The following is a 57,671-nucleotide window of genomic DNA, read 5'->3' on the forward strand; positions in this document are numbered from 1 at the left end:
ACCGGAACAATACACACTCTTACAGGTGGCAAAATTTCGAGACTTATAAAATCTGGTGAAATAACGGGGAAAAAGAACGAAATTACCATCATTCATACTTTTGGAGAATTTAAATTCGAGAGAATAATTGTTTGCGGATTAGGAAAACAAGAAAAATTTAACTATGACTCTATTCGTCAAGTTATGGCAATTGCTATGCGGCAATTACGAAAGATCAAGATAAGTAAAGTAGCTACAATTTGTCACGGAGCTGGTATTGCAGGATTAGATCCTAAATTATGTGCCGGAGCTATTACTGAAGGAACACTGTTAGGAACTTATCAATTTTCTAAATATAAATCCTCATCAATTACTGAAACAATTGAAGATTTACAAATAATTGAAAATGACGATCAAAAAGTTCAACTTATTGAAGATGGTATTAATGATGGCTTAATATTAGCAGAATCTGCCATCATTGCTAGAGATTTAGGAAATGAGCCCGGCAATATTCTTCCTCCAAGAGAGCTTGCTGATAGAGCTAAGGGTTTTTCAAGTGAGATTAGTTTAGATTGTACGATTCTTGATAAATCAGAAATTCAAAAATTAGGTATGGGGGGTATCTTAGGGGTATCTGCAGGAAGCCATGAAGAGCCAAGATTGATAGTAATGGAACATGTTGGTGATCCTAGCTCAGCCGAAAAAATCGCACTATGTGGTAAGGGTATAACTTTTGATACGGGAGGTATTTCTCTAAAGCCCCCACTAAATATGGGAGCTATGAAAGGAGATATGGCGGGTGCAGCAGCAGTAATTGGTGCAATGATTGCTATTAAAAAATTGAATCTTCCTATAAATGTTTTAGGAGTTGTCGCTTCTGCAGAAAATATGCCTGGAGGTGGTGCTATGCGTCCTGGAGATATTATTACCATGATGAATGGAAAACATGTTGAAGTTGATAATACCGATGCTGAAGGACGGTTAGTTTTAGGAGACGCTATTGAATACTCCATACAGCAAGGATGCACATCAATAATTGACGTTGCAACATTAACTGGTGCAGCTGTGGTTGCTTTAGGAAATGATTCTGCTGCAGTAATGGGTAATAACCAGGAGCTTATTGATCAACTAATAGCTACTTCTATAATTACTGGTGAACAATATTGGCAACTCCCGATATTTGATAATTATAGAACTCAATTAGATAGTATATATGCAGATATGAAAAATACAGGTGGTCAACCAGCAGGTAGTATTACTGCTGGGAAATTTATTCAAGAATTTGTGGGAGATACACCGTGGATTCATTTGGACATAGCAGGTATGGCAAGATTAGCATCAACAAAAGATTATAAAGTTGCTGGACACACAGGTTTCGGGGTTAGGTCTTTAGTAAGTTTAATTGCCACACTATCTAGATAACATAGGTATTTAATTGAATATATATATTGAAACACATGGATGTAAATTAAACCAAGCAGATACACAAAATATTTCAAACGAATTTTTGCGTAAGGGATTCTATCTGACTGATAATATTATAGATGCAGATGCATGTATTATTAATACTTGCACCGTAACACATATTGCAGATAGAAAGGCTCGTAATGCTTTGAGAAAAGCTAAAAGTAATAATCCTAATTGTTTAATTATAGCAACTGGATGTTATGCGGAATGGGCCCATGAAAAATTAAATAATATGCCTGAAATAGATTTGGTTTTGGGTAATTCCTCAAAAAGTGATTTAGTAGAAAATGTTATTAATTTACTAGATCAAAATAACAACGAAGTAAATACTTTTTCTCTGTCTACTATCGGTCAAATCCATAGGACAAGGGCGATGCTGAAAATTCAAGAGGGGTGTGATCAAATTTGTGCTTATTGTATTGTTCCGACAGTTCGTGGGAGAGAGAGAAGTGTGAGTTTAATCGATCTTATAAATAAAATAAATCAGCTTTCATTAGAAGGTTACAAGGAAGTGGTACTAACTGGAACTCAATTAGGCACTTATGGTTTTGAGTTTACTAATATTAACCTTCCTATATTGATTAAGTCCATTTTGAGAGAAACTTCAATGGAGAGAATTCGACTTTCATCAGTTCAACCACAGGAATTTTCTGTAGACTTATTAAGTTTGTGGGAAAATGAACGATTGTGTCCGCATTTTCATATTCCTTTACAAAGCGGTGATGATTATATACTTAAAAAAATGAGAAGACGTTATACTTCGGAAGAATTTTTAAAGTCATTGGAATTTGTAAGAGAAACAATACCAAGTGCATCAATAACTACTGATATTATTGTTGGTTTTCCTGAAGAAAACGAAGATATGTTTCGAAATACAATTCTAACTTGCAATGATGCTATGTTTTCAAAAATTCATATTTTCCCTTATTCCAGAAGACCTAGAACATCTGCGTATTACTCAGATAGTTTCGTGGATAATAAAGTAATAAAAGAGAGGTCAAAACGCCTTGAAACACTTTCTAGGCAGTATCAACAACAATATCTTAATGAGTTAGTAGGGACCTCTCTTAAAGTTTTATGGGAAAATGCTAAAGTTATGAATTCTGAATTGTATTGGACGGGTCTTTCAGACACCTATTCCAGAGTTTATACTAAATCTGAACAACTACTTCAAAACTCTATCTCTTACATTAATATAGATCGTGTAGAATCTGATTATCTTATTGGAACTGTTTAGTTATTAGTTCCAAATTGGATAGGCCTAAATAAAGTAGACCCTTTTCTTGTTTCAATATACCCGGATTTTGGATCAACACCGTGAGAAAAAACAATTAACCAACCTTCTTCTTCGGCTTTAGTTATTAATGACTCTTTGCCATATAATGTTTCTTCAGGGAATCGGTCTATTGATGAAATTAATCCTTGGTCAAGATGCATATGAGTTGGAATTAAATCGCCAAGATATGCAATTTTTTCACCACCATAATTAATTAGAACTACCTGGTGTCCACTGCTGTGGCCTCCTGTAACCTTGACTGATATGCCTGGAACTACATTTTGATCCCCATCTAGAAATTCTATTTGATTTCTTTCTTCTAAAGGCAAGAAATCATCTTGATGGTAGTAATGTTTTGTTCGTTCATTAGGAGAAATAGCTTCTTCCCAAGCATTCCTTTGAACATAATATTTAGCATAAGGGAAAGTAGGTACAGCTTCACCTGATCTATCAATTCGAGTGCTGCCGCCAGAGTGGTCAAAGTGTAAACTTGTTAATATAACTGTTGATACATCTTTAGGGTTTATTCCGCGTGATTTCAGTTCTCTATTTAAACGACTAGCGCCAAGGCCATAACTACTTTTAACTGGCTCAGGTTCTTTTGTGCCTATGCCAGTATCGATAAGAATACATTCTTTTCCATTTTGTATAAGTAGACAGTTTAATCCTAAACTTACCCGGTTTTTTCGATCGACTGCGGTCATTTGATCCCATCTAGATTTAGGTAGTTGTCCGAATATAACTCCACCATCTTCCTTATAAGTTCCGTCACTAATAATTGAAACCTGAGTTACACAAGACCTCATTGCAATCTCCTTTCCAAACCTAAGGTAATTGTTAAAATTTTTAACAAAAGACCTTGATATTTAGCAAGTTACAAACCATTAAAACTTGCTAGAAAAACATTTAATTTACATGATAAAATCTACAAACAAAATGTAATTCCTGAGAGGTTATCATGCTGTAAAATAATGATCAAGTTATTAGATACAGTTTTGGTAAAGTTTCTTTTTTGGTTCGATTAAACAGAAATAATTTATTAGTTTTGTTATTTTTTCTTTACCTTGAATAGGATAAAATTATACCTTCATTTTAGAATATATATAGAAAACAAAGGAATAAAAATGGGAATCAATTTACCTCGAGAGAGATATATAAATTCAGATAATATAAACATACATATTGTAGAATGGGGAGATCCTAAAAACCAACCTTTAATTTTGTTACACCATGTTAGTAGTCAGGCTAGAACTTGGGATAGTTTTGCATCGTCTATGAGTGATAATTTTTATGTTATAGCAATAGATATGCGAGGCCATGGCGATAGTGATTGGGCTAATGAAGGAGAATACACTACAGAACATTATGCTTATGATGTTGAACAGATAGCAAATAATATGGGTTTAAAAAACATAATAGTTCTTGGAGGTTCATTAGGTGGCAGAGTAGGGTTGGTTTTTGCTGCAAAAAATCCTTCTTTGGTTCATTCAGTAATTATGGAAGATGTAGGTGCAGTAAGGCCTGCTACAATAGCACAAGGTTTTGCTGATCGTATAGCCTCAGGAGATCCTGAATTTGCAAATTTAGATGAGTGTGCGAATTCTTTAAAAGGTAACAATACTTTAGCTCCATACTCTGTTTTTCAACATCAAGCAAAATACTTAACGAAACTTAATGAGCAAGGCAAATACATATACAAACGAGATCCAAATATACAAAAAGACTTTGTTCCTTTAGATCTTTGGGAGTATGTAAAAATTTTACAAGCACCTTTATTATTATTGATCGGTGATCAAAGTTCTATTGTTGGAGAAGATCAACAAAATATTTTCAAAGAGTTGTTACCTAATATTGTTATAAAAGTTGTGAAAAATGCAGGCCATATTATTGTACATGATAACTTTGACGCTTTTACGAGTGAGGTAGTAGAATTTATAAAAAGTATTTAAAAAATGGTATTGGTTATGGAGATAGTTTTAAGCATGTTTAGATTTATTATTATTTACTGGGTTCTTGGAAAAATATTTCAGTACCTATTTGGAAGAATGGGCAAATCTGGTTATAGTAGCAATTATAATAGGTCAAGAACAGGATTTGGATTTGCGCCAAAAGACCCTTATAAAGTATTAAATATTTCTCCATTTTCGAATGATTCAGAAGTTGAAACTGCTTATAAAAAACTTGTAGTACAATTTCATCCTGACAAAACCTTAAATATGGGGCCAGATTTAAGGAAACTATCTGAAGATAAAATGAAAGAAATTAATGCAGCCTATGACGATATAAAAAAACAAAGGAAGAAGTACAATGCCAAATTCTAATTATGATGAGTTAACCGTCGCAGATCTTAAGGTTTTTTCAAAAATAACGGGTATAGATATTACTGAGGACCGAATAGAAAATACAATTAAAGATGTTAATAGAATAAATCAGAATTTTTCCGAAGTAGATATTTCTAGCTTGGGGAATATTGATCCTGCATTTACTTTAAAGTTGTAATTTATTAGGGTTAAAATTAATCATAGAGATTGAAAATTGTTACCAGTATCAGATCCAGATTTAATTGTTCGAAAAACAGCTTATGTTAATATAGCATTCGTAGCGATTTGTTCAATAGTTTTCTTATATGAATTGTTAATTGGTACTATGGGTAAATTTGTATTGTTTTATCAATATGGATTGTTACCTTCTGAAATCGTTACAGGAAATAGCTTGCAAATATTAGATACAGGTATAGCCTCATATAAAATAGAAACACCTTTTTCTGATTTAATTACATTTATAACTTCTATGTTTCTTCATGGCGACTTTGTCCATTTTGCTTCTAACATGGTTTATCTTTGGGTATTTGGAGATAACATAGAAGATAGATTTGGTCATGTTGGCTATGTAGTTTTTTATATTACTGCAGGGATATTTGCTTCAGTTTGCCACTTATTAACTGATTTGGCCTCACAAAACCCAACAGTTGGAGCTAGTGGTGCAATAGCTGGTGTATTAGGTGCATATTTTGTATTCTATCCCAATAGCAGGATTAATACACTTGTTTTTACTTTTTTTATCACTGTAATACAAATAAAAGCTCTATGGTTATTAGGATTTTGGATGCTTTTACAATTTTTTCAGACTGCTATTGGTAGTTCAGGTGTTGCATATTGGGCCCATATAGGTGGATTCATCTTTGGTGTATTAATAGCTTATTTATTAAAGAATTTTAAAATTAAATTCAGATCAAAATCTTGAAATGATGAAGGAGAATTGAATGAACGACACAGAAAAAAGACTAAAATTTCGAGAGATAATGAAAAGGGAGCAAATTACACGACCAGCTTCAATTCATGACTCCATTTCAGCGAATATAGCAGATCATTATCAATTCGAATTAGGAATGTTTGCAGGCTCTATTGCGTCTGCGACAGTTTTGGGAGCTCCTGATTATATTTTGTTAACTATGGATGAATTTGCTGACCAAATACGAAAAATCACAAGATATTCTAAATTAGCTGTTCTCGCTGATGCTGATCATGGTTATGGAAATGCAATGAATATTTCTAGAACTACTGAAGAGCTTGAAAATGCCGGTATTTCTGCATTTACTATAGAAGATACCCAATTACCTCTACCTTATGATGCTTCAAATAGTAATAAATTAATTGATTCTAATGAAATGGTAGGCAAGATAAAAGCTGCATTAAGTACAAGGCAGGATAGTACTATGTCCATTATTGCAAGGACTAGTGCAATAAATTTTGTAGGCATAGATGAAGCAATCAAAAGGGTAAAGAAATATTCCCAATTAGGTATAGATGGGATATTTCTTACTGGTGTTGATTCTGTGGATACTTTAGCTGCAATTTCTTCTGTCACTAACCAACCATTAATATTGGGTAGCGCTCCTTCTTTTGAAAAAGTTTCAGAAGAGGATTTGGCTAAAAAATATAATGTAAGAATAATTTTAGCTGGCCATGCGCATTTTTATGCAGCTATGAAATCACTTTATGATAGCTATGGTAAACAGGCCAATGGCCAATACACTGAGATTGAAGTTTTAGACCAAGATAAGATTGATTTATTTACTAGAAAACAGTATTACGACACGATTACTAAAGAACTAATGTAATATATATGTGGAATAGAATTCAAACTCCATAATTTTATTGACATATTAAGTATAAAAAATTAGTCTTAAGATTAGCTTTTAAATTGAAATTTTATTTGTTAAGGTTTTAAAATGCGTGGATATATTATAAAAAGATTATTACTTGGTATACCTACAATATTGGGAGCAATGCTACTAATATTTACAATTATGCGGGTAATTCCAGGTGATGTTGCAGTTCTTATTGCTGTGGGTGGTAGTGAAGGTGAAGAAGTTGTTGCCGAGGAAAAAGTAGAAAAAATACGAGTTCAGTTAGGTTTAGATAGACCTGTTTATGAACAATTTGGTGAATGGGTATGGCAGGTCGCAACATGGGATTTGGGAGACAGTTTTATTTTACGGCAGCCTGTTACAGAGATGTTGGCGCGCAAATTACCCATGACATTGCAGCTAGGTCTTATGGCCTTATTGCTCTCATGGATTATCGCTATTCCTATTGGTATTTTAAGTGCAGTTAAGCAAGATACTCCATTGGATTATATCCCGAGATTCATAAGTATTATAGGTTTAGCTATCCCAAATTTTTGGTTGGGTATTTTAATTTTAACATTTGCCGCAGCTTGGTTTAATTGGTTTCCTCCAATAATTTATCAAACCCCCTGGGACGATCCAGTAGTAAATATGACGCAATTATTTTTTCCTTGTTTGGTATTAGGAGCTTCACAGGCTGCTATTCAAGTTAGAATGATGCGAACAACAATGCTAGAGGTACTTCGTGAAGATTATATCCGAACAGCTAATGCTAAAGGTTTAAAGAAAATTAGTGTTCTTTGGCGTCATGCTATGAAAAATGCCTTAATACCAGTAGTTACAATTTCAGGCAGTCAATTAGCTAATTTGATTGGTGGAGCATTGGTAACAGAAACGGTATTTAATTTGCCAGGAATTGGTGCTGCAACAGTAGACGCAGTAAGACTAAGAGATTATCCAGTAATACAAAATTTTGTGTTAATTATTACTACGGGACATGTCGTGGTAAATTTATTCATAGATCTCCTATACGGCTGGCTTAATCCAAGGATACGTTATTCATAAAGTATAAGAATATTAGGTTTATATATGTCGATAAATGCAAAAACATCAGAACAAGAAATCGGAATCGAGTTTAAGGTTTCAAAATTTAAATTGTGGAGACAAGGCTTTATAAGGTTTTGTAAAAATAAGCCTTTTGGGGCAGTTGGTGGATTTATAGTGTTTGCAGTGGTTGTAATTGCAGGCATTTCATATATAGAAGAATTGATAAACGATTGGTTTATTGATCCAAGTAAGGGAGAAGAATATTTCAAAATAATTTCACTCCATGATCCTCTCTATATGAATATTTTTCAAAAATTTGATGCTCCATCTTGGAAATATTGGTTAGGTACAGATGAGTTTGGAAGAGATTTGCTAAGCATGACAATAGCAGGCTCTCAGATTTCAGTTTATGTAGGTTTTGTTTCTGTTGTTATCGGTACAGGTATAGGTGCCTTTTGGGGTTTAATTAGTGCATATTTAGGTGGTTGGTTTGATTTAATCAGCCAACGTTTTGTTGATATAATGCAAAGTATCCCAACTCTAGCTTTTGCTTTGGTTATAATTGCATCTTTTGGTTCTAGTTTAAACAATGTGGTTTTAGCTATCAGTATTGGTTTAATTGGTGGCTCAGTTAGAGTGGTAAGAGCTCAAGCTTTATCAATTAGAAATACAACATATATTGAATCTGCGTATTCAATAGGCGCCAGTTGGGCTAGAATAGTATTTAGGCATATAATGCCCAACTGTATAGCCCCTTATTTAATTATTGCTACAGGTTCATTGGCAGCTGCAATATTGTCGGAAGCATCTTTGAGCTTTTTAGGAGTTGGTGTTCCACCTCCAGATCCTTCTTGGGGGCGAATGTTGGCGGGACAGGGTAGGCATTATTTAACTGTTTATCCTTGGTTATCATTTGTTCCAGGATTAGTAATGACAGTAGTTGTTCTGGCATTTAATATGTTTGGTGATGCTTTAAGAGATATTTTAGATCCACGACTCAGAGGATCTGAGAGACGATAATAGATAATCACTTTTATAGCTAATGTTTGAAAAATGGAGTTGATATGGAAGTCAAAGTTTTTTTTAGACAGGGTTGATTTACTTGCGGTAGGACGAAAGAGTATCTTTCGCAAAACAATATTGATTACATTCCTATGGATGTGGCAAAAGATCCACAAGCTTTAAAAGAATTAGACGATTTGGGGTTAAAGGTTATACCTGTTACAACTATTACTTTAGCTCCTGGTACTAAATCTTTTGGAGATAAAGTAATAATAGGATTTGATCGCGCTTCTTTATCTGAAGCTTTAAATTTAGGAGAAGTAAGTATAACTGATTCTGATGCTGAGTGGATGTTAGGCAAATTCATGAAAGTACTATCTGCGGCTAGAAGAGCAACATTGCAAATTCCAGACGATTCTATTGATTGGGTTTCTCCTGAACGTGATAGAACACTTAGACAATTCACCTTTCACCTTTTTGATAGACCTTATATGATGATTTCTGCATATGAACAAGGTGAATATAAAGCAGAGGACCGTCAAAGGTATATAACTGATGCTTTAAAGACTCAAGATGTACGATCTATAGTTGAATTTGGGGAGTCGGTAATTAATAGAATTGAGAAATTTTTCGAAAATATTCAATTAGAAGTCCTTAAAACTCCAGTAAAAACTTACATGGGAACTATGCCTTTAAATCAGTTAATGGATTTGGGGTTAGGGCACTCTGTACATCACTTGAAACAATTATATTTTTACATGAGCAAACTCGATATCGTACCTGACAACCCACTTACCGAAGAAGACTTTGATGGAATTTCAGTTCCTTCCGAGTTATTCTAAGTTCAAATTTTTCTTTATCGATTGTGCTAACAATGGATATTTACAGATAAATCCTGTTTGAAATAGTTTAGAAGGGTTTATTTTTCGGCTATATAGAACCTCTGCAGACACTCCTCCTAAAATTATTTTTATGGCTAATTTGTATAAGTTACCTAAAAAAGGAATCCAGGTAGTATTCGGTCTATGTAAATGTTTAGAAAGAGTACTCACAAATTCTTTTTGTCTTACAGGATTTTGAGTGGTTACATTAAATGTACCAGTGTGTTTATTTTCTATGAAGAAAGCAATGCAATTGTATATATCTTCAATATCCATCCAAGACCACCACTGGTTACCGGTTCCAAATTTTCCTAAAACACCAAATCGAGAAGGCAAGAGCAATCTTTTTAACCCGCCACCATCCTTTCCTAAAACAATACCAGCTCTAAGGATTACGTTTCGAATATTATTAGGCAAATTTTCAGTAATTGAATTTTCTGACTCTAATACAAGATCAGCTAACCATTCATTACTAATTTCAGAATTTTCATCTAGCTCCTTTTCTCCTGAATCAGGATAGCAACCAATGCCACTGATCATACCTATAAATGTATTGATTTTATGATCAGACAGAGATAGAGAGTTAATTAAATTGCGAGTTCCTAAAACTCTACTCTCGTATATTTTATTTTTTTTGGACTTAGTCCATCGTCCAATTATCGGGGGCCCGACCAAAGGTTCTCCAGCTAAGTGAATAAGAATTTCTGAGCTTTCTAAACCTTTCAATTCAAATTCGGGATCTTTTGGGTTCCAGGGAATGTAATCAACCTTAGGTATTGGGTTTTTAATATGATTTGGATTTCTTGTAAGAATTACAACTTGATGATTATTTTCGACGAATTTAGTAGTTAAAAAATTTCCTATGAATCCTGTTCCGCCTGTTAATGCAATATGCATATTCATCCCCTAATCTTTACAGAAAAAGTGATTTAATGTAGATTATAAATCACTAATGTTTAATTATATGTTATAATAATTCTACATTGTATTGGATAATTTAATCAAGCTGAATGTCTGAGGTGCATGTGACATCCCTATCAAATAGTGTCAAAAATAATGAATATAATTTGTCTCGCTATATTACCCTAGCTGTTGAAGGTGAGATTGATCAGGTAAGCGAACTTGTTGATTCTTATATTAATGATGGCAAAAGTGTTAAAGACGTTTTGTTGAAGATGTTTATGCCTTCATTAGTTAATATTGGTGATTTATGGAAGAAAGGGTTGTTAAATATAGCAGAGGAGCATTTAGCTGTAACTGTTACCCTCTCTCAAATTGAGAGATTAACACAATCGCTAGTTCCAAATGGAGAAATTATTGGAACTGCTGCTATATGCACGCCAGTTGGGGAGAAACATTTTATAGGTCCTAAGGTTGTTTCTGAATTAATGAGACTTTCAGGTTGGAATGTGCACTTTCTGGGTACAGAAATGCCCCCAGAGGATCTCATACAATTTCTTGGAGAAAAAGAAATTGATTTATTAGTATTATCAATAACTTTGGAAGAAAACCTACCTGCTGTTTTAGAAATAGTCAAAGCGGTAAAATCAATGGATAAATCTGTAGTAACTATGCTTGGTGGCTCCGGAGTTGATAATATAGATGAAAACTTAATAAGCGATGTGGATATAATATCATCTGATGTTTCAAGCGCTATAATCGAAGCTTCACGCTTGGTTTCATCAACTACTTTAAACGGTAATTTAGAAGACTATCTTTCTTTTATTGGTGAGAAAGTCAAAAGAACGAGAATATTAAAGGGCTGGAATCAGCAAAAACTTGCTGACGAATCTGGTCTCGACAGAACTTATATAAGTTCTGTCGAAAATGGGAAACAAAATCTAACATTAGGTGTGCTTTTGCGAATTGGCAATGCATTTGGTATAGATATACAAACGTTAATAAATCGTGAATAAGATTGTTATAATTTAAAGTTAATTTTTAGTGAAATTAGAAATGAGGATTTGTAGTGTCTAATAATGAAATAATTGTTGCTAACAATGTCTACAAAACTTATCAATCCAAAGATGTAAAAGTCGAGGCGCTTAAAGGTGTTTCGTTATCCGTTAATCAAGGTGAAATCGTTACCATTATGGGGCCTAGTGGTTGTGGCAAAACTACATTGTTAAATTGTCTTTCTGGACTTGATGAAATAGATTCAGGAGAAATTATCATAAGAGACTCAGATATAACTCAGATGTCGGATAACCAGCTGACAAATTTCAGGGGCAAAAATATGGGGTTTGTATTTCAAGCATATAATTTATTACCAGTGTTAACTGCGCGTGAAAATGTCGAATTACCTTTAGTATTAGCTGGCACTTCACAGAGTAAGTCCAAAAATATAGCCGAAGATCGCCTTGATTTAGTTGGACTTGCCGATCGATATACTCATTTACCTACTGAATTATCTGGAGGAGAACAACAAAGAGTTGCAATAGCTAGGGCATTTGCAAACGATCCTGCCATCATATGGGCTGATGAATTGACAGGTAATTTAGATTCTAAGACACAAGATGAAGTAATAGATTTAATAAGAAAAATGAACAAAGAAAACAATCAGACTTTTATTATTGTTACTCACTCTGATGAGGTTGGTTCTATTGGCCATAGAACTATACGTATGAGAGATGGATTAATTGAAGATGATGGAAAATAGAGACTTATAAATGGAAGAGTTATTTGGCGTAGATATAGACATATTAGCTGGTGTATCAACTAGTATAATGATAGTAGCTGTATTAATAGTTGCTGTGCTGGGATTCAGGAATAAGTTACTAGTAAAAATGGCAATTAGGAATATTCCACGTAGACCAGCTCAATCAGTAGTTATCATGTTTGGTCTAACTTTAAGTACAGCAATAATTTGTGCGGCTTTAAGTATAGGTGATACCGTTACAACTTCAATTCGGTACGCTGTTCTTCAAGGGTTGGGTAATTCAGATATATACATAACTTCAACGCAATCATCTGTTTTTGGGGACAATTACCTTGATAAAGAAGATTTCAATACAATCAAGTCTAAGACAATTCAATACGATGAAATTGATGGTTTTGCCCCATTTATTCGCGAAGATTTTTCTGTATATCTTCCTGCAACAGAAAAAACAAATTCACAAACATTAATTCTTGGACTGGATAAAGAATACTTAAGTGGATTTGGGGATATTAATCTACCTGATGGAAACACTTATTCTCTAGCTCAATTAGGTGAAGGAGAAGTTGTCATATCTGGTGCTCTTTCCTCAAAAATAGATGCTGAAGTTGGTGACATATTAAATATAGTAACACCTACAGGTAAATATCCTTTTGTGATAACTGTAGTTGCTGCAAGAGGAAATCTTGCTGCATCTGATCCAAGAGTCCTTATGAACATATCAGAGCTCCAAACAATACTCAATAGACCCGATCAATTTAATAATATCGCAATTTCTACGACTGGTACTCAAGACGAGGGTATTCAAAGATCAAAGGAATTGAGTGAAAAATTGTATTTAGCTTTTTCAAATAAAGAGATGGCTGCTGATATATTTAATATTCTTTCAACAACTGAAGTAACTGACTCTCTGAGCAAATATATTTTGGATAATGAAAATTTACCTCAGAATATAAAAGATGATATTGATAGTTTAACTACGGAACTAGATTCAGGCACAATGAGTGATGAATTTATAAAATTAATGGGGGATCAAACAAATCGTGGGGTAGTTTTAGGTGCGTTAGAAGATGCAAAACTAACTAATGAAATACAGTCTGTTGGGCCATTATTATACACATTTCAAGATTATAATGTAGATCCTATTAAATATAGATTAAATGAATTAGCTAATACAGTCGGAACATCTATAACTACATTTTTTAGTATTTTTGGAACGTATTCTATAACAGTAGGTTTATTATTAATATTTTTAGTGTTTATTTTACTTGCAGCTTCGAGAAGCACAGAGATGGGAATATCCCGGGCTATAGGTATGAAGAGAACTCATCTCACTCAGATGTTTACTTTTGAAGGAACAGCATATGCTTTAGCTGCAGCATCTCTTGGTACACTTATCGGGGTTCTAGCTAGTTATTCTTTAGTATCGATTGGATTATCCGCCCTTAGTAGTGAGGATGACGGATTTGTGATCAAATATTCCTTAAATATAAGAGCATTAGCCTTAGCATTTTCATCTGGAATGTTATTAACATTTATAACTGTTGTGATTTCCTCTTATCGTGTCAGTAAGCTCAACATTGTAGTAGCTATTAGGAACTTACCTGAACAGTTTGCAAAAGATAAGCAAATATCAACCAAAACCTTATTCTTGAGTTCAATTAAATGGTTACTAGGACCAATATATCTTGCACTTATTATGCTTCGTGACAGAAGAGTACTTACAATGACTAATGTCATCTTAGGTTTGATTTGGATTGGATTAATCTCTTCGGTTGTAGCTCCTGTTTTACAAGATACAACTGTGGCAGCTCAAGCAGTACAAAGTGGAATTTTTTTATGGTTATTGGTTACATTATGGAAATTACTCACTATTATATTGAGATTCTTTAAAACCGGTTGGCCACTGTTAATTTTAGGTCCAATTGTACTGTTCACAGTTTTTGGATTAGAAAATGCACCCGTGTACAAGGATGCTGCATTATTCGGTTCAGGAATTAGCTTAACATTATTAGGTATAGGACTAACCATAAGATGGATGTTAAATTACACATCTTTACTTCCTAGAGTTATAGACAGGTTATCAGCAAGTATCACAGGTTTAACCTTGGCAATCTTCTGGGGTATGCCTTTCGATACACTGGAGAGTATAACTGGGAAACTGGAAGATTCTCCACTTACATTTGTATTGCCTGGTCTTTGGTTGGTGGTTTCAGTTATGACAGTTATCATGTACAACGCTGAAATTATAGTCTGGGTAGGCAACAAAACATTTGGAGTTATCAGTAGTTTTAAAGCAGTATTTAAGATTTCTGTTGCTTATCCTATGGCATCTCGTTTTCGTACTGGTCTAACAGTTACTATGTTTGCATTAGTAATTTTTACCTTAGTAATATTCGCTACCTTAAATAACCTTGGAAATGAGATACAAGATAATCCAGAAAGAGTTAGTGGCGGATATGAGATCAGGGCAAATATTAATAGAGAAACTCCTATTGAAAATGTTTATACCACGATAAACAATTCTGATATAGTTGTGTCTTCAGATTTCGAAGTTATAGCAAGTCAAACAAACTTTAGAGCGCAAGCTCGCCAAGAAGGTACAGATAATTCTAGATTTAAAAATGCTTCTATAAAAGCTCTTGATAATCCCTATTTGGAAACAAATCTATTGCAAATTACTCACTATGATCCAGCCTATGGTACTGATTCTAGAGCAATTTGGAATGCTTTAGCTAATGATTCAACTCTAGCTTTGATACGTGGCGATGCTTTATCAACAGCGAATCAAGGTGGCCCAGGTGCTCAATCTTCAGACGCTTTTAGATTAGATGGTGTAGAAGCTGCTGAACAAGGAGAAATGACTAGTCAATTTATTGAATTACAATTACCTTTGGGCCAAGGTGTTTATGGAGATGTCGTCAAACGAAGAGTTATAGGAGTAGTAGATCCAATAGCTGGTGGATTAGATGGATTTGAGGGACAAGGTAGTTCAACTATTTATACCAATACCAAAATAGTGCAAGACATTTCACCAATTGATATCACGCCAAATGTTTATCGATTTAAATTAACTGATCCTTCTCAAGATGAGGAAATAGCAAGAAAACTCGAAACTGTTTTCTTAGAAAATTCTATGCAAGCGACAGCAATTGTTACCCAACTTGCCGAGCAACGAGAACAGGATGATGCGTTTAATCTTCTATTTCAAGGCTTTCAAGGCTTAGGTCTAATAGTAGGAGTAGCAGCTTTAGGTGTTATATCTTTTAGGGCAGTGGTTGAACGACGAAGAGTTATTGGAATGATGAAAGCAATGGGCTATTCACGCAAAATGATACAATATCAATTTCTACTCGAATCAGCGGTTATAGCGATACTAGGTTCAATCGTAGGAATAGGTTTGGGCACTCTAGTTTCTTGGAATATAGTTCAAGAAATTAGAAAAACCGTAGAAGATTTAACATTTGAAATGCCATGGATTAACCTTATTGGAATTACAACAATTACTGTTTTATTTGCCCTTATTGCAACGTGGGTCCCTGCTAGACAAGCTTCAAAAATCTATCCTGCCGAAGCTCTAACTTATGAATAGTTTATTTTGGTTGGTTTTGTAAGAGGAATTTCTGCAATTTAGGATTTATTATATAGATGCAATAGGGATTCATAGGATTATTTGCAAAGTAATCTTGATGATAATCCTCTCCGGGATAAAATATATCAAGCTCTGATATTTGGGTTACAATGGGATTTTCAAAAATATTATTTTCTGTCAGCATTTTAATTTTATTACTCGCAATATTTTTTTGATTATCATTGTGGTAAAAAATTTCTGATCTATATTGAGTGCCTGTATCAGGGCCTTGTTTGTTCAAAGTAGTAGGGTCATGAATATCAAAAAATATATCTAATATATTTGAATAACTGATCACATTAGGATCATATTCTATTTGTACAACTTCAGCATGTCCTGTATTTCCACTACAAACTTCTTCATAAGTGGGATTTACAGTTTCCCCTCCAGCATAACCAGATATTATCTTATTGATACCTTGGACTCTAAGGTAAATCGTTTCTAAACACCAAAAACATCCTCCACCGAGTGTTGCTATTTCAGTTTGTGCGTTATTTTTTTGTCCCACCATGATTGAATCCTTTGAATCGTGTAAGTATTTTTTGTAGTATAATGAAGTAGTTAGGTGCTTGCAATAAATTAATAAGGCTGATTTATGACGCTCAATAAAAACCAGTATGAAGTTGTCATTATTGGAGGCGGAATTGTTGGATGTGCTACATCCTATTTTTTAGCTAAACAAGGTGTACGTTCGTTAATTTTAGAAAAAGATACAGTAGCAGGTCATGCATCGGGATTTGCTTTAGGAGGACTAAATCCTTTAGGAGGGTTTGGGATACCAGGACTGCTTAGTGAATTCAGTTTAAAATCCTTTGATCTTCACACTGATATATATCAAGAATTGTTTGAAAATACCGGAATAGATACCGAGTATGATACTCATTTACATATTACCTTAGCTATGTCTGACCAAGAGTCAGATGCAATTAAAAATAAATTAAAATGGCAACAAACAGTTAATAAATTTAACGTTGAATGGAAATCAAAAGACGATATATTAGCTATTGAGCCTAGAATTTCTCCAAATATAATTGGTGGTTCCATAATACAAAATGTTGCAACTGTTGATCCATATAAAAATACATTAGCTTTTTTAATGGGTGCAGAAAAACTAGGTTCGCAAATAAAATATACAGAAGTTATATCAGTAAATTTAGAAAAAGAAGGTTACTATAGAATAAAAACCAAGTCAGATAATCTCATTGCCGAAAAAGTTGTTTTTGCTATGGGGCCTTGGACTCAATTCACAAAAGAATGGACTGGGATAGATCTACCTGTAGAACCATTACGTGGACAAATATTAAAAATGAAAATTGATGGTCCACCACTTACATACGTTTCTTGGGGATCAAATTATATCGTAACAAAATCTGATGATTTAATTTGGTTAGGTACTACTGAAGAACGTGTGGGATTTAATGAAAAAACCACTAATGATGCTAGAAAATCTATGCTTGACTCTGTTTTATCTCTTTTCCCGTATTTACTAGATGCACAAGTCGTTGGCCATACAGCTTGTTTAAGACCTTTAAGTCTTGATGGATTACCAATATTAGGACCTATAAAAGAGTTTGAAAATTTGATTGTTTCTACCGGTGGTGGGAGAAAAGGCATACTATATGGACCACTTATGGGGAAGCTTACCTCGGAATTGATTACTGGTACAAATATTGATATAGATATATCTATGCTTACTCCGAATAGAGTTTTTGAATATTCACAAGAATCAGATAATGATCCTTTTAGGTTTTAATCAAATCATGAAAAAGCTCTTCTATTAGAAAAGTCTTGTTCTTCACTTGTGATAAATTCCAATAAAGCAGCTTGGCCATTTTCTGTGGCAGATTTAGCTCTCATAAATGCATTTTGTATATCTTCTGGGTCAGTTACTTTTTCAGCCCATCCATCCATTGCTTTCGCAAGAGCAGTGTAGTCTCCTTTGAGGTCTCGAGTGTTATATATATCATGAGATCCTTGCATATTATTTATTTCTATAGCCATTGTATTGTTATTGAATACAACTGTAAGTGTTGGGATATTAGATCGAACAGCGGTTTCAAAATCTAAACCTATCATTCCAAATGCAGCGTCACCCATAAAGTTTACACAAAACTTCTCAGGCTCTGCTAATTTGGCACCAATAATTAATCCAAGCCCAGTACCTAATCCATGAGATTTCCCCCAACCAATATAAGTTCTTGGGCCGTTAGATTTATAAAAAGGCATTATTTGATCACGAGGGCTACCTGAGTCATGAGTAACAATTGTGTTGCTAGGATCAGTAACTTTCATAAACTCATTGATAACACGATATGGTGTCATGGGTACTTCTTTTGAATTTAGTTTATGTTCCCATTTTTTTAACCAATCGGTTTTAAGTTGGCTTATATTTTGCACTGTTTGATTATATTTATCTGAATTTGTATTTTTTTGTAAATCTTTAATTGCATCAATTAATTGTCGTAAAACCAATTTGCAATCTCCGATTACTGCATTTTTTATATCGTAACTTTTTGAAATATCTCTAGGGTCGTTTGTTATTTGTAGCAAAGTTTTACCTTGAGGAATAGTTGTTGTCATACCATGCTTTGTAAAACTTGTTCCAATTCCTAATACTACGTCTGATGTATCAATATAATGATATACTGCATCATTCATAACACCTGATGAACTACCGAGCGATAAAGGATGAATTTCAGAAAATGCACTTTTGCCAGCCATAGTTGTAGTTACTGCTATACCGGAAATCTCTGCTAATTCTTCTAATTCAAGAGTTGCTTCCGAATACAATACTCCTTGACCAGCGTATATAACAGGATTTTTGGCTCCTAAAAGAATCTTAGCTATTTTATCAATATCGGATGGATTTCCTTGAGAGATTATTGAAGGAGTAGTTGAATAACCTTTTAATAATTCAGCAGAAACTTCAGCTTCTCCTACATCTGTTGGTATTTCTACAAGTACAGGGCCAGGCCTTCCCATCCGTATATTAGCGAATGCTCTTCGCATCGTATCAACGACTTTCCCAGGATAATTAATTTGTTCTGCATATTTTGTGATAGACGCAAAACTTTCTATAGAACTAAAGTTGGGAAATATTCTATCTCGATCTGTCGGGTGCCCTAAAGGTAGTAATAACATTGGTACAGAATCTGAGTATGCAGTTGCTATGCCTGAATACGCATTTTCAGCACCAGGGCCATATTGCATTGCAAACACTCCCAATGGAGATCCATTATTTATCCTTGAAAATCCATCGGCTATACCTACTCCTGCACGTTCTTGCCGACAAATAATAGGTTTTATACCTATTTTTGCAGCTGATTCAATCATATTTGTTGTTGGGAATGCTGAAAGATAATTTATTCCTTCTATTTTTAATATTTCTGCAATTATATCTAAGGTTTTCACTGTTTAACTCCTTAATATAAGTCATATTTTTAAAATAATACTAGTAGTATTTCTTTGATAAATCTAGTAACTTTTTGTTACAGTTGTGGTCAATACTTAAAATAATTATAAGGTGAAAAATGAAACAACCAGTAATAATAGATTGTGATCCTGGAACAGATGATGCAATAGCACTGTTTCTGGCATTAAATAACCCGAATTGGAATATACTTGGTATAACAATTACTGGTGGAAATGCTTCTTTGTCAGATTGTGTAAAAAATGCGTTATATTTACTTGATGTAACAAATAATTCACATATACCTGTCATACCAGGCGCTTCTAAAGCAATCGTAAGGGAATTTAGATATGGATACGATTATCATGGTTTAAATGGCATGGGGTTGAATACTGATGGATATGAACCAGATTTCAAAGTAGATGCTATTAGTTTCATATCTTCTCAAATAGAAAAGAGTATTGATCCAGTTAAAATTATTGCACTAGGCCCTTTGACTAATATAGCTAATACATTCAAACAAAATCAAGATTTATTGACAAATATTGATGAAATAATTGTTATGGGGGGTGGGTTTGGAAAAGGTAATATCACGCCTTATTCAGAGTTTAATTTTTACAATGATCCTGAAGCAGCTAGTTTTGTACTAAATTTGAATATAGATATTACCTTAATTACTTTAAATTCGTTAGAAAATGTTTTCTTAAATAGAGAACAATGCAAACTTTTAATGACTGAAAGTTTATATGGGAAAGCGACTGACATAATATTAACTAAATGGTTTGAATTTAGGGGCGAATTAAGTAATAAAGGATATGAACCATGCGATGTAATAGCAGTTGCTGTAGCCACGATTCCAGATATTTGTGAATATCAATATGGTTCTGTGATTATTAGCTGTACCTCAGATGAACATGCAGGAGAATCTGATTTAATAATTGGACAAGGAAAAATTAGACATGCAATTAATGTGAATTTGAATAGATTTATAAAATTAATTCGTGATTCTTTTTCAAATTAGCTCACAAGGTGGCTTTTAATAACATTTTCATCCAATTCAACACCTAACCCAGGACCTTCAGGTATTTGAATAAATCCATCTTTAAATACGATCGGTTCTTTGAATATTTTTTTATGTAATGGGCCTTGATTTGCTTCAGTTATCATGAAATTTGGAGAACATGCAGCGACTTGTAAAGCAGCAGCAGCAGCTATAGGACCGCAGTACATATGTGGTGCAATTACGGCATAACTGGCTTCTGCAATCCCTGCGACTTTTTTCCCAACCATAATTCCACCGCACTGTCCAATATCAATTTGTATTATTTGCGCGGCTTGTTTCCTAATTATTTCTGAAAATTGGAAAATTGTAGCAAGTCTTTCACCAGTAGCTATAGGAATACTTGTATGAGCTGCCACTCTTGCCATTTCATCAATATTCTCTGGTGGAACTGGTTCTTCAAACCAAAAAGGTTGGTAAGGTTCTATAGCCTTAGCAACTCTAATAGCACTATAAGTAGTAAGCTGTCCATGGGTTCCAAGACCAACTTCTAATTCATTACCTACAGCAGATCTGATACTTTTAAATATGTTTTCACAATAAGTTATTTCTGATAAGCCAATATCCCTTGCCGGTCCTTGAATTGGGTGAAAAGGGTCAAATTTACAAGCCGAGTTACCGTTTTTTAATAAGTTTTCTGCAATTTTTCCAGCATTTTCTGCTTTCCCTTCTGGTATTGGAGGCATATAAGCATAAGCTCTTAGTTTTTCCCAGTATTTTCCACCTAGTAGATTATAAATTGGTTGATTAGTAGCCTTACCTACTATATCCCAAAGTGCCATTTCTATTCCTGATAAAATCATTCCGTAATGCATACTTGGTAATCGATAATCATGACGGCCTGCATACATGTCGTACCAAATTTTTTCGATATTAAATGGATCTTGACCTACAACAAAAGCTTCTACAGTTTCATGTACTAATTTTATTTGAGATTCAAATGTATGCCATGTCATATCACCAGTAAAAGAACTTCCAGTTACTTTTTCGCCGATACCTATAATTCCTTCATCTGTCATGAGTTCTAAAATCAGAAAAAATTTACCACCTACATACCATTTGATTGTTGGGTCTCCTCCACCTGATCTTTCTCCAGGTTCATTTTCAACAACATAGGTTTTTACGCCAGTAACCTTCATTTTTCTCTCCTTATATTATTACTAGAAGCAAACTTATTATAAACCATTAAATTATATAATCTATGGTTTTTCTTTTAATAAGTTTATAGCTTTTATTCTGTCTAAAATAGGAGGGTGGGAATATTCCAGAAAGACTAATAGTGGATGAGGTGATAAATTAGAAAGATTTTTTGCAGCTAATTTTTTTAATCCAGAAATTAGATTGTTTTTATCTGTAGTAGTTTCTATAGACCACTTATCTGCTTCGTATTCATTTTTTCTAGATATAAATTGTAGAGTTGGTGAAAGTAGTAAATTTATAGGAGTAAACAGTAAGCCAAAGAATATTATACTCGCATAGATTGAAAGTTTTTCCATGTAAAAAACTTCAAAAAGTAGATTATTTTCAATAAATAATGACAGAAGGAAAAACATTAACCCAGTATTTATTATGCTCAATATTGTTGATGTTATTATATGTTTCTTTTTACTATGTCCAACTTCATGAGCAATAACAGAAACGATTTCTTGTTCATTTAATTGTTCTAGTAAAGTATCAAATAAAGCTATACGTTTTGTTTTTCCAAACCCAGTAAAAAATGCATTAGAATGATTACTTCGTTTAGAGCCGTCAATTATAAATATATTACCAAAGGTAAAATTAACCGAATCAGTGTAGTCAATAATTAAATTTCTCAATTTACCCTCTTCTAACGGAGTGAATTTATTGAAAATTGGCATTATCCAGATAGGGGCAATAACTTGTATGATCAGTGAAATAATTATAATGAATATCCATGCATACAACCATGCTAATGTGCCCGAGTATGCAAAGAAAAATAAAATGCCCGCAATTAAAGGCGTTCCAATAACCAATGAAAGAATTAGACTTTTTAAAGTATCTATAAAATAAGTAGACAGTGTTGTTTTATTGAATCCAAATCTTTCTTCGATAATAAATGTTCCATATAAATCGAAGGGTAAATTTAGTAACATACTGAGACCACTTAATATAAATATGAAAAGAATCCCATTAATAATTTCATGAAATTCCAAAGCACGAATAATTTGGTCAATAAAATTAAAGCCACCACTAAACCAAAAAATCATCAAGGCTGTAATTTGTGCAAAATTGATTACTAAAGAGAACTTCGATCTTGTTAATGTATATTCTTGTGATTTTTTGTAATCAGAAGCATCGTATATATCATTGATACCTTCTGGGAGGGTAGTGTTAAGAGAACGAATGTTTAAAATCGTTACTATCACTCCAAGAATAAATTCAAAGAGAATTGCTATAAAAATAATCCAAAACAAAATATTCATTTAATAAAAAACCTTTAATAAATTAATCAAAAGATTTAATTGATTTGACTGTAGTTGTATCTAAATTTTCAACTAAGCTTTTAACCAACGTTTTTGCTTTAATAAAGTCATTAAGATCAATTATTCCATTATGGCTGTGTAGGTATCTTGTAGGAATGCCTATGTTAATTGCAGGAATACCTCCAAAAGACTTTTGGGCTGCTGCACCATCTTCTCCATAACCTGAAATTACAGAAAATTGAATAGGAATACTAAGTTTCTTTGCAGTATCAATACAAAAATCGCGGAGTTTTAAATTGGGTATCATAGAACTATCATGTAAAAATATTGAAGGCCCAGAACTCAATTTCTCTTGTGCTAAATTTGGATTCATACCAGGGTAATCTCCCGCTACTCCAACTTCTAGGTTAATATTTATATCTGGAGCTATAGTATAACTACTTGTAATAGCTCCTCTAAGGCCTACTTCTTCCTGTACTGTACATGAACCAAAAACATTATTGGGTAAATTTTTTGTATCCAAAGAATTTAATGTTTCAATTAGTAAAGCAACACCAACTCGATCATCCCAAGCTTTTCCTAATAACATATTTTCACTGTTAAGGAATTCAAATGAACTATCTGGGCTTATTGGATCACCCGGCAATATTCCTAATCTCTCTTCAGCGTCTTTTTTATCTTTTGCACCAACATCAATGAATAGATTATCTTTTGGAAAGATTTGTTTGCGTTCTGTCTCATTCATTACATGCACGGTCTTGATACCTGTTACGCCTTTAATATTTCCTGATTTGGTCATAATGATCCATCGTTGATTTACTATTGATTGGTCTAACCAACCACCTAATGTTTGAAATTTTATAAATCCTTCTTCAGTTATATACCGAACCATTAAACCTAATTCATCCATGTGGGCAGAAAGCATGATTTTGGGAAACTGTTTGTCTTTTTCAATTTTACAAATTAACGAACCAAGGCCGTCAGTATCAATATTAATTTCAGGATTTGTTATTTCTTCTCGTATAATTTGTCTAATTTGACCTTCAAATCCAGTAGGACCATGACCATTTGATAATTTTTCTAATAATTTAATAGTTTTGTTCATTTTGAACTCCTTGTAATAAAAAGTAAAAATTATTACATTTAGGTTTACATTTTATAGTTAATAAAATAACACATTATGGCAAAATTAAATTTAATTTTGCCATAATCTCAGGTAAGAAAGGTGATTATTGTGGATGAATTAAAAAACAGAGCATTGATATTAAATTCTCGCCCTAATGGATATCCTGATGACTCTAACTTTAAGTTAATTGAAATTGATATTCCTGATATAAATCCTGGAGAATTTATTGTTAAAGTGCTTTGGTTATCTGTAGACCCTTACATGAGAGGAAGAATGAGTGATAAGAAATCATATGCTCCTTCTGTTGAAATCGGCGATATTATGGTTGGAGGCGCAGTAGGTAAAATTATTTCAAGTCGAAATTCTGAATTTGAAGTTGGAGATTTGGTTGAAGGTAGATTTGGATGGCAAGAGTATGCTATTTCAAATGGGAGTAATGCGAGAAAATTGACAATTCAAGAGGCTGACATCTCAAAAGCCTTAGGTGTTTTAGGAATGCCAGGACTAACGGCATATTTTGGATTGTTTTCTTTAGGTAAACCTATTCCAAATGATACTGTAGTTATTTCTGCAGCTTCTGGTGCGGTTGGGGCAGTTGTTGGGCAATTAGCAAAATTGGCTGGTTGTAAAGTTGTTGGTATTGTTGGTTCAGATACGAAAGCGTCATACATAAAAGATGAATTGAATTTTGACCATGCTATTAACTATAAAAAAGAAGACGTATGTAATAGATTATTAGATCTTTGTCCTTATGGTATTGATATATATTTTGATAATGTTGGGGGTGAGATTTTAGAAGCTGTTTTAGAAAACCTTGCATTTAGAGCTCGTATTGTTGTTTGTGGACAAATAGCTCAATATAATTTAGCCAATGATGAAGTCGCTTATGGAATAACTAATTTTCGGAATATACTTACTAATCAAGCTACTGTTGAAGGATTTATTGTAAGCAGATTTGCGCCAGATTTCCCTCAAGCACTTTCTTACTTAGAAAGTTTGTTTATTGAAGGCAAATTAAAAACTAAGGAAGATATTACATATAAATTAGAAAACACTCCTGAGGCATTATTAAGAGTATTAACTGGAAAAAATTTTGGTAAGCAAATTGTAAAAATAGCATAGGAGAAAAGGATGACTAGGGTTAAGGAAATTAGAGAAAAAGAAGACACATCTGAAGATGTGCATCAAATTATAGATAGATTGAAAGAATCGTATAATGGTCGTATTGTTGGTCCATATAGAGTTTTGTTATATAAACCTAACTTAGCAGAAGTTGTTTGCAATACTGCTGACCAAATTAGAAAAGAGACAACACTAGAGGGTGAAATAAGAGAATTGGTGACAATAATCATTGCTCGTCAAATTGACTGTGTTTATATTTGGTCTGCACACCAACCAGGAGCATTACAATCAGGTGTTCCTATTGAAGTAATTGATGCGATAGAAAAAAAACGAGAAATTGATTATAAATTATTATCAAATAGACAAAAGATAGCCGTAGATTTTACAATTGAATTAATTAAAAATAATAGGGTTAGCGATGAATTGTTTGAAGATGCTCAAAACGCTTTTGGAGTTGAAGGTGTAGTAGATTTAGCTTCAACTATTGGTCAGTATTTTATGCTTGGTTCTGTGTTAAACTCATTTGAAGTTGATCCTGACCCAGAAAGACCTGTTTTATCAGTTTAAAACCATTGAAAGGGGAAAGTTATGGCACAAGTATTTGGAAGTGGTTCGTTTACGTATGAACATGTTGAAGGATGGCCTCATATTCCTGCAGAAATAACACTTTTAGAGTGTCCAGGTGTAGGTATAGATTCTCAAGATAATGTTTTTCTGTTAACAAGAGGTAAAGATCCAATTGTTGTATTTGATAAAGAAGGAAACTTTTTAAATACTTTTGGCAAAGGTTTATTTAGTGAAAATAGAACTCATGGATTATATGTTGCTCATGACGATACATTACTTGTAGCAGATGATGGTATACACACAATACAAAAAATTTCTTCATCAGGAGAAAAAATTATGGAAATAGGAGAAAGAAACAATCCTAAACCAATTTGGAGTGGTGAGCCATTTAATAGGCCTACTTCTGCAGCAATTAACCCTAGTAATGGTGATATTTATGTTTCCGATGGATATGGTAATTCTAGGATCCATGTATATACAGGCAATGGAGACTATAAATTTTCTTGGGGAAGCCCTGGAATTGATGCAGGTCAGTTTATGCGGCCACATAATATTGCAGTTGATGAAAAAAGTAATATTTATGTTGTAGATAGAGAAGCACATCGAGTTCAAATTTTTGATCAGCAAGGGAATTTTTTACGAATGTGGAATAATATACATCGACCAGATTCTATGGTTTTGTGGCAAGATCATATATACATTGGAGAATTGAATGGTATGGGAGGGTTAGACGATGCTCCTGGAATGGGACATAGAGTCGGGATATATGATCTTGATGGCAATTTAGTATCCCGATTTGGCGAAGCAGAAGAGGGTGATGGGCCCGGACAGTTTTTTGCACCACATGGAATTGCAGTTGATTCAGAAGGTTCTATATATGTTTCTGAGGTTTCATATACTATAAGAGGTTCGCGTATGGATCCTCCTCGTGAACTTAGGAGTATTTCAAAATATAAGAGAGTTTAGGATATTATGTCGTTACCTTTAGCTGATATTAAAGTATTAGACTTTTGCCAAGTATTTGCTGGGCCAGCAACAACTATGCATTTAGCTGATCAAGGAGCACAAGTCATAAAAATAGAAACACCTGAAGGTGATAATTCTAGAAATTTTGTTCCATTCCCAAATTCTAATGATTTAAGTAGGGGTTTTGTTGCACTAAATAGGAACAAACGGACTATAGCTTTAGATTTAACAAAACCTGAAGGACTGGAAATAGCATATAAATTAGTTAAATGGGCTGATATTGTGGTTTGTAATTTAAGACCTAGTGTTCCTGAAAGATTAAAAATTTCGTACGATCATCTTAAACTAATAAACTCAAAGATTATATATGCAGGTATTTCTGCTTATGGTGAAAAAGGCCCAGATGCAACGTTGCCTGGGTACGACTTAATAGCTCAGGCTAAGTCGGGTATTACAACAACTCGAAGGAATGCTGATGGAACACCAATTGGATCTTTTATATACTATGCAGATATGGCAGTTGCTATGTTAGGTGCATATGCAATAATGGTTGCATTGCATGAAAGAAATACTACGGGCGTAGGACAAAAAATCGAGTTAAATTTATTACACAACTATTTAGCTTTGCAAGCAGTTCAGATGGTTAAAACTGAAAATGACAATCCTACAGACCAAGGTCGAGTTTTAACTGCATTAGCTACATCCTATTTGGCAAGTGATGGGAAATATATTCATGTGCATTCGGCATCAGGTCGTCAATGGGTTAACTTATGTAAAGCGTTAGATTTAGAACATTTGATAGATGATCCACAATTTGATACTCACCAAAAACGAGGGGAAAATGCCGAAAGTCTATTTCAAGTTATTGCTGCAGTAATAAACACAAAACCAGCTAAGGAATGGGAATCTATTCTAAAAGAACACAATTCTCCAACTAGTGTGATACAAGAATGGCAAGAAGTTTGGATTGATGATCAGGTTGTTGCTAATGATATGATTATTTCATACGAGCAGCCAGGAGTTGGTGTAGTCCAATCAGTAAATACACCATTTAAACTTTCAAACAGCAATATTAATAACCGTGTATATCGGGCAGCACCACATTTTGGTCAGCATAATGAAGAAATACTAATCGAATTTGGTTATAGCTCAAATGAAATAGATAGATTTAAATCCCTAGGTGTGATAAAAGATTCTATAGAGTAGTATTAAGAAACTTTAATTTTGCCGACTCCATCTTCTATAGTAATTTCTGTACCATAAGGCTTGGACATATCTTGAAATCTTTTTAAAACACGTTCATTTACTTCACTTCCTGGTTCTGCTAATACAGGTCTTCCAGCAATAGATCTAGGCAATCCCATACCTAAATCAATAGGATATAGTGAAATTTCTCTGAGCTTTTTTTCTGTAAATTTACATGTGGCTATAGCACTTTCCCATCCTTCTACTCTAGAATTCCATCCTCTTTTTTTTCTTTCTTCATGAAAGTCAGAAGGGGTATCGGAATGTCCTAATCCAAATCTTTTCATTACATCATATGGTATCCACTGAGGAGTATCATTTTGTAAAATGAAGTCACCCAAACTATAAAAAATAGGCTTGCCATTATATATTTCGATACCACGGTCTCTATGTGGGCCATGACCTATAAATATATCTGCTCCATTATCAATTAGTCCTTTTGCAAGTGTGCGAGTATGAGAAGATGGAAGTTCTGGAGAATTACTAGCACCATGATTGTGAAAACTAAAAATGGTCCAATCTGCCATTTTAGTGGCATCTCTCATCCATTTATAGTTTTCCTCTAAATCTTCTTCTTCTGCAATTGTTTCCATTGAGAATTCTTTCCCAACAACAAATGTTGAACCAAATAAATTTATTTGTTGATTTTGTTCAATAACATTAAACAGGCTTTCTCCTAATTTTTTAAGTTCATTATATACAGATTCAGTTACCGTAAATTTTGTTTTATGGCGAACTAGATTACAACCAGGTCTGCCAATAGAATAAGGTGATTGTTCACCGGCCATAACTCCCATAGGAAATGGCCATGGTTCTGCACCAGTTCCTCTAGGTCCCCAGTCAGCCGCTGCCATCAGAGCAATTCTCCCCTTTGGATTATCAAGATAAGCAGGAGCCCTTGCTTCCGCTAGGTTCATTCCTGTGCCAGCATGAGGCATTCCTGATTCTTCCAAAAACTCTAAATTAGAGATTATCCCTTGGTCACCAAAGTCTGAAGCATGATTATTTGCCGTAGATACAATATCAATTCCTAACCATCGTAATTCTTCAATACTTTCGGGCGGCGCGGCCATGTAGGTACCTTGCCCACTTCCTCCACCTGCATAAGTGTTAGGATAATCAGCATAGTCTTGAAATAAACATTCAGCATTTGAAAAACTCACATCAGCATTTAAGATTATTTCTCGTAGCTTAAGAAAATATTCTTCTCGAAAAACAGAAAGTTTACGAGATATCAGAGATTCTCCTGTCAAGCAAATTTCTATATCTCCGGATTCAGCTTCATAGATCATTTCTGGCTCCTTATTAAATTTTAGAAATTAGTGTAAGTTATTCAGTTCTATAATAAAATAAATATATAGTAATTAATGAATTAATAGTACATAAAAATATGAAAAATACACTTATAAAACTTAATCATGTATCTAAACATTATGAAGAAGGTTCTGATAATCGAGAAATATTAACTGATATTAATGCTGAAATCAAAACAACTGAGGTTGTATCATTTATTGGCAAAAGTGGTATAGGTAAATCTACTCTGTTAAATTTAATTAGTGGGATTGATGTTTGCGATTCTGGTGATATCTCTATAGACGGAGTGTTTATCAATAAATTATCTGATACTAAAAGAACTTTATTTAGAAGAAAAAATATTGGTTTTGTTTTTCAATTTTTCAATTTGGTTTCAACTTTAACCATTGAGGAAAATATAGCTCTTCCTCTTAAATTAAATAAGTTTGATCCAGAGACAACAAATCAAACTGTTGATAGATTATTAGAACATGTAGGCCTATTAGATAGAAAAAAAAGTTTCCCCGACAAACTATCTGGTGGAGAGCAACAACGAATAGCTGTAGCCAGGGCGCTTTCTCATAATCCTAAACTTATTATTGCGGACGAACCTACGGGAAATTTAGATACTAACAACAGTTCTATGCTTATGGGGTTATTAGTATCTCTAGCTAAAGAATATGGAACTACAATTATAATCGCTACTCATAGTGATGAAGTTTTGAAATATTCTGACAGGATTATGTCTATAGAGAGTGGTATTTTAATTGAAAAGTAAACATATTTTTTCGTTTCCTCCTTATATTCTATGGATTAATGCCTTTCGATATTATTTTCGTAGTTTTACTCAGAGTATTCTTGCAGTTTTAGGCGTAGCGGTAGGAATAGCCGTTTTTGTAGCAGTAGACCTCGCTAATGATAGTGCTAAACAGTCATTTAGAAACTCAGCTGTTAGTATTTTTGGCGACACAGAGTTTCAATTAATGGGAAGTACATCTGGTATATCTGAAAACGTTTATTCAGACGTAGTTAAATCTGCAGAATTACAACCTTTATTAAATATAATCAGACCTATTATCGATAAACAAATTACGTTAACCGACAGTAATGGAGTAGAAGATAAATATCGATTGTTGGGTATAAATGTGATTAATGAAAATGTATTATCCGGAAATAATAAGTATGGAATAGATTTTTTAAATTCTTCACAAACAAGTTTCAATATTTTTGCCGAGAACCAAGTCTTTGTTTCATCAATTCTCGCAAGCAAAAAACAATTGACTATTGCTGATGAATTTTTAGTTAAAGATAGTAATAATAAAATAAGTATTGTTGGTTTTTTTGAAGGTGATAATTCTTTACAAAGAGAGTTGATGCAAAATGTAATAATTACTGATATTTCTGTAGCACAAAATATCACCAATAGTAATGGTATTCTTACAAGAATAGATATATCTAGTGTATATGACCAGAATGAAAAAATAGCTTTGGATAAATGGTTTTCTTTACTGCCTTCAGGAGTCCAGTTAATACCAAGTTATACGTATTCTGAAGCAAGAAAATCCATTACTAAGTCATTTGATACAAATCTACTTGCTCTAAGTTTACTAGCTTTACTTGTAGGTTTGTATTTAATTTACAACATGATGACATTCTCGATACATAGAAGAAAAAATCTTTTTGGAACTTTAAGGGCAATTGGAGTTACAAAAAATGAAATATTTTTCTTGGTTCTTGTAGAAGGATTACTTATAGGGCTTATAGGTGCAATTTTTGGAATTATGTTAGGTATATTATTAGCATATTTTCTTTTAGGGCTTATAAGTTCAACTATAAATTATCAATTTTTTTCAAGTTCACCGAACTCAATAGCTTTAGATATAACTATTATTTATCAAGCACTTATCTTGGGAATTTCTGGTTCAATTGTTTCAGTATTGATTCCTGCTTGGAGTGCATCAAGAATTCAGCCCCGTGAACTTATAGATATTTATGGTAAATACTCTACATATAATAAGTATCATATGGTTTTGTTTTTCTTAGGGTTACTGCTTTGTTCTATTGGTTATTTAATTACTTTAGCCCCAATAACAAATCTTATTATTGGATTTATAGCTATGTTCTTGGTAATTGTTGGCTTATCTTTAACTGTACCAACGACAACTCAAATAGTTCTTTTAATTATTAGCTCAATTTTAGAGAAAATAGGGAGACCTACTATAGTTACTCTTTCAGTAGAGACAATCAAAAATTCTCTTAACACAATAGCCATCTGTATAGCTGCTTTAAGTGTTAGTATAGCTATGACAATAGGAATAGGCTGTATGATTCAGTCATTTCGTGCGACAGTTGAAGAGTGGTTAAATCAATCATTGGTAGCTGATATTTATATAGCACCACCTACACTAAGTTTTGGACAAGACCCTAAAGGAATTGATGATGAATTTATTAAATATGTTAGTGATATACCTGAAATAGAGTATATTAGCCAATTAGGCTCTTTCGAAATATTCAAAGATGGATATTTATTAAATTTAATTGTGGTGGATTCTGCTGAAAAGATTTTTGATGAAGTTATCCAATTAAAAGAAGGTGAAAAAATAGATATTTGGAACGACTTTGTACAAACAGATTCAATATTGATTTCGGAACCTCTTGCTTTTCAGAAGAATATTCAAATAAACGATACTTTTGACATACTGACTGATAGTGGTTTGAAAAGTTTTACCGTAAGAGGCATATATTATGACTACAGTTCTACTTCAGGAATTGCAATGGTTAGTAAACAGGTTTATGACAATTATTGGAATAATTCAAAAGTTACTTCTTTGGCACTTTATTTAAATGATTCACAAAACTCAGAGGTAGTATTTAACAAACTTTTAGATAAATTTGATACTGACTGGGATTTACAAATCATCTCGAGTAAAAAATTAAATAATGCTTCCATGGAAATTTTCGATAAAACTTTTGAAATAACTTTTGTATTGCGATCAATTAGCCTCATAGTTGCATTTATAGGGATATTAGGTGCTATAAGTGCCATTATTTTGAGTAGAGCCAGAGAATTTTCTATACTCAAATCTATTGGATTTACAAATAATCAATTAAGAACAATCATAGGTAACCAAACATTCATTATAGGGGTAATTTCAGGACTGATTTCCATACCATTAGGAATAATAATTACAAACCTTCTTATTCAAATAATTAATAAACAATCTTTTGGTTGGTCAATCCCCATGCAACTTTTACCTTCAGTATTTGTAGAAGGGATAATGGTAGCTATTTTATCGTCTGTATTAGCAAGTATTTATCCTAGTATAAAAATTAGTCGCAATAATATCCGTAAAGCACTGATGGGGGAATAAAATTTTGAAGAAGTTTTTAAAATACTCTTTGATGATTGTCATTAGTTTTACTATTGTAATAATGGTTTACTTTTCTGTTATTGCAACTGATAAACCCAAAACAATTGAGTCATCAAATCTATCCTTATTAAATCTTCTTAGTGATAATTCCAGTATCTCTGCAGGTGAAATTCCCGAACCAAATAAAGAGATTTTGTTTCCTCAAGATCATTACGATCATCCAAGCTTTAGAAATGAATGGTGGTACTTTACAGGGAATCTTAAAGATATAAATCAACAAGAATTTGGATATCAGTTCACAATATTTCGATTTGATAATAATGAAGGTGATTCTATTTCCTCATGGGCAGCTTCTGATATATATTTAGGTCATTTAGCGATTTCAGATATTAATAATTCAGAGTATTTACACAAAGAAATATTTTTTCGAAAAAGTGATTTAGGGCTTGCTGGATCTGATATAGATAACAATAAAATATGGATTAGTAATTGGACAATAGAATTTGACGGTAATGATGTTCATTTATATGCAAGACAAGATGAAATAGTATTAGATTTAATATTGAAAAGCAACACTACTCCTATTTTTCATGGCAACAAAGGTTATAGTAAAAAAGGAGCTGAGAGATCTAACGCTTCTTATTATTATTCAGTTACTGATTATGAAACAACAGGTGAAATTGTTATCGACAAAAGTGCTTTTGAAGTGACTGGGAATTCATGGTATGACCATGAATGGAGCTCTGGTGTGTTACCAAAAAATGTAATTGGCTGGGATTGGTTTTCAATAACCTTTAGTGATAGTTCACAATTAATGATGTATCAACTAAGAAATAAAGAAGGTTTACCTACAGATTTTAGTGCTGGAACATTTATTGATAAAATTAATAAAGTTACAAGCTTAAAAGAAAATCAGTTCAAATTGAATCCTATAAAATACTGGGAAAGCGAAGCTACAAAAATTGATTATCCTTTAGAATGGGAAATTGAGATTGCAGAATTAGATATATATATACGAATTATCCCTAAAATTAATAAACAAGAGTTTAATAGTACAATTACATATTGGGAAGGAGCTATTGATATTGTAAATAAAAGTAATGATCTGATAGGAGAAGGATATATGGAATTGACTGGATATAACTAAGATCTAAATGTATTGAAGAGATATTTATTATTTAATATACTAACTTGTAGAAAAATTAATATCAATATAGGTGCTGTTTCTACAGAGAATAGGGAACCTGGTGAAAATCCAGGACGGTAGCGCCGCTGTAAACTGAGAAAAGAAATAAATAGACATTGATGTATATCGAGAAGTCTATTTTGTAACATTCAGTAAGTCAGAAGACCTGCCTATATTAAGTCAGCGACTCTCTTCGCTTAAAGAGGCAGCTTATTTAATTAAAATAAATAAAAAGGTCTTACGTAGAAGTCGTGAGACCTTTTTTTATTTGACTTTATAAGGAGAAAAGTACGAAATGAAAACCCGTTTCACTTTTATGATAACTATGATGTTTTTTCTCTTATCGTGCTCATTGATGGAAGATTCAAATGAAGTGCAAACTGTGAATTTTAATATTCAAGATAGTAATGGACAGACAATTGCATTTGAAAGCCATCCAGAAAAGATGGTGGTCTACGATGCAGCAGCTGTAGAGATATTACTTGCAATGGGTGAAGAAAATAAAATTATTGGAACTCATGAATTTGTTGAATTACCTGAAAACAGTTCTCCAATACGAAGAGTTGGCGATGCTTTCAATGTTAATTATGAAAAAGTAGTTGAATTAGATCCTGATTTATTTTTTGTATTTTATGACACTTTTACAAAAGAGTTAGAAGATTTAGGAGTCAAAGTATTATATTTAAATTCATTGGATAGCGATTTGGAAGATATTCGGGCACATATAAAAATTTGGGGACTTATAACTGGAAATGATGAAGGCGTTGAAGAACTTATAGAAACTTTTGACAATAAACTTAATGCGGTAACAGATACTATTCCTACTGCATCGACAAAACCCACTGTTTATTATCATACTTTTGATTATTGGACACCTGGAGGAGATACTTTAATTGGAAATATTTTTGAGTTACTTAACACTGACATGGTTTCACAAAATCTATCTGGGTATACTCAAATAAGTCTTGAAGAGTTAGTTGCAAAAGATCCTGAATACATTTTTACTGACGCGTGGGGCATAGATCAAATTAAATCCGAACAAGCATTACAATCTGTCTCTGCTATAAAAAATAATCATGTGTATGTATTGAAAAACGGTTCGTTAAGTATAGCCAGTCATAATATAGTTCTTGCTATAGAGGAAATTAGTAGCATAATTTACGAATAGGGCATGCAAAAATTAGATATATATAGAACTTATAGTTTATTAATAGCCACGCTATTAATAACTATAGTTCTGTCTATTAGTATTGGGTCAGTAATAATTTATCCAAAAGATATATTTTTCTCTTTGTTGAATTTGATACCATTTTTTGATTATCAAGCCGATATTTCACAAAGCCTAATTGTTATAATTAATCAGCTCAGATTACCTCGAATACTACTAGCCGGAATTGTAGGTTTTTCAATAGCATTGTCAGGAGCCACATTTCAAGCTATATTCAAGAATCCTCTAGCAGATCCATACCTAATTGGAGCAGCTTCCGGGTCTGCTTTGGGTGCAACGATTGTTTTAATGCTAATAGGCCCTATTATTCTTATGCAAATTTCTATTTTACCGTTAGCTTCTTTTTTAGGAGGTGTGATTGCTGTTGGTATTACAGTAATGATTTCTTTTTCTTCTCGTTCTATGAGTTCAAATACGTTAATTTTATCCGGTATAGCAGTAGGTGCTTTAGCTAATGCTATAACAAGTTTAATTATTATAAGTTCTGATCCTGACGTTAGACCTTTACTTAGCTGGCTTTTGGGAAGCTTTAATACTGCTAATTGGGATGAAGTTTTAATTACTATACCTTATGTATTAATTTCAACAATATTATTATTTAGGTATCGTAGGATCATGAATATTATTCAATCTAGCGATTCAGAAGCACAACTTGTTGGTGTTGAAGTAAAGAAAACGAAATATATATTAATTCTTATTAGTACTTTATTAACGGCCATTGCTGTATCTGTAAGTGGGATTATAGGTTTTATCGGTTTAGTTGCACCACATGCCGTAAGGTTAATATGGGGTTATGATTATAAGTATTTGATTCCATTTAGTGCATTATTAGGATCGATAATACTTATATTAGCTGACACAATCGGAAGAACAATTCTATACCCTCAAGAGTTACCTGTGGGTGTCATAACAGCATTTATTGGTGCTCCCTTTTTTATTTTTTTAATTATCAAAGGTCGAAGTTCGTTTTATGGATGAAAAATGTATTTTAAAAATCAATAATGTTACATCTTTTTTGGGCAATACTAAGGTCCTTAATAATGTTTCATTAGATATTAAACCTGGTACTCTTAATGGTTTGATTGGAGTAAATGGATCAGGTAAAACAAGTTTAATTAATACAATAAATGGACTTATTAAACCCACAGAAGGTAGTTTGAATATTGATGATCTTTTGTTGGATTCTATATCTGATAAGGATATAGCAAAACTAATTGCAACAGTTCCACAGAATCCTACAAATATGTTTGGTTTTTCTTGTCTTGATGTTGTACTTATGGGGCGTAATCCATATATATCTGTTGGTGGATGGCCTAGTAGCTCTGATATAGATATTGCATATAAATCAATGAAATCTACAGGAGTTGATCAGTTTGCTAAACGCACCTTAGATACATTATCCGGAGGAGAAATACAACGTGTATTTATTGCAAAAGGATTAGCGCAAGGAACTGGTATATTACTTTTAGATGAACCTATTGCTAATTTAGATATTTCTTATCAAATACAAATTATGGATATTTTACTATCTTTGATACATGAACAAAATTTTACAATAATTACATCTTTACATGATATAAATTTAGCTTCATTGTACTGTGATAATCTTATTGTTATAGATAAAGGTGCTATTGTTAAAACAGGACCCCCAATAGAGATAATAGAGGAAGATTTTATACAAGGTATATTTGGAAATAGATTAAATGTAATACGCAATCCCGAAGATAATCGTAGTATTATAATTCCTAAGTCTATAAACTAACTATTCATATACTCTATATTAATTTATAGTATGTGTATTAATTTAATTCGAAATTTATTGGAGAAAGTATTATGTCAAAAATGTCCGGCGGTGAAGCACTTGTAAATTCTTTAGTTCGAGAAGGAGTCGAAGTTATTTTTGGGCTACCTGGCGTTCAGATGTATGGTGTGGTATCAGCTATTAAAGAAAACCCAGCTATAAAAATGATAGTTCCTCGACATGAACAAGCAACAACTTATATGGCAGACGGTTATGCTAGAGCAAGTAGAGGGATTGGTGTTGCAATGGTTGTGCCAGGTCCAGGTCTCTATAATGCTGCTGCTGGTTTATCAACTGCTTATTCAGTATCATCACAAGTATTAATGATTGCAGGTCAAATACCACGAGCCACTATAGGGAAAAATTTAGGTGGACTCCATGAGGTAAATGACCAACTAGAAACAATAAAGCCTGTCACAAAATTTCAAAAAAGAATAATGAATTTAAAAGATATTCCTGATTCAATGGCTGAAGTTTTTTCTGAATTAAGAAACGGGCACCCTAGACCAGTAGAAGTAGAAATGCCACCTGAAACTATGGTTGAGAAAGATGAAGTCGAATTATATGAACCTGCACCTCAACTCCGTGTTGCTGCCTCTGATGAATCAATTGAAACAGCTGCAAAATTAATCATCGATGCTAAAAATCCAATAATCTATGCTGGAACAGGAGTGGTTAGATCTCAGGCAGAGGAAGAATTGATTCAACTTACGGAATCTACAAACATTCCAGTTATAAATAGTGCAGGATCCAAAGGTGTAATTTCAGATGACCATAAACATAGTTTAGGTTCTTCATTAAGTGGAAAAGGACCAATAAAAGATTTAGTGGAGAGTTCTGATTTGATAATAGTTCTAGGTTCAAGATTTGCTCTAAGAAATCCAGCCGGTGATGGTTGTCAAATAATACATCTTGATATTGATCCTGAAGAAACAAAAATACTTGAGGGTCGAATACAAAAATCTGTAACATCTGTCAATGGCGATGCCAAACTATCTATACAGAAATTAACAGATAAGATAAAGAGTATGGGGGGGACTTCGTTAAATTCGCCTGGAGAAATGGTTGCAAAAATACGAGAACAGGTAACCTCTGGGGACCAAATTACAGAACCTCAAAATTCAATTTTAGATTCTTTACGTGCAGGAATGCCAAAAGAAACAATTACTGTTTGGGACATGACTCAAATGGGGTATTATTCGAGGGCATTTTGGAAAACTTACTACACTTCTACATATATTGATTCAGGTTATTCTGGAAATCTAGGTTATGCTTATCCAACTGCACTAGGTGCAAAAGTCGCTAAACCAGATGTACCAGTAGTATCTATTTCTGGTGATGGAGGTTTTATGTATAACGTCCAAGAATTATCAACAGCTGTAAAATATGGAATCAATACTGTTGCTGTTGTGTTTAACGATAATCATTATGGAAATGTACGAAGAGACTTAGAAGAAGATTGGACTGGAGATTATGGGACCGAATTTGTGAATCCAAATTTTGTTCAAATGGCTGAATCATTTGGGGCTCTTGGTATTAAAGTTACTGATCCAAATAAAGTTGGTGATGCTATTGCTGAGGCAATTGCTGCTGAACGACCTGCACTAATAGATGTAGATATGATTGATACAGCTAAATTACCAAGACCATTTGTTGGCAAGGCTGCATGGGCAATTCCTCATGAGGATCTTTTGCCATAACCTGACATTTCAATTGTTTCCTCGTTTATAACTATACAAACAGTTTGTATAAACAGAATTTAAAAAATTAGAGTGAGGTATAAAATGAGAAAAATGAAAAAATGGATTACAGGTTCAATAGTTCTTAGTGTTTTAGTTATAGGTATGACCTCTACAGCTGTATTAGCTGATAATACTTCTGATAGAATTGCGAATAATCCTTTGATTGCTCGCGTAGCTTCAATTTTAGGGATCAGTGAAACTGAATTGGTTGGAGCCTTTACTACAGCTATAGCTGAAATGAAAACCGAAAAATTAGAAGAAAAATTAGCTGAAAATATTGCCAATGGCAATATAACTGAAGAAGAAGCTCAGGCTAAGCGTGAAAGATTTGATCAGAAGTTAGATCGTAAAGGGGATAAGTTAGGTTTGGAACATTTTAAGCCAAGACATCATGTACATCACTTCAAAGCATTCACGATTCCAGGAAAACCACGATTGATGACTCCTGAAGAATTAGAAGCAAAAATAGCCCCTGCTATAGAATCAGGAATTATTACTGAAGAGCAAGCTCAAAGTAAGAGGGATAGATTGCAAGAAAAGATTAATGCTTCTATGGCTTAATTAACAACGAAGCGTATTTTCAAAGAGCCCAAATTTTGGGCTCTTTTTTTTAAAAAAAGAAGTATGGTATATAATTATATTAGAATAAATAAACTAAGAGAAAATATATGAAGATAAAATTTTTCCCAGTCATTCTACTTTTTATGATAATTCTTTCATGTTCTGATAATGAAAGTAGCCAAATAGAAAATACTCAAAAAGAAACAACTAAAATAGAGATTCCTACACCCACTACTACCTTAACACCAGTCGAAACAAAAATACCAATGGAAACAAAGGTAAATGAAAATTCAGTACAAGAGGTAGCTACACCAACACCAAATGTTTCTACTGAAGAATCTCAAATTAAAGAAGAACCTGTCAAAACAAATGTCGAAGGAAATTTATCAGTTGATATTGATCCTAATTCTATTGCTCGTTATATCGTTTATGAACAATTGGTCCGTTGGGCTTCTCCAAGAGATGTAGTGGGTGAAACAAAAGTAACTGAAGGTAAATTAGTTTTTGATAAAGATGGGGAAATTATACCTGAAAAATCAATAATTATAGTAGATCTTAAAAATTTAAAAAGTGACTCAGATAAAAGAGATGATTATATAAAAAGAAACGCACTAGAATCAAATAAATATCCTGAAGGTATTTTTATACCTGAAACAATACAAGGGCTACAATGGCCTTTTCCTACTGAAGGTGATCATACTTTCACTATGTTGGGGGATATGACTGTACATGGTGTAACAAAACCTGTTGAATGGACGGTACAAGCCAATGTTGTTAATAAAGAGGTAAAAGGTAAGGCAAGTACAAAATTTGATTTTTCATATTTTGATATAAATAAACCAGATCTAAGATTCATTTTAATATTAGATGATGAATTAAGGATTGAACTTGATTTTACAGCAACCGTAAATTCTTAAAGAGAATTTACCATGTTGTTTAATCGATCAATAGCAATATTAATATTCTCTATAGAGTTTGCGTATGAAAGTCGTATAAATCCTTCTCCATAACTTCCAAATGCTGTACCAGAGAGAACAGCAACTCCAGCTTCTTGTAAAGATTTGGTTTCAAATTCGCTGCTTGTAATACCTGTGTTGGTTATATCTGCAAAAACATAAAAGGCGCCCTCAGGATTTGGACATTTAATACCATTGATATTTTGAAGACCAGATACTATTACTTCACGTCTACGAGAAAATTCTTCAACCATGCTTACTACTCCTGATTGATCTCCCTCTAATGCTGCAATAAGGGCCATTTGAGAAAAAGCACTTGTGCAAGAAACACTATTTACTGCCAGTTTAGTAATATGTGGTACCAATTCTTCAGGAAATGCACCATAACCTAATCTCCAACCTGTCATTGCATAGCTTTTTGAAAGACCATCAAGAATGATTACTCTATCTTTAATACTTTCATACTGTGAAACACTTAAATGTTGTCCCGTATAAATAATATCCTTATAAACTTCATCGGATAGTACATATAAATTAGGGAACTTTTCAACTAAAGCTACGATAGCTTCGGTTTCTTCTTTATTTAAGACTGAGCCACATGGGTTATTAGGGGAGTTAAGAATGAGTAATCTTGTTCTGTCATTAATCAAAGTCTCTAGTTCTTCTATATCAGGATGATAGTTGAGATTTCCACGTAATGGCATAGGTACAGCTTTGCCACCACAAAAATTTATCATCGATTCATAAATAGGGAATCCAGGATCTGGAAATACCACTTCAAAATCAGGTTCTGCTAATGCAAGAATTGTAAAAAACATGATGGGTTTTGCACCGGGAGTAATAATGATTTGATCTGGGTTATAATTAACCTGCCTTGTATTATAAATATTTTTTGAAATAGATTCCCGTACCTCTAATATTCCTGCAGATGGAACATAATGAGTAAATCCTCCATTTAAAGCTTCTATAGCTGCATTTTTTATATGATCAGCTGTTTCAAAATCAGGTTCACCTATTTCCAAATGAACTATATTTTTACCTTCTTGTTCTAATTTTCTAGCTTTTGCTAAAACTTCAAATGCAGTTTCAGTACCTAGTCGTTCCATTCTTTTAGCAAGGTTCATTTAGTCCTCCAGTTAGTTTAATCTAGTTAAACTTTTGTTTCGTCAAATTAATACATTATACCTAATATACTTAGATAATGTGTATTAGCATTTCTTACATTAATTACTATAATATTTACAATATTCAATAAAGATTAAGAGGAAAATATGAAATTAGGAGTTTCTTTAAGTGGTATGTGCCAACAACCAGTTGGGACAGATATGATTCAAAATTTTAAAAATATTGTTACTTACTCTAAAAAAGCCCAAGAGCTAGGATTTGATTTGGTGTATCAAGGTCAACATTATTTAACACATCCATATCAACAATTACAAACAATACCGTTACTTTCAAGGTTATCAGCCGAAATCGAAGGTATGGGTATTGTCGGAACACTTGTTATTCCATTACATCAACCTGTAGATTTAGCAGAAAGAGTAGCAACTATTGATGTGTTAACTGGAGGTAAGTTCCATTTAGGATGTGCGTTAGGGTACCGTGATCAAGAATATGATTCATTTGGAATAGATCCTAAGAAACGAGTTGCTCGATTTTTAGAATGTTTAGATATAGCACAAAAATTGTGGACTCAGGGTAAAGTTACTTATGATGGTAAATTTTTTCAACTTAATGATGTAGAAGCTATGTTAAAACCGATTCAAAAACCGCACCCACCTATTTGGATTGCAGCTAATCATGACAATGCTATAAAGAGAGCTGCTAGAAGAGGTTATTCATGGTATGTAAATCCTCATGCTGGATATGAAACAATTAAGAGGCAAATTGAACTTTATCATGAGACTGCTGAAAATGCAGATTCTGGGGCTCCTAAAAAACTGCCTATAATGAGAGAAGTGTTTGTTCATGACGATCGAAAAACTGCATTTACAGAAGCTAATAAATTTTTGGGTGGGAAATATGAAGCTTACTCGCAGTGGGGGCAAGATAAAGCATTGCCTGAGGATGACGAGTTTAGTGATGAATTTGTAGAACTAGCCAAAGACAGATTTGTTATTGGAAACCCTGAAGATTGTGTTCAAGACTTACTAAAATATAAAGAACTTGGCATGGAATATGGCATATTTCGCATGATGTATCCTGGCATGAGTCTAAATTCAGGTATGCAACTTTTAGAAACATTTGCTTCAAAAGTTATGCCTCATATTAAATAATTTTGACAGGAGTGTAGAAAATTGAAAATAAATCCAAAAACATTTGAAGGCTTTAATCGTGTATTAACTGGAGTTGTAGTACCTCGCCCTATAGCCTTTGTTTCAACTATTTCAAATTCAGGAAACGTAAATCTGTCTCCGTATTCTTTTTTCAATGCTGTATCTTATGATCCTCCATTAATTATTTTCTCTTCCTCCAAATTTACTTCAGATGGGAAATTGAAAGATAGTTTATCTAATATTGAGCAAAATGGTGAATTTGTCGTCAATATAGTTAATGAAAATATAGTAGAAGCAATGAATAAAACTGCAGCAGAGTATCCTGAAGATGTTAATGAATTTGATGTTGCTAATCTTACACAAATTGATTCTGATTTAGTTAAACCTCCTAGATTAAGTGAGAGTCCAGTGAACATGGAATGTAAATTAGAGAGAATTATAACTCTTGGAACTGAGGCTCATCCACAAGGATTAGTTATTGGAGAAATTATTCAGTTGCATATTGATGATGAAATTATTTCAGGTCATAGAATTAATCATGAAAAACTAAAACCAGTTGGTAGATTGGCAGGAAATATGTATACCCATACATATGATGTTTTTGAATTAATGAGACCAAGTTATGAAGGGTAGTTTCAGTATGAAAAAAGTAATTATACCAATAATCATACTAATGACATTATCTGCTTGTAGTCAATTAGGATTTTCAGATCCCGAACCTATAGATTTATCTAGCATTGAATCTCAATTGGAATCTTTAGATAAAAAGGTTGAGGAACAGAACGCTACAATAGAAAAAATGTTGATTAAACACCGAACAGAAATGAATGAAAGATTTGATGGAATGGAAGAGGACATCGATTCACTAATGACCGAAACTAGTGATAATAATTCTCCAGTATATACTCCCATAGTTCCAGTTAATGCTACACTTTCTGGAAAGTTGGAAGCAGCTATTGAAGAGGGTGAAACCAATATTAGAATTGCTCTCATAAGCCCTGACAAATACGATTCTCAAGAAACTATATATTTGATCAAGGACGCTACTATACAAATAGGTGAAGATATTATTGGAGAAATATTGGAATATGAAGTTACAGGAATGGGTAGTATTAGGTATGGAAATTTAACTCTTACACGGATTGAATTTACAGTTACGATTAATGGCGATATATCTAAAATTTACCCTGCAGCTACAGAAGTATTTATATATAATTTTGCCAGAGAAAAACATGTTGGTTAATACAAGGTTACTAAAGAGGTGAAAATATGGAAGAATTAATAAATCGTATGAATGCTATGTGTTCAGAATCTCCATTTCAAAGTGGATGGTATCTAAAAAACTTACAAACTAATGAAAGTGCTAATTATTATGGTGATGTTGTCGTTCCTTCTGCAAGCACAAGGAAAATTGCTATATTAATGAATGCTATGAAATGGATACATGAAGGGAAACTCTCATTAGATCAACCTATACGTATTGATGAAACGAATCAATATGTCGGGAATTCATCTGGTTGCTTTCAATATCTTCGCCCTGGTTTTACCGTACAACTTTATGATGTATTAACTATGATGATTATTGTAAGTGATAATACATCTACGGGTATTGTGGCAAATTTGTTAGGTTTGGATAGTATTAATGAATTTTCCCAATCTATTGGAATGATAGGTACAACTCATCGTCACAAATTACCACCATTAGACTTATCAATAGACCATTCTTTAGATTATACAAATAGTACTACACCAAACGATGTTGGGCTAATTTTAGAACTAATTTTACTGGGTACAAATGATGAAAAAGTCGCAAATAAACTTGGTTCTTCCAAAGAATTATGCCAGATTGCTCTAGATATCTTACTAAATCAAAAACTGAATAATAAACTACCAGCACTACTTCCTAAAGGCACTAAAGTTGCTCATAAAACAGGTACAGGTGCAAGAAATTATAACGATGCAGGGATAATATTTTTAGATGATTCTCCTTTGTTTATTTTGACTGTTTTTACTGAAAATGTTCCAACTAGTTTGGCAGATGGTAGAGCAGGTCATGGAGTAGCTTGTGATTTGGTAGCTCGTTTATCATCAGAAGCATACAATTACTTTATAAACTAAATGCTTCTATTAATCGTTATTATTCTCAACCTAATTTCGTTGATTTTACTATCATTGGATAAACGATATGCAATCTATAACCAACGTAGAATTCCTGAAAAGTATTTTTACCTTCTTTCCTTAGCAGGAGGATGGTTATTAGGAGTTTTGACAATATATACGATAAAACATAAAAATCGGAAAAGATCTTTTTTATTTAAGTATTATGGTGCGTCAATTATATCGCTAGGAATGTATTTGGGATTTATATTATAAAGATCCATCAATAACAATATCTAATAAAGCAGGTTTTCCAGATGCTACAGCTTTATCGATTGCTGGTTTTATTTCTTCTGGTTTAGTGATTCTTGTTCCTGAGACCCCCATACTATTTGCAATAGCTGCCATATCAAATGGGGTATTAAAATCAGAATACAATAGATTAGCGCCTGCAGTTTCTGGCAAATCTAATATATCTTTTTGATATACGTTAAAATTAACCTTCAAAACACGGTACATACCATTATTACAAATAATAAATACACAAGGAATATTATCGTTGGCTGCGGTCCATAATCCTTGAATAGTCATCATTGCACTACCATCACCAATAATTCCAAAAACAGTTCTGTCAGGATATGCGCATTGATTACCAATAGTAGCACCAATACCACCACCTATAGATTGACCTCTTACGGCTCTTAAATCGCCACGATTCTCAGGCTTAAAGTAGTATCGTAATGCAGCTCGATTACTAATTGAGTCATCTAAAATAACGGCATTTTCAGGTACTGCATTTGCAATTTCATACATCATTCTTGCCGGTATCATAGGGCTTTGATTCCATTTAGCCGACAAAGATTCTTCATATGTTTTTTGACTTTCTTCAAATTCTTTTGAAATAGTATTTTTTCTTTTTGAAATTATTTCATTACTTTTGTCGTTTAATAGAGGTTTAACAGTTTTTATTAATTCATTAAGAGCAAGTTTGCAATGTGAAATTATTCCAACAGAAACAGGTTCGGATTTTCCTACTTTACCAGGAACTGGGTCTATATGGATTAATTTTACATCTTGATTTAATATGGGGTCTCCCCAATAAAATAGTTCTTCAAATGTATCCATACCAACTGTTAGTACAAGATCAACACGTTTTAATATTTCTCTATGGTCAGCTACACGTAAAGATAAATTTCCCATGAATTGTGGATGAGTAGTAGGAAATGCTACCTCTGCACCTCTGGATTGATATACAGGTAACCCTAATAGCTCAGCAAGTTCAATAGCTTCATTTACTGCGTGGTCATCAGAAGCTCGATCTCCAACTATCATAATGGGTTTTTCAGATTCAACTAACAGAGATGCACTTTCTTTTATTCCTTGGATGCTAGGTCTTGTTTCATCAAAAATTTTAGTTGATGGAATAATGTTCATCTCAGCAGTACCTTCTAGAGCATTAGCAGTGAATCCAACGTAAACTGGCCCTTTAGGGTGACTATTTGCTTCATTGAAAGCGCGTCTCATAGCACTAGGTATTTGATCAGGGTGAGTTAATTCAACAGCCCATTTTGTTACAGGTCTAACAAGTTCTGCTAAGTCTGTTTTATTTTCAGTAATTTTGCGTACATCATAGTTTGCAGACGTTACAACCATAGGTGTACCCGTATTTAAAGCATCTAACATTAATGCTATACCATTAGCCAAACCACTATCTACATGAAGGCTTACAAAAGAAGCTGTTTCAGTTGCCCGTGCGTATGATTCTCCCATACCTACAGCAACACTTTCTTGAAGAGCAAGAATATATTTAAATTCAGGGTAGTCACCAAGCATATCAATAATTGGCCCTTCACTTGTTCCTGGATTTCCAAAAATATATTCAACACCCTCAGCTTTAAGCATTTCTAGCAAAGCTTTTTTACCTGTCATAATTTCTGACATTAACAACTCCTTAATAATTAAGATGAACGAAGTCATAGTATAATACTAAAAATAACATTTTATTAAGATATATTTTGTGATAAAGTAACCTGACTTTCATCTTTAGTTAGTAATTATTCTAAAAAAGGAGTCCTCTAATATGACATCAAACCAAAAAGTTGCCGTTGTAACAGGAGCAGGCACAGGCATTGGTAAAAGTGCTACACTTCATTTACTTGCAGATGGATACTCAGTAGCTTTAGCTGGCAGAAGAGTAGAAACTTTAGAAGAGGTTGTAGCAGAATCAGGAGTCTCAAACTCTAAAGCAATTATCATGCCCACTGATGTAGGAAATCCAGAGGATGTTAAAAAGCTTTTCGATGTAATAAAGTCAACATACGGACGATTAGATGTCTTATTTAATAATGCAGGTATTGGTGCTCCTCGTGTGCCTTTTGAAGATCTTTCATTAGAAGAATGGCAAAAAGTTGTTGATACAAATTTAACAGGAAGTTTTTTATGTTCTCAATACGCTATTAAAATTATGAAAGACCAGTCTCCTATGGGGGGTAGAATTATTAATAATGGTTCTATTGCAGCATATGCTCCTAGGCCGGATGGTGTTGCCTATACATCGACTAAGCATGCTATATCAGGCTTAACAAAACAAATATCACTGGATGGTAGAAAATATAATATTGCATCGAGCCAGATAGATATTGGTAATGCTGGTACACCTATGACTGCCCGCATGAAAGATGGAGTACCCCAACCGAATGGGGATACAATGCCCGAGCCAACATTTGATGTTAATCATGTTGGAGAAACTGTGCTTTACATAGCAAACCTTCCATTAGAAACGAATATACAGTTTATGACCATTATGGCTACAAAAATGCCATTTATTGGTAGGGGGTAAGAGTATTTATACCTCGTGGATTCTATTTCTATAGTTATATTGTGATTGTCCCAATTCCGTCTTTAATATCAATTTTTGTTCCATAAGATTCCGATAGTTTTTGAAGCCATCCTAATACTTCATTGCCAAGAGATTTTTCCATAAGTGTTGGGCGACCTCTTTGCGGAATAGGTAATCCATATCCCATATCAATTGGATATAATGAAATACTACTTAACTCACCATTGGTAAAATTATTTACCGCTACAACACTTCTCCAGAAAACTGGATCCGAAGGAAATCCTATTTGGTCAAAATTTGATCTTTTAGATAAATAATCACCTGGTGTGTCATCATGAGACAAATTAAATCTTCTATACCCTTCATCAGGTGCCCAAGGAACCGTTTCATTTTGAAAAATAAAATTACCCAAACTATAAAAAATTGGCTTGCCTTTATATATTTCAATACCTCTTAGAAAATGCGGACCATGGCCAGCAAATACATCTGCACCTTGATCAATAACCCAATGGGCAAGCTCTTCAAGAAATTGAGGGGGGCTTGTCAAAGAAGGTCCATGAACTTCTCCTTCATTACCGCTTTCATGGCAATGTGTCCCATAAACAACCCAGTCAGCTTGTTGTTTAGCACCATTAATCCATTTTTTTGCACCTTCTAAATCTTCTTTATTCACACTTGTTGATCGGTTAAAATCTTCACCTAAAACAAATTTCCCACCCATAAAATTTATTTCTATATTCGCATCTGTTTTTTCACTTACTCCTCCAAATCCGAATTTTTGACCTCTTTCTTGCATATCACTATATCCAAGTTCATCATTAGCTTTTGATAAAGCGTCAAAAATCGGCCTGTCTACTGTATGAGATGTATTGTGACGAATAGCATTAATTCCTGGTTTCCCTGGAAAATCTGGTCTTCCTAATCCTGCTCTCGATTGTTCGCTAAATGTTGTAGATGAAGATAGAATAGCAACTCTACCACGTGGTGAATCTACATAAGCAGGAGATCTAGCTGCATCAAGATTTTTCCCACCTCCAGCTTGTGGCATATCAAACTCTCGGCAATGTTCTAAAGTCGTTAAAAATCCACCTTCAGAGAAGTCATAAGCATGATTGTTGGCTGTAGTTACAGCATCAATTCCCATCCATTGTAATTCAGTGATATTTCTGGGGTCTGATCGAGTAGGTGTTCCGCCACTATATTCCCAACTATGCTCATAATCATGGAAAAGCATTTCCAAATTTACTACCGAACAGTCAGCTTTTCGTAATATATCTACGAGTTTCAAAAACTCTTTTTCATTATGTGGGCTCATTTTTCTTGTTATCATAGCGTCACCGCCCACAGCTATAGATATATCTTTTGTTTGTGCGTTATAAAGCATTTGGAACCTCCTAAATTAACCTCTAGGTAAACCTAATCCTCGCCTTCCAACTTGGTCTCTCATAATCTGGACACTTCCATGATTTATGCCAGATTGAAAAGCTCCAAGTAAATTATGAGCGAATATTCCACTGTCGATTGTATTAGCTGAAGTATTTAATAATTGACCGTAGGGACCAAGCATTTGTACATAGGCTTCTGTTGCACGCACACCATGCTCTGGAGCCCATACTTTTTCAGCAGAACCTTCATATGAAAAATTACCACCATGTTCAACTATGGACATACTTCTCATAGTCATCAGTCTACAAACTTGAGCCTCTATCCACATTTCTGCGGTTTTGTCTCGTATAGTTTCATTTTCTTTTATATCATATTCGCCTAAATTATTATTTTTCATCCAGTTAATAATATCTTCATCACGTCTAACTGAAAGTAGATATCGCGACGCTCCTACTCTATCAAGATTTAAACCCATCGCTCCTACGTACCATCCCATATTCATTTCTCCTAAAAGTGCAGATTTAGGGACTCTAACATTTTCATAAAATGTTTCATTGGTTTTTTTATGTCCATAAGTTGTCCCCATTGGAGCAGGGGGGTCATTTTGTATAGAATATAAAGGCCGTATGGTGATACCAGGGGTATCCATTGGTACTAATAAAATAGAAATTCCCCTGTGTTTAGGTGCTTCTGGATCTGTACGGACCATTAAATAGACATGAGTTGCGGCATGTGCTCCTGAGGTATAAATCTTTTGACCATTTACTATAAAATCATCCCCGTCTACAACAGCTCTGCATTGAAGTGATGCTAGATCTGCGCCGCCACTTGGTTCAGTGAATCCTTGGCAAAAATTTATATCACCGTTGATTATACCGGGTATAAAATAATTTTTTTGTTCTTCTGTTCCTGCAGCCATAATAGCGGCTGCAGTACCTCCGGCTCCACCTGCTGAAATACCTATTCTCCCAAATTCTTCTTCTACTATGTACTGATCGAGCCTAGAGCCGTCTTGACCACCATATTTTTTTGGCCAACTTATTCCTTGCCAGCCATTATCTCGGATTTTTCCTAAAAACTCTCTTAGAGCTTTTCCTTCTGAGCCTTCAATTTCAACATGAGAAATATTTTCTGTACGTTCTGATGCTTCTAGCTCATCTTTTACTTCTTGTGTGAGATTTTCTTTAATAAATGTTTTTACTTTATCTCTTAAATCAATGTTTTGATTCATGTAACCAAAATCCATGCAAATCTCCTGACAATAGTTCCTACTTGATTAATTTTTTTCAATTGTCTGTGTAATCAATTACTCTGTCAATATATAACTATTGCTTTTGAGGCGCTTTAACAAATAAAAATGCTAAAGCACTAAATAGTGCCATTATTGCCAAGGTAGGAAAAACAAGAGTGTAGCTTTGGGTTAAGTCATATATTATTCCCGAAAATATAGCACCTAAAGCTTGCCCACCCCCAATAGATATTTCATTTATACCTCTTATTGATCCTAGAGAGTTTCTTCCGTAAAAATTTGCAATTGCTACAGATGGGACTGTTGTTAAACCTCCTAGCCCTAGTCCAAAACAGAAAGCAACCAAGTATGCTGATAAAGTTCCATTAACTAATAGATACATTAAGGATACAATTCCTAGTACTGTGACTACCATAGCGTAGCAATAACTGATTTTTATTTTTTCTACGATAAAGCCCCATATTGCACCGCCTATACCTGTACCTATAGCAACCATAGTCAAAGCAGATGCTGCTAATAATGGATCGATACCTTTATCAATTAATAATGCAGCCTGATGTATATTAATAGCAGAATGGATAAAATACATGAATGAGCTTACAAATACCAAAATCCAAAGTGTTCGTGTGCGCATAGCTTCTTTAACTGTCCAGATTTCTTTTGTTTCTTGTATGCCTGAGTCAATAGTAGATCCTTCTTTGGCCATTATTTCAATATCTGGTTCTAAACCTATATCTTCTGGTTTTGAAACCATAAGAACAATAATTGGTACTAAAGCTACTATCCACACCATAATACCCATCCAAAACCATGCTTCTCTCCATCCGACTGTTGATATAAGGAACTGAGCAATTAATGGGAAACCTCCCATTCCTATAGAATGTAGAGTTATAAGAAAACCATTTGCTCTACCTCTTCTTTTAATAAACCATTGTGAAACTACGGTGCCTGTTCCTACTTGTATAGGTGATGAAAACATCATTCTTCCAATTCCGAATAATAAGTAAAAACCTATTGGTGTAGCCCACCACCCTAAAGAAAGAGTCGTAAATCCTAGTATAGCAACAGAAATAATTAGGACAATTTGTGATCCAAATTTGTCTATCATGCGCCCGGCAAAAGGAGCAGAGGTCATAGCAAGAAAGCCTCCAAATGTTGCCGCTCCAGATATAAAAGTGCGACTCCATCCTAGGTCATCGGCCATTGGTATCATAAATACTGATAAGATTAAAGCAGAAGCTGTGTTACGTACAACTACCGCTGTACCTGCAGAAAAAAGAATCACCCATCCATAGTAAAATGGCAAGGATTGAGCTAATTTTAGTTGAAATTTTTGTAATCGATTCATATGTGAAAAATTAGATTGATATGTATAATATTATAATTGATCACTTAAAGATATGCTAAAGGAGAAGAATTTGGATTTATTGGTAGTTGCCTTAAAAGATGAATTTGTTCACCCAGATAAGCCTGATAATTTGGAAATTATTTATACTGGAGTTGGTAAGGTTAATGCTTCTTTTGCATTAACTAAAGCCATATATGAATATAAGCCCAGTAGAGTTTTTAATTTTGGTACTGCAGGTGCTATATCTGATAATTTACATGGTTTGATAACCGTAACTGGATTTATTGAAAGAGATATGGATGCTACAGGACATGATATGGGGTTTGAGTTAGGGCAAACACCATTTGAGGACGAAATTATAATAGGGCATCAAGGAATTATTTGTGGTACTGGGGACTCTTTTGTAACTTCTATACCTTCAGTAAAATGTGATTTAGTAGATATGGAAGGTTATGCTTTAGCTAAAATTTGTAAATATATGAACATTCCATTTCAATGTTATAAATTTATATCTGATAAAGCTGATAATACTGCTTCTGAAGACTGGCAAAAATCTGTTAATGATGGTCAATCGTTATTTCTTGATAAATTAAATGAAATCCTGTAAAAATTAATTGAATTTAAAAAGATGGTGGGCCGTGAGGGACTCGAACCCTCGACACATGGATTAAAAGTCCACTGCTCTACCAACTGAGCTAACGGCCCAAAAAATTGCACAACGATTTTCTATATTACAATACTTAAGCGTACTTTTCCATTTTGTAGAGTAATTTAAAGATCTAGATGTTGATATTATTACATTTTTCGCAAGTTGATTCAGGTATGAATCCATATTTCATTAAAATTGCAAAAACATAACAACCAGCACAGAATCCAAGTATTGATTCCAGAGCAGCAAAAATTCCTATAACCGAAATTATGAAATAAGCAGTAATTGTTGAAGATAAAACAAATTCTGCAATAACAGCTAATAAGCTAAGTGTGAATCCAATAAGTTGCGCAAATCTTTTTGGTGGGCCAGCAACAGGTTTATTTGGTTCACCCAAAATAGGAATTATTATTTTTGTTGCTAATAAACCCATGGGGCTTAATGTTGGACCTGTTAAAACTCGAGCTAAGAATCCATAGAGTAGTACCCAAAGAAGTACATTTTGATTAGTAAATAAGATTATTAATATTAATATAATAACCATACCTGCAACAAGGCGCGCGGCATATTCATTAACAGGATGTGGAAAACTAAATAGACCTCTCATTTCTTCACCCAATACCCAATTTAATTAGATTATAAACTATAGGTTAGCATTTTTTTGTTGTCAATTACCTTTATATAAGACTTAATTTATTGATAGGCCAATACAGTATCCATGCTTTGCCTATAATACTGTCATATGGGACTAACCATCCGTTTCTAGAGTCGTTACTTTCAGCTCGATTGTCCCCAAGTACAAAGAAGAAGCCATTTTCTATCGTTGTAGGGCCAATTGATTTACCTGAATAACTATTTGTTAGATATTTTTCTGTTAATTTTTCATTGTTCAGATAGACATTGCCGTTAACTATTTCCACAACATCTCCTGGTATACCAATAACACGTTTAACAAACATTTTATTTGGATCTGGAGGATATTTAAATATTATTATATCTCCTCTTTCGGGTTTACTAAATAAGGATTTGTGTCCTTCAGATTGATAATATGGGAGAAATCTAGATAAGTTATTCAGATCGATTCTATAATATATCAAGCGGTTAACAAAAATTCGTTCTGATTGAATTAGATTAGGTTCCATACTAGGACCTTCTACTTCATAATTACTAACTAAGATTTGTAGTAGAGCAAGTAAAATTAAAGCATATAAAACCGTTCTTAGTAATTCTTTAATGTTTTTTATGGTCAGCAATTGTTTTAATATTCTTTGATAAATTTAATAAGTTTCATGTTAATCAAAAATTAATTCAATAGCAATTGGACAGTGATCTGATCCCATAACATTATTCATTATTTCAGCACTCATTAGATTCTGTTTTAGTTGTTCATCTATAAAAAAATAGTCTATTCGCCAACCAATATTTCGATCTCGTGCTCTGGTTTTAGTATCCCAGAAAGTGTAATTCCCAGATTCTTGATTTAACTCTCTAAAACAATCTATAAATCCTGAATTTTCGAGCTGATCCAACCATGCACGCTCAATCGGTAAAAAGCCAGAGTTATTGATATTTTCTTTTGGTCTAGCTAAATCAATTTCATGATGAGCAGTATTAAAATCGCCGCAGATCACGACTTTTTCTCCATCTTCTTTTTTCTTCAATATTATTTTTAGAAATTCATCATAAAAATCTAATTTATATTTCAAACGCTCTACTTTTGATTGCCCGTTAGGGAAATAGACGTTGTATAAAGTGAAATTTTGAAATTTCATCATAAGAGTTCTTCCTTCGTGGTCGAATTCTTCAGTCCCCATACCGTTTTCATGGCTTTTTGGTTTAGGTTTCGTGTGGATACTCACTCCACTATATCCTGGCCTTTCAGCACTATTCCAATATGAAGTATAACCATTAATATTAGTAATAGAATCAGGCAATTGATGAAATTGAGCTTTAGTTTCTTGAGTGCAAAATATGTCTGGTTGTTCTTTATTAATCCATTCAACAATTCCTTTTTTTATACTTGCTCGGATTCCATTTACGTTCCAGCTATAAAGTTTTAACTTTTCCATAAATTAATTTCCTAAATTCGAACCAGAAATTAGATTTTGAGCCAATTTAATAGCTTCAACCATGCTAGTGTTATCAGCAATACCTTGCCACGCAATATCAAAAGCTGTTCCATGGTCGACAGATGTTCTAATTAACGGAAGACCTAAATTAACGGTTATGCTTTCTTCAAAACCATAAACTTTTACAGGAATATGGCCTTGGTCATGATACATGCAAATTACTGCATCAAATTTATCTTCAATTGCTTGGTTAAAAATAATATCAGCAGGTATAGGGCCTTCGACATTGATATTATCTTGTTTTGCTTTTGCAATTGCTGGGTTGATTTCTTCATTTTCTTCTCTTCCTAATAATCCTCCATCTGAACCGTGAGGATTCAATGCTGCAACACCAATTCTTGGGGTTTTAAAACCCCAATTGATAAAATTAGTATTTGTTAGTTTAATCATATTATAGACATTTTCTTTAGTTACGAAATCGCATGCGATTTGCACTGATTTATGAGTTGTTAAATGTACTACTCTTAAGTTTTTAGTAATTAACATTGTTGCAACTTCAGGACTCTTTGTAATCGATTGCAATAATTCCATGTGTCCGATTTGAATATATCCTGCCAGAGAAGCTGCCTCTTTGTTTACAGGTGCTGTGGCCATTCCTTGTATTTTATTTTCAAGACATAAATGTGCAGCGATTTCTACCCATTCCATACATGCCTTCCCTGCTTCTTTTGATAAAACACCAGGTTGAATATATTTTGTATTAATATTATCGGGGTCTAGAATCTGGATCATGGAAGTTTCTTCAGGGTCAAATTCCTCAAATTGAGTGATTTTTTTAATAGGCATATTAATTGAGAGTTTTTGATTAACAGTTGACATAGAATAATAACTACCAATAACCAAAAATTCATTCAAAGAATTAATATAAGAAGATTTTAAAGCTTTTAAAATGATTTCTGGACCTATACCACAGGGATCTCCCATAGTGATGCCTACAATATTTTTAATTGACACGATTCACCTGAAAAATTTAGCTAGAAAAAAGTGTTGAATTAGCCCAGTTTTGCTCGAAAGCATTGGAAAGCTTTTGTGGTTGTTTCCATCGTTCCATTTCAATTAGGGAACCATTTCTTTCTCGTAAAAATATATTTCTATCTGTGTCGATAAGATAAATACTGCCAGGCTGTTTAAATGTGGTATTATTTTGCATACAAAATTCGAAATTAACTAAATTTCTGATTAGACCTTCGATAGTAATATTTTGTTCATCAAATAAAACCGCTATAGTATTTGTATTAATTGAAGGCATCTTTTTGACGATTTTTTCAATATCAGCTGAGACTATATATCTATTGGTTATATGAGCCTGAAGAAATAAGTCACCAGTAAGATTTTCTAGAGGTAGAACGTCTGGATTATTAATTCGAACTTGTGGGAGATTTATATCTGCTATCCATCTCATACTTTGTTCATTCAAAGTTATACCCCTTTCATTTCTTACTTTAGTTGATTATTACCCTCCACACTGTGTCCATGCACAGTAATGGCACATTACACATCCTTCCTGAAAAGTAACTGGAGAACTACATTCTGGGCAAGAAAACCCAACAGCTTCTACGGGTATTGGGGTGACGCTAGCTGGAGTTTCTGAATTAGCTATAGCCTTTAATGGTAGTCCTAATTGTTCTACTGCTGATTCTAAATTTGACTCTGGTATATTTGGTGTATCAGAGGTGTATTTTCTTAATACATGAGCTAAAGCGTCAGGGACAGAGCGGACCAATACACCTTGGTCCCAAACAGGGTTACATGTTATTCCTTGTAATTCGTCTATAACTGATTCCATGGCTATTCCTGATCTTAGTGCTAATGAGACTAATCTGCTAACAGCTTCTAAATTTGCAGAATCAATACTTCCTGCTTTACCTAATGTTGCAAACACTTCGAAAGGCAAACCGTCTTCGTCGAAGTTAAGGGTTATATATGTATTACCACTTCCTGTGTGTATTTTTTCAGTGATTCCACGCATAGTCTGCGGACGTTGCTTAGGTGTTAATCCACCAGATGTTGTAATTTCAGTAGTTTCTTCCTCATTTGATTTATCTTTTTGCACTTCCAGTACTTGCATGGATTTAGAGCCGTCTCTGTAAATTGTAATACCTTTACATTTGTTCCAGTATGCTAACCAATAAGCTCTTTCAACGTCTTCTTCAGTTGCTGAGTTTGCCATATTTATAGTTTTACTTACAGCTAAGTCAGTGTGCTTTTGGAAAGCTGCCTGCATTCTTACATGAGTGTCAACAGGTATTTCATTAGCAACTTTGAACACTTTTTTAACGTCATCTGGAATTCCATCAATATTTTGGCAAGACCCTGTTTTAGCTACTTCTGCCATAAGTTCTTCAGAATAGAATCCTCTTTCTTTAGCTACTCGTTCAAAATCAACATTTACTTCTGTAAGTGTTCTTCCGTCCAATACATTCTTTACGAAGGCAAGTGCAAATATGGGTTCAATTCCACTGCTAGCACCAGCAATAGCACTGATTGTACCTGTTGGAGCTATACAAGTTCGAGTTGCATTTCTAATAGGATTGGGGTCCATATCTGTAACCTGCCATCCAGGATATGCTCCTCTATCTTTTGCAAGGTTAATTGAAACATCTCTAGCAGCTTCATTAATGCATTGCATAACATCAGAACCTAACGTTAATGCTTCTTCGGAATCATAATCAATTCCTAATCTTATTAAACAATCGTGCCAACCCATAACTCCAAGGCCAGTTTTTCTGGTAAGATCAACTGCTTCTTTAACTTTGGTTGTAGGGAATTGATTGATTGTAACAACATCATCTAAAAATCTAGCTGCTGTTCTTGATACAGATTCAAGTTCTTGGAAATCAAAAGAAGTATTACCATTTTCATCAGTTTTTATGAATTTACCTAAATCGATTGACCCAAGATTGCATGCTTCATTTGCAAGTAAAGGAACTTCTCCGCAAGGATTTGTGCTGTCAAGATTACCGATGTGGGGTGTAGGATTTGTACGATTTGCTTCGTCAATGAAATATAAGCCTGGATCACCTGTTTTCCATGCGGAAGAGATTATATCTTGCCAAAGTTCTCTGGCTTTGACAGTTTCGATAATAGTACCAGCATCTTTTGCTTCACTATCTTGCGGAACAACTAGATCCCAGTCTTCATCATTTTCTACTGCTTTCATGAAATCATCAGTTATTGCAATTGATATATTAAAGTTTTGAGCAGTTTTATCATCATCTTTCATGTGGATGAAGTCTTTTATTTCAGGATGAGATATTCCTAAAATACCCATGTTGGCGCCGTGTCGTTTACCACCCTGTGTGATCATGTCGGATAAGGAGCTTAACATATTTAGCACAGCTATAGATCCGCACGCTTTACCCTGTGTGGTTTTGATTGGGTTTCCTCTTGGTCGTAACTTACTAAAGGAATAACCTAGACCTCCTCCATATTTTTGAATCATGGCAGAAGATGTAGCTGCTTCCATAATACTCTGCATAGTATCTTCAACTGGTAAAACAAAGCATGCAGATAGTGTTCCTTGTCCTGTTCCTGCATTAAAAAGTGTTGGAGA

The 57,671-nt window shown here is 33.7% G+C and carries 54 protein-coding genes, 1 tRNA gene and 1 riboswitch (1 of these 56 running past the window's edge); of the genes, 35 read left to right on the top strand and 20 right to left on the bottom strand.

The genetic code is table 11. The annotated features are described in order from the left end of the window. Together FI695_05820 and mtaB are read left to right on the top strand one after the other, a co-directional pair. Positions 1 to 1,401, top strand: a 1,401-nt coding sequence (locus tag FI695_05820; GenBank protein MQG51479.1) for a leucyl aminopeptidase, incomplete at its 5' end; no start/stop codon positions are given. 13 nt (positions 1,402 to 1,414) lie between these two features. Continuing rightward, the gene (mtaB, locus tag FI695_05825; GenBank protein MQG51480.1) at positions 1,415 to 2,683 is read left to right on the top strand and encodes a tRNA (N(6)-L-threonylcarbamoyladenosine(37)-C(2))-methylthiotransferase MtaB; all 1,269 of its coding nucleotides are present in this window, start codon (positions 1,415 to 1,417) and stop codon (positions 2,681 to 2,683) included. Here mtaB and FI695_05830 read toward each other — a convergent pair. Continuing rightward, positions 2,680 to 3,528, bottom strand: a complete 849-nt coding sequence (locus tag FI695_05830) for an MBL fold metallo-hydrolase (protein MQG51481.1) — start codon at positions 3,526 to 3,528, stop codon at positions 2,680 to 2,682. The two genes, mtaB and FI695_05830, sit on opposite strands and share 4 nt — an antisense overlap. Before the next feature lie 318 nt (positions 3,529 to 3,846). On the opposite strand from FI695_05830, the gene FI695_05835 reads away from it, so the two are divergent. From FI695_05835 to FI695_05870, 8 genes are all read left to right on the top strand, one after another. Then, positions 3,847 to 4,671, top strand: a complete 825-nt coding sequence (locus FI695_05835) for an alpha/beta hydrolase (GenBank protein ID MQG51482.1) — start codon at positions 3,847 to 3,849, stop codon at positions 4,669 to 4,671. 3 nt (positions 4,672 to 4,674) lie between these two features. Next, entirely contained in the window at positions 4,675 to 5,043 is a 369-nt protein-coding gene (locus tag FI695_05840) for a J domain-containing protein (protein ID MQG51483.1), read from the top strand. Then, the gene (locus FI695_05845; GenBank protein ID MQG51484.1) at positions 5,030 to 5,221 is read left to right on the top strand and encodes a hypothetical protein; all 192 of its coding nucleotides are present in this window, start codon (positions 5,030 to 5,032) and stop codon (positions 5,219 to 5,221) included. The genes FI695_05840 and FI695_05845 overlap by 14 nt, the downstream gene beginning before the upstream one ends. 36 nt (positions 5,222 to 5,257) lie before the next feature. Next, positions 5,258 to 5,965, top strand: coding sequence for a rhomboid family intramembrane serine protease (locus FI695_05850; protein ID MQG51485.1), 708 nt, complete (start codon positions 5,258 to 5,260; stop codon positions 5,963 to 5,965). A gap of 19 nt (positions 5,966 to 5,984) precedes the next feature. Then, positions 5,985 to 6,842, top strand: coding sequence for an isocitrate lyase/PEP mutase family protein (locus FI695_05855; GenBank protein MQG51486.1), 858 nt, complete (start codon positions 5,985 to 5,987; stop codon positions 6,840 to 6,842). A gap of 111 nt (positions 6,843 to 6,953) precedes the next feature. Then, a complete protein-coding gene (locus tag FI695_05860) occupies positions 6,954 to 7,916 on the top strand; it encodes an ABC transporter permease (protein MQG51487.1) in 963 nt (320 codons plus the stop codon). Positions 7,917 to 7,940: 24 nt separating this feature from the next. Then, positions 7,941 to 8,918, top strand: coding sequence for an ABC transporter permease (locus FI695_05865; protein ID MQG51488.1), 978 nt, complete (start codon positions 7,941 to 7,943; stop codon positions 8,916 to 8,918). A 140-nt stretch (positions 8,919 to 9,058) separates the two neighbouring features. Further along, positions 9,059 to 9,742: a DinB family protein gene (locus tag FI695_05870; GenBank protein MQG51489.1), complete on the top strand. Its 684-nt coding sequence runs from the start codon at positions 9,059 to 9,061 to the stop codon at positions 9,740 to 9,742. Here the strand turns inward: FI695_05870 and FI695_05875 are convergent. Next, positions 9,734 to 10,684 (bottom strand): TIGR01777 family protein, encoded by a 951-nt coding sequence (locus FI695_05875; GenBank protein ID MQG51490.1) that lies wholly within the window; start codon positions 10,682 to 10,684, stop codon positions 9,734 to 9,736. The genes FI695_05870 and FI695_05875 overlap by 9 nt on opposite strands. A 107-nt stretch (positions 10,685 to 10,791) precedes the next feature. Between FI695_05875 and FI695_05880 the strand changes: the two genes are divergently transcribed. Genes FI695_05880 through FI695_05890 form a run of 3 tightly spaced genes read left to right on the top strand, consistent with a single transcriptional unit; the run spans position 10,792 to position 16,029 of the window. Further along, positions 10,792 to 11,697: a helix-turn-helix domain-containing protein gene (locus FI695_05880; GenBank protein MQG51491.1), complete on the top strand. Its 906-nt coding sequence runs from the start codon at positions 10,792 to 10,794 to the stop codon at positions 11,695 to 11,697. A gap of 53 nt (positions 11,698 to 11,750) precedes the next feature. Next, complete coding sequence (locus tag FI695_05885; GenBank protein MQG51492.1) at positions 11,751 to 12,440, top strand: ABC transporter ATP-binding protein; 690 nt, start codon at positions 11,751 to 11,753, stop codon at positions 12,438 to 12,440. Between the two features lie 10 nt (positions 12,441 to 12,450). Then, positions 12,451 to 16,029 (top strand): FtsX-like permease family protein, encoded by a 3,579-nt coding sequence (locus FI695_05890; protein ID MQG51493.1) that lies wholly within the window; start codon positions 12,451 to 12,453, stop codon positions 16,027 to 16,029. 1 nt (position 16,030) lies between these two features. Here FI695_05890 and msrA read toward each other — a convergent pair whose 3' ends face one another. Beyond that, on the bottom strand, positions 16,031 to 16,579 hold the full coding sequence (gene msrA, locus FI695_05895; GenBank protein MQG51494.1) for a peptide-methionine (S)-S-oxide reductase MsrA: 549 nt from the start codon (positions 16,577 to 16,579) through the stop codon (positions 16,031 to 16,033). An 84-nt stretch (positions 16,580 to 16,663) separates the two neighbouring features. On the opposite strand from msrA, the gene FI695_05900 reads away from it, so the two are divergent. Beyond that, entirely contained in the window at positions 16,664 to 17,821 is a 1,158-nt protein-coding gene (locus FI695_05900) for an FAD-dependent oxidoreductase (GenBank protein ID MQG51495.1), read from the top strand. Between the two features lie 5 nt (positions 17,822 to 17,826). On the opposite strand, the gene FI695_05905 is transcribed toward FI695_05900, so the two are convergent. Further along, positions 17,827 to 19,479 (bottom strand): thiamine pyrophosphate-requiring protein, encoded by a 1,653-nt coding sequence (locus FI695_05905; protein MQG51496.1) that lies wholly within the window; start codon positions 19,477 to 19,479, stop codon positions 17,827 to 17,829. A 119-nt stretch (positions 19,480 to 19,598) separates the two neighbouring features. On the opposite strand from FI695_05905, the gene FI695_05910 reads away from it, so the two are divergent. Further along, positions 19,599 to 20,498 (top strand): nucleoside hydrolase, encoded by a 900-nt coding sequence (locus tag FI695_05910; protein ID MQG51497.1) that lies wholly within the window; start codon positions 19,599 to 19,601, stop codon positions 20,496 to 20,498. Here FI695_05910 and FI695_05915 read toward each other — a convergent pair. From FI695_05915 to FI695_05925, 3 genes are read right to left on the bottom strand one after another with little or no spacing between them, the layout of a single operon-like run. Then, the gene (locus tag FI695_05915) at positions 20,495 to 21,676 is read right to left on the bottom strand and encodes a mandelate racemase/muconate lactonizing enzyme family protein (protein ID MQG51498.1); all 1,182 of its coding nucleotides are present in this window, start codon (positions 21,674 to 21,676) and stop codon (positions 20,495 to 20,497) included. The genes FI695_05910 and FI695_05915 overlap by 4 nt on opposite strands. A gap of 60 nt (positions 21,677 to 21,736) precedes the next feature. After that, the gene (locus FI695_05920) at positions 21,737 to 22,981 is read right to left on the bottom strand and encodes a M48 family metallopeptidase (GenBank protein ID MQG51499.1); all 1,245 of its coding nucleotides are present in this window, start codon (positions 22,979 to 22,981) and stop codon (positions 21,737 to 21,739) included. Between the two features lie 22 nt (positions 22,982 to 23,003). Then, on the bottom strand, positions 23,004 to 24,086 hold the full coding sequence (locus tag FI695_05925; protein ID MQG51500.1) for a M42 family metallopeptidase: 1,083 nt from the start codon (positions 24,084 to 24,086) through the stop codon (positions 23,004 to 23,006). A gap of 129 nt (positions 24,087 to 24,215) precedes the next feature. Between FI695_05925 and FI695_05930 the strand changes: the two genes are divergently transcribed. From FI695_05930 to FI695_05945, 4 genes are read left to right on the top strand one after another with little or no spacing between them, the layout of a single operon-like run. Then, positions 24,216 to 25,229, top strand: a complete 1,014-nt coding sequence (locus FI695_05930; GenBank protein ID MQG51501.1) for an NADP-dependent oxidoreductase — start codon at positions 24,216 to 24,218, stop codon at positions 25,227 to 25,229. A 9-nt stretch (positions 25,230 to 25,238) separates the two neighbouring features. Beyond that, the gene (locus FI695_05935; GenBank protein ID MQG51502.1) at positions 25,239 to 25,796 is read left to right on the top strand and encodes a carboxymuconolactone decarboxylase family protein; all 558 of its coding nucleotides are present in this window, start codon (positions 25,239 to 25,241) and stop codon (positions 25,794 to 25,796) included. A 21-nt stretch (positions 25,797 to 25,817) separates the two neighbouring features. After that, positions 25,818 to 26,762, top strand: coding sequence for a 6-bladed beta-propeller (locus tag FI695_05940; GenBank protein MQG51503.1), 945 nt, complete (start codon positions 25,818 to 25,820; stop codon positions 26,760 to 26,762). Positions 26,763 to 26,768: 6 nt separating this feature from the next. Beyond that, positions 26,769 to 27,968, top strand: coding sequence for a CoA transferase (locus tag FI695_05945; protein ID MQG51504.1), 1,200 nt, complete (start codon positions 26,769 to 26,771; stop codon positions 27,966 to 27,968). A gap of 2 nt (positions 27,969 to 27,970) precedes the next feature. Here FI695_05945 and FI695_05950 read toward each other — a convergent pair whose 3' ends face one another. Continuing rightward, on the bottom strand, positions 27,971 to 29,299 hold the full coding sequence (locus FI695_05950; protein ID MQG51505.1) for a CapA family protein: 1,329 nt from the start codon (positions 29,297 to 29,299) through the stop codon (positions 27,971 to 27,973). A gap of 98 nt (positions 29,300 to 29,397) precedes the next feature. Here FI695_05950 and FI695_05955 point away from each other — a divergent pair, with 98 nt between their 5' ends. The 9 genes from FI695_05955 to FI695_05995 all read left to right on the top strand — a co-directional run bounded on the left by FI695_05955 (position 29,398) and on the right by FI695_05995 (position 40,106). Next, a complete protein-coding gene (locus FI695_05955; GenBank protein MQG51506.1) occupies positions 29,398 to 30,078 on the top strand; it encodes an ABC transporter ATP-binding protein in 681 nt (226 codons plus the stop codon). Next, entirely contained in the window at positions 30,068 to 32,671 is a 2,604-nt protein-coding gene (locus FI695_05960) for an FtsX-like permease family protein (GenBank protein MQG51507.1), read from the top strand. Before FI695_05955 ends, FI695_05960 begins: the two co-directional genes overlap by 11 nt. Before the next feature lie 4 nt (positions 32,672 to 32,675). Further along, positions 32,676 to 33,818, top strand: coding sequence for a carotenoid 1,2-hydratase (locus tag FI695_05965; GenBank protein ID MQG51508.1), 1,143 nt, complete (start codon positions 32,676 to 32,678; stop codon positions 33,816 to 33,818). Between the two features lie 51 nt (positions 33,819 to 33,869). Further along, positions 33,870 to 34,046, top strand: a riboswitch (cobalamin riboswitch). Between the two features lie 106 nt (positions 34,047 to 34,152). Further along, on the top strand, positions 34,153 to 35,025 hold the full coding sequence (locus FI695_05970; protein ID MQG51509.1) for an ABC transporter substrate-binding protein: 873 nt from the start codon (positions 34,153 to 34,155) through the stop codon (positions 35,023 to 35,025). 3 nt (positions 35,026 to 35,028) lie between these two features. Next, positions 35,029 to 36,063 (top strand): iron ABC transporter permease, encoded by a 1,035-nt coding sequence (locus tag FI695_05975; GenBank protein MQG51510.1) that lies wholly within the window; start codon positions 35,029 to 35,031, stop codon positions 36,061 to 36,063. After that, on the top strand, positions 36,056 to 36,847 hold the full coding sequence (locus tag FI695_05980) for an ABC transporter ATP-binding protein (protein ID MQG51511.1): 792 nt from the start codon (positions 36,056 to 36,058) through the stop codon (positions 36,845 to 36,847). Before FI695_05975 ends, FI695_05980 begins: the two co-directional genes overlap by 8 nt. Positions 36,848 to 36,918: 71 nt before the next feature. Next, positions 36,919 to 38,586 carry a thiamine pyrophosphate-binding protein gene (locus tag FI695_05985; protein MQG51512.1) on the top strand — a complete coding sequence of 556 codons (1,668 nt, stop codon included), beginning with the start codon at positions 36,919 to 36,921 and terminating at the stop codon, positions 38,584 to 38,586. A gap of 93 nt (positions 38,587 to 38,679) precedes the next feature. Beyond that, positions 38,680 to 39,189, top strand: coding sequence for a hypothetical protein (locus tag FI695_05990; protein ID MQG51513.1), 510 nt, complete (start codon positions 38,680 to 38,682; stop codon positions 39,187 to 39,189). Between the two features lie 107 nt (positions 39,190 to 39,296). Next, positions 39,297 to 40,106 carry a YceI family protein gene (locus FI695_05995; protein MQG51514.1) on the top strand — a complete coding sequence of 270 codons (810 nt, stop codon included), beginning with the start codon at positions 39,297 to 39,299 and terminating at the stop codon, positions 40,104 to 40,106. Here FI695_05995 and FI695_06000 read toward each other — a convergent pair. Then, a complete protein-coding gene (locus tag FI695_06000) occupies positions 40,103 to 41,269 on the bottom strand; it encodes a pyridoxal phosphate-dependent aminotransferase (protein ID MQG51515.1) in 1,167 nt (388 codons plus the stop codon). The genes FI695_05995 and FI695_06000 overlap by 4 nt on opposite strands. Positions 41,270 to 41,416: 147 nt before the next feature. Between FI695_06000 and FI695_06005 the strand changes: the two genes are divergently transcribed. Genes FI695_06005 through FI695_06025 form a run of 5 tightly spaced genes read left to right on the top strand, consistent with a single transcriptional unit; the run spans position 41,417 to position 44,794 of the window. Next, positions 41,417 to 42,421 (top strand): LLM class flavin-dependent oxidoreductase, encoded by a 1,005-nt coding sequence (locus tag FI695_06005; protein ID MQG51516.1) that lies wholly within the window; start codon positions 41,417 to 41,419, stop codon positions 42,419 to 42,421. A gap of 21 nt (positions 42,422 to 42,442) precedes the next feature. Further along, positions 42,443 to 43,054 carry a flavin reductase family protein gene (locus tag FI695_06010; GenBank protein MQG51517.1) on the top strand — a complete coding sequence of 204 codons (612 nt, stop codon included), beginning with the start codon at positions 42,443 to 42,445 and terminating at the stop codon, positions 43,052 to 43,054. Positions 43,055 to 43,061: 7 nt separating this feature from the next. Then, positions 43,062 to 43,664 carry a hypothetical protein gene (locus tag FI695_06015; GenBank protein ID MQG51518.1) on the top strand — a complete coding sequence of 201 codons (603 nt, stop codon included), beginning with the start codon at positions 43,062 to 43,064 and terminating at the stop codon, positions 43,662 to 43,664. Positions 43,665 to 43,690: 26 nt separating this feature from the next. Then, positions 43,691 to 44,539 carry a serine hydrolase gene (locus tag FI695_06020; protein ID MQG51519.1) on the top strand — a complete coding sequence of 283 codons (849 nt, stop codon included), beginning with the start codon at positions 43,691 to 43,693 and terminating at the stop codon, positions 44,537 to 44,539. Beyond that, entirely contained in the window at positions 44,540 to 44,794 is a 255-nt protein-coding gene (locus tag FI695_06025; protein MQG51520.1) for a DUF1294 domain-containing protein, read from the top strand. Here FI695_06025 and FI695_06030 read toward each other — a convergent pair. Then, on the bottom strand, positions 44,789 to 46,495 hold the full coding sequence (locus FI695_06030; GenBank protein MQG51521.1) for a thiamine pyrophosphate-binding protein: 1,707 nt from the start codon (positions 46,493 to 46,495) through the stop codon (positions 44,789 to 44,791). The genes FI695_06025 and FI695_06030 overlap by 6 nt on opposite strands. 103 nt (positions 46,496 to 46,598) lie before the next feature. Between FI695_06030 and FI695_06035 the strand changes: the two genes are divergently transcribed. Then, positions 46,599 to 47,357, top strand: a complete 759-nt coding sequence (locus FI695_06035; protein ID MQG51522.1) for an SDR family oxidoreductase — start codon at positions 46,599 to 46,601, stop codon at positions 47,355 to 47,357. Positions 47,358 to 47,391: 34 nt separating this feature from the next. Here FI695_06035 and FI695_06040 read toward each other — a convergent pair whose 3' ends face one another. The 3 genes from FI695_06040 to FI695_06050 all read right to left on the bottom strand — a co-directional run bounded on the left by FI695_06040 (position 47,392) and on the right by FI695_06050 (position 51,340). Further along, positions 47,392 to 48,741, bottom strand: coding sequence for a CapA family protein (locus FI695_06040; protein MQG51523.1), 1,350 nt, complete (start codon positions 48,739 to 48,741; stop codon positions 47,392 to 47,394). A 15-nt stretch (positions 48,742 to 48,756) separates the two neighbouring features. Beyond that, on the bottom strand, positions 48,757 to 49,989 hold the full coding sequence (locus FI695_06045) for a hypothetical protein (protein MQG51524.1): 1,233 nt from the start codon (positions 49,987 to 49,989) through the stop codon (positions 48,757 to 48,759). Positions 49,990 to 50,068: 79 nt separating this feature from the next. Then, positions 50,069 to 51,340, bottom strand: a complete 1,272-nt coding sequence (locus FI695_06050) for an MFS transporter (GenBank protein ID MQG51525.1) — start codon at positions 51,338 to 51,340, stop codon at positions 50,069 to 50,071. A gap of 52 nt (positions 51,341 to 51,392) precedes the next feature. On the opposite strand from FI695_06050, the gene FI695_06055 reads away from it, so the two are divergent. Further along, positions 51,393 to 51,947, top strand: coding sequence for a 5'-methylthioadenosine nucleosidase (locus FI695_06055; GenBank protein MQG51526.1), 555 nt, complete (start codon positions 51,393 to 51,395; stop codon positions 51,945 to 51,947). Positions 51,948 to 51,969: 22 nt separating this feature from the next. Here FI695_06055 and FI695_06060 read toward each other — a convergent pair. The 7 genes from FI695_06060 to FI695_06090 all read right to left on the bottom strand — a co-directional run. Beyond that, positions 51,970 to 52,045, bottom strand: a tRNA-Lys gene (locus FI695_06060). Positions 52,046 to 52,119: 74 nt separating this feature from the next. Then, entirely contained in the window at positions 52,120 to 52,596 is a 477-nt protein-coding gene (locus tag FI695_06065) for a DUF4395 domain-containing protein (GenBank protein ID MQG51527.1), read from the bottom strand. Positions 52,597 to 52,666: 70 nt separating this feature from the next. After that, positions 52,667 to 53,266 carry a signal peptidase I gene (lepB, locus tag FI695_06070; GenBank protein ID MQG51528.1) on the bottom strand — a complete coding sequence of 200 codons (600 nt, stop codon included), beginning with the start codon at positions 53,264 to 53,266 and terminating at the stop codon, positions 52,667 to 52,669. Positions 53,267 to 53,281: 15 nt separating this feature from the next. Then, entirely contained in the window at positions 53,282 to 54,058 is a 777-nt protein-coding gene (xth, locus tag FI695_06075; GenBank protein ID MQG51529.1) for an exodeoxyribonuclease III, read from the bottom strand. Positions 54,059 to 54,061: 3 nt separating this feature from the next. Beyond that, positions 54,062 to 55,072, bottom strand: coding sequence for a 4-hydroxythreonine-4-phosphate dehydrogenase PdxA (pdxA, locus tag FI695_06080; GenBank protein MQG51530.1), 1,011 nt, complete (start codon positions 55,070 to 55,072; stop codon positions 54,062 to 54,064). 16 nt (positions 55,073 to 55,088) lie between these two features. Next, positions 55,089 to 55,535 (bottom strand): hypothetical protein, encoded by a 447-nt coding sequence (locus FI695_06085; protein ID MQG51531.1) that lies wholly within the window; start codon positions 55,533 to 55,535, stop codon positions 55,089 to 55,091. Between the two features lie 36 nt (positions 55,536 to 55,571). Next, positions 55,572 to 57,671, bottom strand: the 3' portion of a protein-coding gene (locus FI695_06090) for an adenosylcobalamin-dependent ribonucleoside-diphosphate reductase (protein ID MQG51532.1). It continues 207 nt past the right edge of the window; only the last 2,100 of its 2,307 coding nucleotides appear in the window; its start codon lies off the right edge, out of view — the gene reads right to left on this strand; the stop codon is at positions 55,572 to 55,574.

The sequence above is a fragment of the SAR202 cluster bacterium genome (assembly GCA_009392515.1).
Taxonomy (GTDB): domain Bacteria; phylum Chloroflexota; class Dehalococcoidia; order Lucifugimonadales; family UBA6952; genus UBA6952.

What these genes read in the sequence shown, in the direction of transcription:
- xth (MQG51529.1), bottom strand. Translation starts at nt 54,058, where the DNA reads ATGGAAAAGTTAAAACTTTATAGCTGGAACGTAAATGGAATCCGAGCA.
- msrA (MQG51494.1), bottom strand. Translation starts at nt 16,579, where the DNA reads ATGGTGGGACAAAAAAATAACGCACAAACTGAAATAGCAACACTCGGT.
- FI695_06015 (MQG51518.1), top strand. Translation starts at nt 43,062, where the DNA reads ATGAAAAAAGTAATTATACCAATAATCATACTAATGACATTATCTGCT.
- FI695_05865 (MQG51488.1), top strand. Translation starts at nt 7,941, where the DNA reads ATGTCGATAAATGCAAAAACATCAGAACAAGAAATCGGAATCGAGTTT.
- FI695_06045 (MQG51524.1), bottom strand. Translation starts at nt 49,989, where the DNA reads ATGGATTTTGGTTACATGAATCAAAACATTGATTTAAGAGATAAAGTA.
- FI695_05940 (MQG51503.1), top strand. Translation starts at nt 25,818, where the DNA reads ATGGCACAAGTATTTGGAAGTGGTTCGTTTACGTATGAACATGTTGAA.
- FI695_05950 (MQG51505.1), bottom strand. Translation starts at nt 29,299, where the DNA reads ATGATCTATGAAGCTGAATCCGGAGATATAGAAATTTGCTTGACAGGA.
- FI695_06025 (MQG51520.1), top strand. Translation starts at nt 44,540, where the DNA reads ATGCTTCTATTAATCGTTATTATTCTCAACCTAATTTCGTTGATTTTA.
- FI695_05995 (MQG51514.1), top strand. Translation starts at nt 39,297, where the DNA reads ATGAAGATAAAATTTTTCCCAGTCATTCTACTTTTTATGATAATTCTT.
- FI695_05875 (MQG51490.1), bottom strand. Translation starts at nt 10,684, where the DNA reads ATGAATATGCATATTGCATTAACAGGCGGAACAGGATTCATAGGAAAT.
- FI695_05985 (MQG51512.1), top strand. Translation starts at nt 36,919, where the DNA reads ATGTCAAAAATGTCCGGCGGTGAAGCACTTGTAAATTCTTTAGTTCGA.
- FI695_05920 (MQG51499.1), bottom strand. Translation starts at nt 22,981, where the DNA reads ATGAATATTTTGTTTTGGATTATTTTTATAGCAATTCTCTTTGAATTT.
- FI695_05970 (MQG51509.1), top strand. Translation starts at nt 34,153, where the DNA reads ATGAAAACCCGTTTCACTTTTATGATAACTATGATGTTTTTTCTCTTA.
- FI695_06030 (MQG51521.1), bottom strand. Translation starts at nt 46,495, where the DNA reads ATGACTTCGTTCATCTTAATTATTAAGGAGTTGTTAATGTCAGAAATT.
- FI695_05915 (MQG51498.1), bottom strand. Translation starts at nt 21,676, where the DNA reads ATGAAGGTTACTGGCGTAAAAACCTATGTTGTTGAAAATGAACCTGGA.
- FI695_06050 (MQG51525.1), bottom strand. Translation starts at nt 51,340, where the DNA reads ATGAATCGATTACAAAAATTTCAACTAAAATTAGCTCAATCCTTGCCA.
- FI695_05890 (MQG51493.1), top strand. Translation starts at nt 12,451, where the DNA reads ATGGAAGAGTTATTTGGCGTAGATATAGACATATTAGCTGGTGTATCA.
- FI695_05945 (MQG51504.1), top strand. Translation starts at nt 26,769, where the DNA reads ATGTCGTTACCTTTAGCTGATATTAAAGTATTAGACTTTTGCCAAGTA.
- FI695_06055 (MQG51526.1), top strand. Translation starts at nt 51,393, where the DNA reads ATGCTAAAGGAGAAGAATTTGGATTTATTGGTAGTTGCCTTAAAAGAT.
- FI695_05925 (MQG51500.1), bottom strand. Translation starts at nt 24,086, where the DNA reads ATGAACAAAACTATTAAATTATTAGAAAAATTATCAAATGGTCATGGT.
- FI695_05900 (MQG51495.1), top strand. Translation starts at nt 16,664, where the DNA reads ATGACGCTCAATAAAAACCAGTATGAAGTTGTCATTATTGGAGGCGGA.
- FI695_06065 (MQG51527.1), bottom strand. Translation starts at nt 52,596, where the DNA reads ATGAGAGGTCTATTTAGTTTTCCACATCCTGTTAATGAATATGCCGCG.
- FI695_05955 (MQG51506.1), top strand. Translation starts at nt 29,398, where the DNA reads ATGAAAAATACACTTATAAAACTTAATCATGTATCTAAACATTATGAA.
- FI695_05975 (MQG51510.1), top strand. Translation starts at nt 35,029, where the DNA reads ATGCAAAAATTAGATATATATAGAACTTATAGTTTATTAATAGCCACG.
- FI695_05830 (MQG51481.1), bottom strand. Translation starts at nt 3,528, where the DNA reads ATGAGGTCTTGTGTAACTCAGGTTTCAATTATTAGTGACGGAACTTAT.
- FI695_05990 (MQG51513.1), top strand. Translation starts at nt 38,680, where the DNA reads ATGAAAAAATGGATTACAGGTTCAATAGTTCTTAGTGTTTTAGTTATA.
- FI695_05910 (MQG51497.1), top strand. Translation starts at nt 19,599, where the DNA reads ATGAAACAACCAGTAATAATAGATTGTGATCCTGGAACAGATGATGCA.
- FI695_05980 (MQG51511.1), top strand. Translation starts at nt 36,056, where the DNA reads ATGGATGAAAAATGTATTTTAAAAATCAATAATGTTACATCTTTTTTG.
- FI695_05855 (MQG51486.1), top strand. Translation starts at nt 5,985, where the DNA reads ATGAACGACACAGAAAAAAGACTAAAATTTCGAGAGATAATGAAAAGG.
- FI695_05860 (MQG51487.1), top strand. Translation starts at nt 6,954, where the DNA reads ATGCGTGGATATATTATAAAAAGATTATTACTTGGTATACCTACAATA.
- FI695_06040 (MQG51523.1), bottom strand. Translation starts at nt 48,741, where the DNA reads ATGCTTTATAACGCACAAACAAAAGATATATCTATAGCTGTGGGCGGT.
- FI695_05845 (MQG51484.1), top strand. Translation starts at nt 5,030, where the DNA reads ATGCCAAATTCTAATTATGATGAGTTAACCGTCGCAGATCTTAAGGTT.
- FI695_05840 (MQG51483.1), top strand. Translation starts at nt 4,675, where the DNA reads ATGGTATTGGTTATGGAGATAGTTTTAAGCATGTTTAGATTTATTATT.
- FI695_06000 (MQG51515.1), bottom strand. Translation starts at nt 41,269, where the DNA reads ATGAACCTTGCTAAAAGAATGGAACGACTAGGTACTGAAACTGCATTT.
- FI695_06035 (MQG51522.1), top strand. Translation starts at nt 46,599, where the DNA reads ATGACATCAAACCAAAAAGTTGCCGTTGTAACAGGAGCAGGCACAGGC.
- FI695_05880 (MQG51491.1), top strand. Translation starts at nt 10,792, where the DNA reads ATGTCTGAGGTGCATGTGACATCCCTATCAAATAGTGTCAAAAATAAT.
- FI695_06020 (MQG51519.1), top strand. Translation starts at nt 43,691, where the DNA reads ATGGAAGAATTAATAAATCGTATGAATGCTATGTGTTCAGAATCTCCA.
- FI695_05835 (MQG51482.1), top strand. Translation starts at nt 3,847, where the DNA reads ATGGGAATCAATTTACCTCGAGAGAGATATATAAATTCAGATAATATA.
- FI695_06005 (MQG51516.1), top strand. Translation starts at nt 41,417, where the DNA reads ATGAAATTAGGAGTTTCTTTAAGTGGTATGTGCCAACAACCAGTTGGG.
- FI695_05935 (MQG51502.1), top strand. Translation starts at nt 25,239, where the DNA reads ATGACTAGGGTTAAGGAAATTAGAGAAAAAGAAGACACATCTGAAGAT.